Source organism: Cryobacterium sp. TMT2-4, from assembly GCF_004402575.1.
GTDB lineage: Bacteria > Actinomycetota > Actinomycetes > Actinomycetales > Microbacteriaceae > Cryobacterium > Cryobacterium sandaracinum.
Genome location: NZ_SOGE01000027.1, coordinates 1 through 47,543, shown reverse-complemented (window position 1 = coordinate 47,543; position 47,543 = coordinate 1). Strand labels below are relative to the sequence as shown.

The window sequence follows — 47,543 nt, the reverse complement described above, 5'->3', positions numbered from 1 at the left end:
GCTTACGCCCACCACTACAACTCAGACGCCGCCCGAGCAGCCACCTACCAAGACTGGATCCATAGCTACAATCACCACAGACCCCATACCGGCATCGGCGGCAAATCACCCATCAACCGTGCTCACAACGTCAGTGGGAACAACAGCTAGCCCGCCCAGGTACCCACCCGGCGCGGCTCGCTCGTCGTGGCGCACCCTTCGAAAGCCGGCACACGTCCTACCGTGCGCCACCATCCAAAGCCTGCGCCGCGAGTCGAATGCAACTCAACACGGTGCGTATTCACGGGACCGTGGCGCATGCTTGAGCCATGAGCACAAACGGTGACGGGTGGGTGTACGGGCCCGACGGCCGCAAGTTTTGGGGTCTTTTCGGGGCGGCCGGCCTGCTCGTGCACCACGAGGAGCTGGGGGTGCTGCTGCAGCACCGCGCGCTTTGGAGCCACCAGGGTGACACCTGGGGGCTGCCCGGCGGGGCGCGCCACGAACACGAGAGTGCGCTCGAAGCGGCTCTGCGGGAGGCCCGCGAAGAGGCCGGCGTGCCCCCGGAGCTGGTCTCCGTGCAGTTCAGCTCCGTGCTCGACCTCGGTTTCTGGTCGTACACGACGGTCGTGGTGCGCGCCACGAAGCGCTTCGAACCCGTGATCAGCGACCAGGAGAGCATCGCGTTGCGCTGGGTACCGCGCCACGAGGTCGACGCGCTGCCGCTGCATCCGGGCTTCGCCACCAGCTGGCCGGCCCTACTCGCCCGCCTCTGAACCCGCACCGCCATTAAACCCGCACCACCTCGCCCGGTGACTTGTCCGGCCGCCAACCGCGCCAGACCGGGTGGCGCGCTCGCCCCGTGCCGGTCCATTCGGAGAATTCCACCTCGCCCACCAGCACCGGGCGCACCCACCGCGCATCGCGGGCGCCGGCGGGCGGGATGCCGGTGAAGGGGTTGTCCACCGCAGCGATGGCATCCAGTCGCGCCCGCAGGTCCTCGAGGTCTGCGTCCCGGAACCCGGTGCCGACCCGGCCGATATAGGTCAGCGTGTCTCCGTTCGGAATCCCCAGGAGGAGGGAGCCCACGGTGTCGGCTCGGCGCCCGTTGCCCGGTCGCCACCCGCCGATCACCGCCTCCTGGGTGCGATGGTGCTTGATCTTGATCCACGATCGGGACCGCCGACCGGCCTCGTAGCGCCCGTCCCGGGTCTTGGCGACGATCCCCTCGAAGCCGAGCTCGCTGCTGGTCGCCACGGCCTGGGTGGAGTCGCCCGTGAAGACCGGCGGCACCTGCACCGCACCGGACCCGGTGACAATCTCCTCGAGCACGCGGCGCCGGGCCGTGTACGTCAGGTCGAGCAGCGGCTCCCCGTCACGTTCGAGCACGTCGAAAGCCAGAAACCGCACCGGGGTGGATGCCTCGGCCGCTTCGATCTGTCGGCGACCGGTCAGGCCCAGCCGCGTCTGCAGCAGCCCGAAGTTCGGCCGCCCGCCCGCGTCCATCGCGACGATCTCCCCGTCGAGCACCGCAAAGTCGGCCGAAACCGCTCCCGGCAACGCGCGCACCAGCTCGGGATACGCGTGCGTGATGTCGCTGCCGTTCCGGGTGAACAAGCGCACGTCCGGGCCTAGGCCGGCGGCTCCGAGATAGGCGAGCGCGCGGATGCCGTCCCACTTCATTTCGTAGGTCCACTCGTCGTCTTCGGACAGGTCGGCTATGGAACCGGGCGTGGCAAGCATGGGCCCGTATTGTGTGCGGCGTGCGGACCGGCCGCCCGTTTTGGCCGTCGCGCCCGCCCCGGTGCCCACGTCCCCGGCCCGCCTGGCCGGCCGTGTCTTCATCAGGTGGATCAGCCAGTTCCGGTCGGCCACGTCCGTGCCCTTCGTGCGGATCAGGGCAAAGCGCCGCGTGCCACCGAGCCTGCCGCCCGGTTCGCCCTGCAGTACGGCGATCACCTCGTCACCCCGCCACTTCTCCAGCTCGTAGCTGCCGTGGTCCCAGATGCTCATGGTGCCGGCCCCGTATTCGCCGGCCGGGATATCACCCTCGAACGTGGCGTATTCGAGCGGATGGTCCTCGGTGCGCACGGCGAGCCGATTCTTCGCCGGATCGGTCGGCACCCCGCGCGGCAACACCCACGACGTCAGCACCCCGTCGTGCTCGAGCCGAAAGTCGTAGTGCAGGTTGCGGGCGTGGTGCTCTTGAATGACGAATGACCGACCCGCGGATGCGTCCGGCGCACCGGTCGGCATCGGCTCCGAGGTGCGGGAAGCGTCTCGTTTGCCGAGGTAGACGGCCAGCGCACCGGCTCCCGCCCCGGCGCCTTTACCGGTCTCGTCACCGGCACCACCGGCATCCGTGGTGCCCCGGCCGGAATGTGCCTCGAGCAGCGCGGCCAGCGGGTCCCCGCTACGCTGCACCCGGTGCATCGCCTGCTTGTAGTCGATCTGTGCGAGCCCGGGGGAGGCCAGTTCCCGCCAGGTGCGCGGCATGGCCACCATCGGATGCAGCGTTCCGCGCAACGAATACGGGGTGATGGTCGTCTTGTGGGCGCTGTTCTGGCTCCAGTCCACGAACACCCGCCCCGGTCGATGAGCCTTCTTCATATCGCTGACGATGAGGTCCGGATGGTCGGCTTCGAGCGCGCGGGCCAGCTCGTGTGCGACCTGGGAGACCTGGTCCGAGGTGTGCGTGAGGTCCAGCGGTGCGTAGAGGTGGATGCCCTTCGACCCGCTGGTGACCGGCAGCGGGTCCAGGCCCATGTCTCGCAGGATGGCCCGGGCCAGACGGGCGACCTCCGCGCACTCGTCGAGGGTGACCCCGTCGCCGGGGTCCAGGTCGATCACCAGTCGGTCCGGGTTGCGCGGGCGTCCACCCCGGCCGAACTGCCACTGTGGAACGTGGATCTCCAGCGCCGAGATCTGGGCGAGCCAGGTCAGCGTCGCGAGGTCGTTGACCAGCGGGTACTCGCTCACGTGGTTCGAATGCTGGATCGGCCGGCGTTTCACCCAGCTCGGCGTCGCCTGGTCCAGGTTCTTCTGGAAGAACACGTGTCCGGGTGCGTCCCGGGTGCCCACACCGTGTACCCACCTTTTCCGGGTCGCCGGGCGGTTCGCGGTGTGCGGGATCATCACGTCGGCGATGAACGCGTAGTAGCCGAGAACGTCGGCCTTCGTGGTCCCCGACTCCGAGTAGAGCACCTTGTCGAGATGCGTGAGTGTGATCCGGTGTCCGCCGACGGTGACGACCTGGCGGGAGTCAGGGGAGGGCGGCCGCTCGTTCATACCTCCAGCATGCTCTCGCGGCCACAGCGTGCCTAGCCCTCTCGGCGCACCGGGTGTGTACTGAAGTGATGAGATCGATCTGGAAGGGCGCGATCACCTTCGGGCTGGTCAATGTGCCCGTCAAGGTCTACAGCGCCACCGAAGACCACGACGTCGCCCTGCACCAGGTGCACGACGCCGATGGCGGGCGCATCCGTTACCAGCGCCGGTGCGAGCGCTGCGGACGGGTCGTCGACTATGCGCACATCGACAAGGCCTGGGACAGCGGCGACAAGACGGTTGTCATCACCGACGAGGATCTGCGCACGCTGCCGGCCGGGAGAAGCCGCGAGATCGAGGTCGTCGAGTTCGTGCCGAGCGACCAGCTCGACCCGATCATGTTCGAGCGCAGCTATTTTCTCGAACCCTCCGGCTCACCCAAGGCCTACGTTCTACTGCGGCGTGCGCTCGACGCCACCGACCGCACCGCGATCGTGCGGTTCGCGCTGCGGCAGAAGACCCGACTCGGTGCCCTCCGGGTGCGCGGGGACGTGCTGCTGCTGCAGTCGCTGCTGTGGGGCGACGAGGTGCGGGCCGTTGAATTCCCGATGCTCCAGGAGTCGGTGCGCATCTCCGCCCAGGAGCTCGAGCTTTCGGCCGCACTGGTTGACTCCTTCGCCGCCGAGTTCTCGCCGCAGGATTTCCGGGACGACTACCAGGACCAGCTCCGCGAACTGCTCGAGGCGAAGCTCGCCGCGGGCGAAGCCCTCGACACCGAGCTCACCTTCGGCCGCGAACCCCGGGAAGGCGAGGAAGGCGGGGGAGAGGTGCTCGACCTGATGGAGGCCCTCCGCCGCAGCGTGGAGCGCAGCCGCGGCCAGGCGAAGCCGGGCGCGTCGGATAAATCCGAGAAACGCGCCGACAAGGTGCATAAACGGGTGTCGGGAAACTGACGAGGCCGCATTCCGGTTCGGCCGCCGCGTCGGTAGACTCGATGATTGTGACAGGGGCAGAGGGAACCGGCGTCAGCTCAAAGGTGATCACCCTGCCCAATCTGCTCAGCATGCTGCGCCTTGCGCTGGTGCCGGTCTTTCTGGTCGTGTTGGTGCGGGGAGAGGATGCCTGGGCGCTCCTGGTGCTGATGGTCGCCAGCCTCACCGATTTCCTCGACGGCTACCTGGCCCGAAGGTTCGGCCAGATTACGCGGCTCGGCCAGCTGCTCGACCCGGCCGCCGACCGGCTGTACATCTTCGCCGCCCTCCTCGGACTGGCCTGGCGCGACCTGATGCCCTGGTGGATCGTCCTGGTCATCGTGGGACGGGACGTGTTCCTGCTCGGACTCGGCGTCATCCTCGCGAATTACGGATTCGGGCCTCTGCCCGTTCACCAGCTCGGCAAGGTCGCGACCTTCTGCCTCTTCTACGCCCTGCCGATGATCATGCTGGGAGAGGCCTTCCCCACGGTGTCCTGGTGGTCGCTCCCGGTGGGCTGGGCCTTTGGCATCTGGGGAGCGTTTCTTTACTGGTGGGCAGGCATAATCTACGCCGTCGAGACCGTCCGGGTGATTCGCATTCCGCGGGCAATTCAGCCCGTTCCATCCGATACGCTGGAGGACCAGGAGGTGTACGGTGAACGATTCCAAAAAGACGAATGAACCCCAGCGCAAGGCCGCGCCCGATAACTATTCCAATACCGACACGACGATGACGTTCGGGCAGGAATTCGCGGCCCAGCTGGCATCACTCGACGGTGACGTCACGGCCGAAGAACAGGAAGCCATCGCGGCTCTGCCCTCCGGCTCGGCGCTGCTCGTTGTCCGGCGCGGCCCGAACGCCGGCGCTCGTTTCCTGTTGGATGCGGACGTGACCACTGTGGGCCGTCACCCCAATGCGGACATCTTCCTCGACGACGTCACGGTATCTCGTCGGCACGCGGAGTTCCTGCGCCACGAATCCAAGTTCGAGGTGAAAGACCTGGTGTCCCTCAACGGCACGTATTTCGACGGGGTCCGCATCGACACCGCGCTGTTGCACGACGGCGCCGAAGTCCAGGTCGGTAAGTTCCGGCTGACGTTCTACGCCTCGCGGCACGACCTCAAGCTTCAGGCGAGCGAGTAGTGCCCGCGTCCGCAGCCCAGGCCAGAGCGCCGGGCGCGACGTCACTGCTCAGCATCGGACAGGTGCTTGCCCGGCTCACGCCGGAATTTCCGGAACTGACCCCGTCCAAACTTCGGTTTCTGGAGGAACAGAGACTGGTCGCGCCGGCGCGCACGGAGTCTGGCTACCGCAAATTCTGCGCCGGTGACCTGGACCGGCTGCGCCTGGTCCTCTCCATGCAGCGCGATCACTACCTCCCCCTCAAGGTCATCCGGGGCTACCTGGCCGACCTTGACGCGGGCCTCTCGCCGACCCTGCCCGGCGGGGTGACGCCGGGACCGTCGATGCTGTCGATCGCCCGCCGGCTGGACCGCGACGAACTGCTGCGCGAAGCAGGGGCCTCCGCGATGCTGCTGCACGACGCCGTTTCCGCATCGATCATCCTGCCGGCCGACTTCTACGGCGACGACGCGCTCAGCGTGCTGCGGGCCCTGGTCGAACTGCAGCGCAGCGGAATCGAGCCCCGCCACCTGCGCGGATTCCGTGGCGCGGCCGAACGCGAGCTCGGCCTGATCGAGAGTGCCCTCGTGCCGCTCTCCCGCCGTAAAGACGCATCGAGCCGGGCTAAGGCCGCCGAAATGGCGGTCGAGATCGCCGGCCAGCTCGAAGTGATCCGCGGCAGTCTGATCCGTTCTGCCCTGGGGCGCCTGACCAAGTAGTCGAGCCCGACACGCCAATTTACTCGACCGGATGTCGTTGATCAGGACGGTCCGCCTCGGTAGCGTGGATGCAGCGATCATCCGTATCGCAGACCCACCTCCGAGAGGCCATCGTATGAGCGAGCTGAATCAGCGTGACGATGCCTCGCGCTACGGACTCGGCCTTCTCTTCACCGACGGAATGCCCGAGCTCGACGACAACCTCGGCTACCGTGGCGCCGTGGCGGCCCGGGCCGCCGGAATCAGCTACCGTCAGCTCGACTACTGGGCCCGCACCGACCTGGTCCAGCCCACCGTGCGCGGTGCTGCCGGCTCGGGTTCCCAGCGTCTCTACGGCTTCCGGGACATCCTGGTTCTCAAACTGGTCAAGCGGCTCCTCGACACCGGCATCTCCCTGCAGCAGATCCGCACCGCGGTGAACCAACTGCGCGAGTCGGGGGTCAGCGACCTCGCCCAGACCACCTTGATGAGCGACGGCGCCAGCGTCTACCTGTGCACCTCCGACGATGAGGTCATCGACCTCGTCAGCCGCGGTCAGGGCGTGTTCGGCATCGCCGTGGGCAAGGTGCTACGCGAGGTCGAAACGAGCCTGGTCGAACTGGAGACCCTTCCGATCGACCCGTCGGACGAGCTGTCCCTTCGCCGGGGCAGCCGCAAGGTCTCTTAGCGGAGCGTTCACACGCAGTCGACACGATCGGCTGACGCTGTGCGGCTGACACTAACCGGTCAACCTATCCGGTCAACGTTGTCCGGCTGACGCTCCCTGGCTAGTGCTGTTCCGCGTACTCGCCGATGCGGGCCGTGCGCAGCACGCGTTCGAGCAACTGATCGAAGTAGCGCGCCATTTCCTGGGCGCTGTCGCCGGGCCAGGTGTGCAGCGGCTTCGCTGCGCCCTGCGCCTGCTGAAGCGAGGTGCGTTCCGGCAGTTGCGGGCTGAGTACGAGCGGGCCGAACATGTCGCGGAGTTCCTTGATCCGGAACTGGTGCTCGAGAGACGCCACGCGGGCACGGTTGACGATGATACCGAGCGGCTGCAGACGAGGGCTGAGTCCGCGGCGGATCTCTTCGATCGCGCGCAGCGCCCGGTCGGCCGCGGCCACGGAGAACAGGCCGGGTTCGGTGACCACGGCAACGCGGTCGCTGGCCGCCCACGCGGTGCGGGTAAGGGCGTTCAGCGACGGAGCACAGTCGATCAGAACCAGATCGTAGTCCTTTTCGACCGTGGAGAGTGCCTCTTCGAGCTTCCAGATGTCGCGGATGCTCGGGTGCGGCCCGTCGAAATTAATGGCCGACGGGCTGCCGATCATCACGTCGATAGTGCCGGGGCGGCCGCGCGTCCAGCCGCTGGGAACGATGGCGGCGCGAACGATCTTCTCCTTGGGAGAGGCGAGCACATCGGCGATGTTGAGGTGGCCGGTGACCTCGATGTCCATTCCGGTTGACACATCCGACTGCGGATCAATGTCCACCACCAGGGTTCGCACGCCGCGCGCGAAGGCAGCGGACGCCAGACCCAGGGTTACCGTGGTCTTGCCTACTCCTCCCTTGAGGGAGCTAACGCTTAGTACGTGCACAAGTAGATACGTTACCTTCACTAGTCTTGGAGAACCTAACCGTCAGCTGTGCGCGACGTCACGCTTGAAAGGTCTGCATGTTTACGAAAATTCTTGTTGCCAACCGCGGGGAAATCGCGATCCGGGCTTTTCGGGCGGCTTATGAGCTGGGTGCCAAAACCGTGGCGGTGTTCCCTTTCGAGGACCGCAATTCGCTGCACCGCCTGAAGGCCGACGAGGCGTACCAGATCGGCGAACCGGGACACCCGGTGCGCGCCTATCTCACGGTGAGCGAGATCATCCGGGTGGCCAGGGAGAGCGGAGCCGACGCCATCTACCCCGGTTACGGCTTCCTTTCGGAGAACCCCGAGCTGGCCCTCGCGGCCCGCCAGGCCGGCATCACCTTCATCGGCCCGGGCGAGCACGTGCTCGAGATGGCCGGCAACAAGGTCACCGCGAAGGAGCACGCCATCGCGGCGGGCGTTCCGGTGCTGGGGTCCAGCGCGCCCTCACGCGACGTCGACGAGCTGATCGCCGCGGCCGACGATATCGGGTTCCCGATCTTCGCCAAGGCCGTCGCCGGCGGCGGCGGCCGCGGCATGCGCCGGGTGGCTCAGCTGAGCGATCTCCGCGGCTCCCTTGAGGAAGCCATGCGCGAGGCCAACAGCGCGTTCGGCGACGCGACCATGTTCCTTGAGCAGGCCGTACTGCGGCCGCGTCACATCGAGGTCCAGATCCTGGCCGATGCGTCCGGCGAGACCGTGCACCTGTTCGAACGCGACTGCTCCGTGCAGCGCCGCCATCAGAAAGTCATCGAGATCGCTCCGGCGCCGAACCTCTCTGACGAGATCCGCCAGCGTCTGTACGCCGATGCGGTCGCCTTCGCCCGCTCGATCGGCTACGTGAACGCGGGCACGGTCGAGTTCCTGCTCGACACGGTCGGCGAACGCGCCGGCCAGCACGTGTTCATCGAAATGAATCCGCGCATCCAGGTCGAGCACACCGTGACCGAAGAGGTGACGGATGTCGACCTCGTGCAGTCCCAGATCCGCATCGCCGCGGGCCACACGCTCCGTGAGCTCGAACTCACGCAGGACAAGATCGTGTTGCGCGGGGCGGCCCTGCAGTGCCGCATCACCACCGAGGACCCGACCATGGGATTCCGCCCGGACACGGGCAAGATCACCACCTACCGCTCGCCCGGCGGCGCCGGCATCCGGCTCGACGGCGGCACAATCAACCCCGGTGCCCAGATCAGCCCGCACTTCGACTCGATGCTCGCCAAGCTCACCTGCCGGGGCCGGGACTTCCCGTCCGCCGTGACCCGATCCAAGCGCGCCCTGGCCGAGTTCCGTATCCGTGGCGTGTCCACGAACATCTCGTTCCTGCAGGCCGTGCTCGACGACCCGGACTTCGCGTCCGGCAACCTGAGCACCTCCTTCATCGATGAGCGCCCGGAGCTGCTGCGCGGCCGCGCCTCCAAGGACCGCGGCACGAAGATCTTGAATTGGCTCGCCGACGTGACCGTCAACAAGCCCAACGGGGTGCCGCTGACCCTGCTGAACCCGGCCGAGAAGCTGCCGAAGCTCGATCTGTCCGAACCGGCTCCGGCCGGCTCCCGCCAACGGCTCCAGCTGCTCGGCCCGGCCGGCTTCGCCGCGGACCTGCGTGCCCAGACCGCCCTGGCCGTGACGGACACCACTTTCCGCGACGCCCACCAATCACTGTTGGCAACCCGGGTGCGCACCCGCGACCTCGTCGCCGTGGCCCCGTATGTGGCCCGGATGACCCCGGAGTTGCTGTCGATCGAGGCCTGGGGCGGCGCCACCTATGACGTGGCGCTGCGCTTCCTCGGCGAAGACCCCTGGGAACGACTGGCGTCGCTGCGAGAGGCCCTGCCGAACATCAACGTGCAGATGCTGCTTCGCGGCCGCAACACGGTCGGCTACACTCCGTACCCGACCGAGGTGACCGATGCGTTCGTGCGCGAGGCCGCCAAAACAGGCGTCGACATCTTCCGCATCTTCGACGCCCTCAACGACGTCTCGCAGATGCGCCCGGCCATCGACGCCGTGCTGGCGACGGGCTCCTCCATCGCCGAGGTCGCGCTCTGCTACACGGGCGATTTGCTCGACCCGGCCGAGAAGCTTTACACCCTGGACTACTACCTCCGGCTCGCGGAGCAGATCGTGGAGTCCGGCGCGCACATCCTCGCGATCAAGGACATGGCCGGCCTGCTGCGCCCCGCCGCGGCCGAGAAGCTCGTCACCGCCCTGCGGTCGCGCTTCGACCTCCCGGTGCACGTGCACACGCACGATACTCCGGGCGGCCAGCTCGCCACGCTGCTCGCGGCCAGCCGCGCCGGCGCCGACGCGGTCGACGTGGCCAGCGCCCCGATGGCCGGCACCACCAGCCAGCCGTCGGCGTCGTCCCTCGTCGCCGCGCTCGTCCACACCGAACGCGACACCGGCATATCCTTACAGGCCGTCTGCGACCTCGAGCCGTACTGGGAAGATGTACGCCGGGTCTACCATCCCTTCGAATCCGGTCTACGCGCGCCCACCGGCCGCGTCTACAAGCACGAGATCCCCGGCGGCCAGCTGTCCAACCTGCGTACGCAAGCGGTCGCGCTCGGCCTCGCCGACGACTTCGAACTGATCGAGGACATGTACGCCGCGGCCAACGACATCCTCGGCCGGGTACCGAAGGTGACGCCGTCCTCCAAGGTGGTCGGCGACCTCGCCCTCTACCTCGCCGCCGTGCGTGCCGACCCGGCCGACTTCGCTGAGAACCCGGGCAATTACGACGTGCCCGACTCCGTGATCGGCTTCATGGCGGGGGAGCTGGGCGACCTGCCCGGCGGCTGGCCCGAGCCCTTCCGCAGCAAGGTCCTCGCCGGGCGCAACGTCCGCGTCGGAATCACCGAGCTCACCCAGGAGGAACGCGAGGCCTTGGGCAGCGACGGCCTCACCTGCCGAATGATGCTGAACCAGCTGCTCTTCCCGGCGCCCACGCGCCAATTCGAGCAGATCCGGGAACTCTTCGGTGACCTGTCCGTGCTCGACACGGTGGACTACCTCAACGGTCTCCAGCAGGGCATTGAGCACGCGGTCGAGATCGACAAGGGCGTGCGCCTCTACGTCGGGCTTGAGGCCATCGGCGAGGCCGATGACAAGGGCATGCGCACCGTCATGACCACGCTGAACGGACAGCTCCGACCCGTGTTCGTGCGGGACCGCAACATCACGGTCAGCATCAAGGTCGCCGAAAAAGCGGATGCCAACCGGCCGGGCCAGATCGCCGCGCCGTTCTCCGGGGTAGTCACCCTCCAGGTCGAGGAGGGCGACACCGTCGAGGCCGGGCAGGCCGTCGCCTCGATCGAGGCCATGAAAATGGAGGCCGCGATCACCTCGCCCATCGCGGGAAACATCGAACGGGTGGCCGTGCCGCGAACCCAGCAGGTCGACGCGGGCGATCTGCTGGTGGTGGTGCGTCCACGCTAGGCTTGGTGCGATCTATCGACGAAGGGACTGATCTTTTTGTCAGATAAGCGCACAGGCGCCGAGGCGTCCGGTCCGGACGCCTCCATCGAGCCTCTCGCCGAGCCGGGAGACGAGTACCATAGCGAACTACCGCCGCACACGATCGTGAACCTGGCGGCGGCCCTGCCGGAGAACCTGAAACGCCCGGCTACGCACACGATCGAGATCAGCACCCCGGCCGTGGCGCGCGCCGATCGGTTGTCCGCAGCCGTCACGGGGGCGGTCCGCGCCCTCTCCGGTCCGGCCGTGAGCGACGCCGTTCCGCACACCCGCCGGGAGAGTCTGCGCCCCGCCGGCGGACCGGCCCCCGAGTCCGCCGCCATGCTCACGCCCGATCGGCTGCTGGCCGTCAACCGTCGCACCAAACCGCCGCCCCGCGGAGCCTGGAACAGTTTCGTCTACTCGGCGACCCTGCATTTGGTGAACCTCGGCGACTCGGCCACGGTGCGCGCCTCCAAACAACTCGACGCGCGCATCCGCAAGGATTTCGAGGGCGGCACCCGCTTCGTGCCGATCCTCACCCGCAAGGGCGGGGTCGGCAAGACGACCGTCACCGCACTGATCGGCATGGCCCTGGCCGATGCCCGCGAAGACCGCATCATCGCCGTCGACGCGAACCCCGACCGGGGCACCCTCTCCGAGCGGGTCACGAAACAGACCCGGTCCACCGTGCGCGACGTGGTCACGAAGGCCGCGTCCATCGGCGGCTATACCGATTTCTCGTCGCTGGTCTCCCGCGACGCGACCCGACTCGACATCCTCGCATCCGACACCGACCCGCTCCTCTCCGAGGCCTTCGACGAGAACGACTACAACGTCGTCGCCGACCTGGCGGCGCGGTACTACTCGATCATGCTTACGGACTGCGGCACCGGAATCGTGCACTCCGTCATGCGTGCCACGCTGCAGCGGGCCGATTCGATCGTCATCGTCTCCGGGGGCAGCATCGACGAGGCGCGGCTGGCGTCCGAAACGTTGACCTGGTTGGAAGCCAACGGCTACGGCGACCTGGTTCGCAACGCGGTCGTCGCGCTCAACACGGCGACACAGGGCACGAATCTGGTGAAGCTGGAAGAGATCGAATCGCATTTCCGCTCTCGGGTGCGGGAGATCGTGCGCATCCCCTGGGACCCGCAGCTCGCCGCGGGCAGCATCATCTCCTTCGACGATCTGAAGCCCATCACCCGGCTCGCGGCCCGCACCCTCGCGGCCGTCGTCGTGGAGGGTCTTCCGGCCGACCGCGGCGTCTAAACCGATCCGGTACCCCTGTACCCCCGCATCCATGACTTGGAGTCACCCTTGCCCGAGCGCCAGATCCGTCTCTTCGGAGATCCCGTCCTCAAAACCGTCTCCGACCCGATCGGCACGATCGACGCCCGGGTGCGGAGCCTGATCGAGGACTTGGTCGACAGTGTGCGACTGCCCGGCCGGGCCGGCGTCGCGGCCTCCCAGATCGGCGTGAATCTGCGCGCATTCAGTTTTAACGTCGATGGCGAGATCGGGTACATCCTCAACCCGGTCCTCGTGGAGGTCTCGGGGGAGCCCGAGCTCGTCGACGAGGGCTGCCTGTCGGTGCCGGGCCTCTGGTATCCCACGAAACGGTACCCGTTCGCCCGGGTGACCGGCATCGACGTCGACGGCACGGCGGTCGAACTCTCCGGGTCCGGGATCATGGCCCAGGCCCTGCAGCACGAGACCGACCACCTCGACGGTTTGCTCTACCTGGACCGCCTCGACAAGGAGAACCGGCGGGCCGCCATGAAAGAGGTCCGCGCGTCGAGCTGGTTCTGACCCCAGTCGTTCGGGTCCGAGGCCCTAAAGGGCCTCCGCCCCCCCACGAATTCGACGGAGATTTTGCCGGAAACGTCCCCCAACGTGCAGAAACGGCAGTTCTACGGCAGAATCTCCGTCGAATTGGTTCGACGCTGGGCACGGCGCTGGGGCTCCCTTATCTACTGGTTCCGACCCAGGCGGCCGGACGACGCGAAACAGGTCCCGTCGCCACTGTGACGACGGGACCTGTTTTGGTCGTCGCGGGGAGTGCTAGCTGCTGACCGGGTTCGTCCCGGTCACCGGGGCGCCCAGGTACATCGCCTCGATCTGATCGGCGTAGTCCCGCAGGATGATGTCCCGTTTGATGCTCAGCTTCGGGGTCAGGTACCCGGCGGCTTCGGTCAGCTCGGTCGTCAGCACCGTGAACTTGCGGATCGACTCCGCCCGCGATACGTGGTCGTTGGCGTGGTCGATGGCGCGCTGCACCTCGGCGAGAACCTTCGCGTTGACGGATGCCTCGGCCAGCGTCATTCCCGCGTCCTCGCCGTTGTTGTTCAACCAGACCGCGAGCATGTCGGGGTCGAGCGTGACCAGGGCGGCGATGAACGGCTTGCGATCGCCGACGACGACCACCTGGCCGATCAGCGGGTTGGACCGGATCGGGTCTTCCAGCGCCGCCGGGGCGACGTTCTTGCCGCCGGCCGTGACGATGATCTCCTTCTTGCGCCCGGTGATGGTGAGGAAGCCGTCGCTGTCCATGGCGCCGATGTCACCGGTGCGGAGCCATCCGTCGTGGAAGGTGGCCGCGGTGGCCACGGGATTCTTCCAGTACTCCGTGAAGACGTTGACGCCTTTGACCTCGATTTCGCCGTCGTCCAGGACGCGCACCGAGACGCCGGGAAGCGGTGGGCCTACGGTGCCGATCTTGAACTTGGTGGCCAGACCCACGGTGGTCGGCGCGGTTGTCTCGGTAAGGCCGTAGCCCTCCAGGATCTTGATGCCGAGGCTGTGGTAGAAGTGACCCAGGTGCATGCCGAGTGGAGCCGAACCGGAGACGGCGTACTTCACGTTGCCACCCATGGCCGCGCGCAGCTTGCTGTAGACCAGACGGTCGAAGAGCGTGAACTTGAGCTTGAGCATCAGCGGAACGCTCTTGCCCTGATCGACCAGCATCGAGTGGTCAACGGCAACCTGGGCGGCCGTCTCGAAGATCTTGCCTCGGCCGGCGGCCAGCGCCTTCTGCTCGGCGGAGTTGTAGACCTTCTCGAACACCCGCGGCACTGCGAGCAGGAAAGTGGGTTTGAAGGTGCCGAGCGATTCGAGCAGCTTCCGGGTATCGGGCTGGTGACCGACGCGCACACCGGCGTGCACGCAGAGAACCGAGATGAACCGGGCGAAAACGTGCGCGGTGGTGATGAACAGCAGCGTGGAAGCGCCGTTCGCGTCGGTGAGCACCTCTTTCAGCGCCACCGCCGAGTTGCGCGACGTCTCGACGAAGTTGGAGTGGGTGAGCACGCAGCCCTTGGGACGGCCGGTGGAACCCGAGGTGTAGATCAGGGTGGCGATGTCCGAACCCACGGCCAGCGAGCGACGCCGCTCGATTTCGGCATCCGGCACGTCGACCCCGGAGGCCGCGAGCTTGTCGAGGTCACCGAGGTCGATCTGCCAGACCTTCTGCACGCTGCCGAGCTCGGGGTGCACCTCGTCGAAGCGGGAAAAGTGCTCGGCGGTCTCGACGATCACCGCCACGGCGTCGGAGTCACCCAGGATCCACTGGATCTGGATGGGGGAGCTGGTCTCGTAAACGGGGACCAGCACGGCACCGGCGAACCAGGTGGCGAAGTCGATCAGCGTCCACTCATACCGGGTCTTGCACATCAAGCCGATTTTGTCTCCGGGCTGGATTCCTGCCGTGACGAGCCCCTTGGCCAGCGCGACGACCTGGGCATGAAACTCCGTGGTGGTGACGGGGGACCAAGCTCCGTTTCTCGGCAGTGAGAACAACACGGAGTCGGGCGTCGCCTTGAGGCGTTCGACCAGGAGATCGGTGACATTGGCTTGTGGGTCTGCGGGAACGATGGCGGGCAGATCGTACTGTTTCACGGTAGCTCCTCTGGTACCGGGCGGGCGATTTGCCTCACTCTATCCACGTCACTTCGTGGAAGCAGCCGTTTCGCCTGGCCGTGTCTTGGTTCACTACACTCTAGGGGGACGCACCGGCTTCGTTGTCTCGCCCCGCAGAGCGCCCCACTTTATCCATCGACGAAAGAAGTCCTCTGTGCACGCCATTGGTATCGACATCGGCGGCACCAAAATCGCCGCGGCCCTGGTCGACGAATCCGGAACGATCATCCGCTCGGATCGACGCCCGACCACCGCGAGCGATCCTCGCGGGATCGAAGACGCCGTCGTCGACATGATCACGGAGCTCTCGGAGGGCGAGGAGGTCGTCGCCGCCGGGATCGCCGCGGCCGGCTTCATCGACGCCGCCCAGTCCACCGTTTACTACGGGCCCAACGTCAACTGGCGCCACGAGCCACTTCGGGCCACTCTCGAGGCGCGGCTCGACCTGCCCATCCTGATCGAGAACGACGCGAACGCCGCGGGCTGGGCGGAATTCACCTTCGGCGCCGGCCGGGGCTACACCGACATGGTCACCCTCACCATCGGCACCGGAGTGGGCGGAGCTATCGTCGCCGACAACCGTCTCTTCCGCGGTGGCTTCGGCTGTGCCGCCGAGCTCGGGCATCTGCGCGTGGTGCCCGGCGGTCGCCTCTGCGGCTGCGGCGCCCACGGCTGCATCGAACAGTACGGTTCGGGTCGCGCCCTGCTTCGAATTGCCACCGAGCTGGCGGATGCCGGCGGAATCGGCCTCGGCCTCGCGGCCGCCCGTGAGCGCAAGGGCAAGCTGACCGGCAAAGAGGTCGGCCGGCTGATCCAGGACGGTGACAACGGCGCCTTGGCCGCCCTGAGGCAGTTGGGCGGCTCGCTCGGGCAGGCCTGCGCAAGCCTGGCGGCCGTACTTGACCCGCAGATCTTCGTCTTCGGCGGGGGCGTCGCCGCTGCCGGTGAACTGCTGCTCGAGCCCATCCGCGCCGCGTACCTCGAAAATCTGCCGGCCAGGGGCTTCCACCCGGAGGCCGAATTCGCCATCGCGCAGCTCGTCAACGACGCCGGTGTCGTCGGTGCGGCCGACCTGGCGCGGAAACACGTTTTCGCGCAGTAGGCTTTCCGGGTTACCGAGGGAGCAACGATGTTCTACTGGCTCATGAAAAACATTGTCATCGGCCCTCTGCTGCTGGCTATCTTCCGGCCCTGGGTGGTCGGGCTCGAGAACATCCCCAAAGAGGGCGGTGTGATCCTCGCGAGCAATCACCTGTCGTTCATCGACTCGGTGTTCCTGCCGCTGGTCGTTCCGCGTCGCGTCGTCTTCCTCGCAAAGAGTGAGTACTTCACGGGCAAGGGGCTCAAGGGCTGGGCGACACGCCAGTTCTTCAAGGCCACCGGCCAGCTGCCGATCGACCGGTCGGGTGGCAAGGCATCCGAGGATTCCCTCAACACCGGCCTGCGCGTCCTGGGTGCCGGCGGCGTGCTCGGCATCTACCCTGAGGGCACCCGCAGTCCCGACGCGAAGATGTACCGGGGCCGCACCGGCGTGGCGCGGATGGTGCTCGAGGCCGAGGTCCCGGTCATCCCTGTGGCCATGATCGACACTGAGAAGGCCATGCCGACGGGCACCCGCATCCCGAAGGTGCGCCGGATCGGCATCGTGATCGGCGAACCCCTCGACTTCAGCCGCTTCGACGGCATGGAGGGCGACCGGTTCGTGCTCCGGTCCGTGACCGACGAGCTGATGTACGAGCTGCAAGCCCTCAGCCGGCAGGAGTATGTGGACGTCTACGCGACCAGCGTGAAAGAAAAGCGGGCCAGCCTGACCCGATAGAATCAGACGGTTGCCCAGGGGCCGACAGACCCCGACCCGATAGCCCGGCCCGCAATATTTTTCTTGCCGGACCAGACAAAAAAGGAATAGTCCCGTGGTAGACCCCACCGAACCAGTCGTGCTCGCAGATCGATCTGTGGTTGCCGGCCTGGACTATTGGCGCACCCTCCCGATCAAGCAGCAGCCGACCTGGCCCGACGCGGATGCGGTTGCCGCGGCATCTGCCGAACTCTCCACGCAGCCGCCGCTCGTCTTCGCCGGCGAGGTCGACATCCTACGGAACCGGCTCGCCGAGGCCGCCGGCGGCCATGCCTTCCTGCTGCAGGGCGGGGACTGCGCCGAGACGTTCAGCGGCGCCACCGCGGAGCAGATCCGCAACCGGGTCAAGACCGTGCTGCAGATGGCCGTCGTGTTGACGTACGGCGCGTCGATGCCCGTGATCAAGATGGGCCGGATGGCCGGCCAGTTCGCCAAGCCACGCTCCAGCGATTTCGAGACCCGGGGTGGCGTCACCCTGCCGGCTTACCGCGGCGATATCGTCAACGGTTACGATTTCACACCCGAATCGCGCGAGGCCGACCCGGCCCGCCTGGTCAAGGGCTACCACACCGCCGCCTCCACCCTCAACCTGATCCGTGCCTTCACGCAGGGCGGTTTCGCCGACCTGCGCCAGGTGCACAGCTGGAACCAGGGCTTCGCCGCCAACCCGGCCAACCAGCGCTACGAGAAGGTGGCCAAGGAGATCGACCGCGCGATCAAGTTCATGATCGCGTGCGGCGCCGACTTTGAAGCCATGCGTCGGACGGAGTTCTACACCAGCCACGAGGGTCTGCTGATGGACTACGAGCGTCCGATGACCCGGATCGATTCCCGCACGGGCACGCCGTACAACACCTCCGCGCACTTCATCTGGATCGGGGAGCGCACCCGTGACCTTGACGGTGCGCACGTCGACTTCCTCTCCCGGGTGCGCAACCCGATCGGGGTCAAGCTCGGCCCGAGCACGTCAACCGACGACATGCTGCGCCTGGTCGACAAGCTCGACCCGAACCGCGAACCCGGTCGTCTCACGTTCATCACCCGGATGGGTGCGGGCAAGGTGCGCAGCGCCCTGCCGCCGCTGCTGGAGGCGATCAAGGCCAGTGAGGCCAAGCCGCTCTGGGTCACCGACCCGATGCACGGCAACGGTGTGACCACGCCCACCGGGTACAAGACCCGTCGTTTCGACGACGTCGTCGACGAGGTGCGCGGCTTCTTCGAGGCGCACCGCAGCGTCGGCACACACCCGGGCGGCGTTCACGTCGAACTTACCGGCGACGACGTCACGGAGTGCCTGGGTGGTTCCGAGCACATCGACGAGGCCGCGCTGGCGACCCGCTATGAGTCGCTCTGCGACCCGCGCCTGAATCACATGCAGTCGCTCGAGCTCGCCTTCCTGGTTGCCGAGGAGCTTGCCGCTCGCTAACCCGGCCCCGGGTGCCCGCTCCGGCATGGGAACCGCCGGGTACGGCCGGCCCGGCCGGGGTGGCTGTCTAGCCGAACGGGTTCGTCGGCTTGAGGGTGATGGTGCTGTTCTTGGGCGCGGCGGTGCCGGCTTCGGGATTCGTCGATGCGACGCTCAGGAGCGGTGCGATGGCATCCGCGCCGAGATTGTAGCTCAGCTTGAATCCCAGGTCGGTGAGCACCTGCTTGCCCTCGTTCCACGGGAGGCCGACGATGTTGGGCACCGTGACGGGTGCCGGGCCGAGGGAAGTAGTGAGTGCATACGTGTCGCCGGTGCGCACGGGACCTTCGTTCACGGGGGCCGCGCTCACGACGTCTCCCTCGGCGATCGACTCACTGTAGATCTCGTCGCCGGGGGTGACGAGCAGCCCCTTCTCCGCCAGGATCGCGGTGGCGTCCTTGACGGATTCGCCGGACACGTCCGGTACGGGGCCGAGTGAGAGAACCAGATTGACTTTCATGCCCACGAAGTAGTCCCCACCCTGGGAGACGTCCCCGGCGTCGGATTCGCGGCTCGCGGAGATGACCAGGCCCGATTCCACGGTGTCGTCGAAGAGGGAATCGGTCGCCCCGATGCCTGCCTTCAGCTCCGTGACGGCGGAGGTCGCAGCATCGGCCGTCAATCCCGCCAGCACGGGCAGAACGATCGGCTGCGGGCCCTGGGATACACGCAGCGTCACCGTGCTGCCCTTCGCCACGCGGGTGCCCGAATCCGGGTTGGTGCTGGAGACGAGGCCGGCGGGGATGGTGCCGCTGAACTCGGTGCCGAGCGCCGCCTCCAGCCCGAGCCCGGTGAGCTGGGCGGTCGCGTCGTCGGGGGACACCGAGACGAGGGCGGGAATCGGGACCTCTGAGCCGGGGCCGTTGCCGAAGAACCAGCCGGTTCCGCCGGCAAGGGCTGCCAGCATGAGCACCAGCGCGAAGAGCCAGAAGCCGCGGAACTTGCGTGTGCGGGCCTTGTCGGCCAGGAGAATGGTGGTGGCGGGTGCCGAGGCAGAAGCCGCCGTGGCCACGCCGGCCACCGCCGGGGCGAGCGGGGCACCGCCGAGGATCTGGGTGTCCGCGTCGGCCACCGCTGCGGTCACGCCGCCGGGCAGCACCATGGTCGCGGATTGTCCGGTCGCCGGGGAGGTCGGGCGCACGAGCTTGTCGAGGTCGAGCAGTTGATCGAGCATGACACGTGCGTCCCGGGGGCGCTGCTCCGGGTCGCGGGCGGTGGCCCAGAGCACCAGTTCGTCGAGCTCGTGCGGAATCGCGGGTATCCGCGCGCTAGGCATGGGCACGTTGTCGTTCGCGTGCTGGTAGGCGATCTGCATGGGCGCTTCGCCGACATAGGGCTGCTCGCCGGTAAGCATCTCGTAGGTCATGATGCCGAGCGCGTAGATGTCGCTGCGGGCATCCGCGATGCCCCGCGTGACGAGTTCGGGGGAGAGGTAGGCGATCGTGCCGAGCAGGGCCTGCCCGGTGGCCGTGTTGTTGTTGACGGCCCGGGCGAGTCCGAAGTCGCCGATCTTGATGCGGCCGTCGTCGGCCAGGAGAACGTTCTCCGGCTTGAGATCGCGATGCACGATTCCTGCTTTGTGCGCGGCGGCGAGGCCCGAGAGCACCGCCTCGAGGATGTCCATCGTCTGCTCACTGGTGAGCCGGCCGTAGTCCTTGAGCAGGTCGCGCAGAGTGATGCCGGGCAGGTATTCCATGACCAGATAGGCCATATCGGCATCCTGGCCCTGGTCGTAGACGTTGACCACGTTCGGGTGCGCGAGCCGGGCGGCCGAGCGGGCCTCCTGCACGAACCGGGCCTTGAACGTGTTGTCGTCGGCGAGGTGCCCGTGCATGATCTTGATGGCGACCCGGCGTTCGAGGCGCAGGTCGGTCGCGAGGTACACGGTGGCCATGCCACCGCGGGCGATCCGTGAGCGCACCTGATAGCGGCCGTCTATCAGACGACCGACCATGGGATCGGCAGAGGTATCGCTCACTAGTCGAGTCTAGGGATTGCGAAGCCGTTCCCTGTGCCGGAACACTCGCAAGTCAGGGTTTTCAAGCCTGAGCGGATGCGAGCTGCAGGTCAGCCGAGATCGGCCAGCCAGGCCCGGGCCGATGTTTCCCACTTCGCGTAGTGGTTCGGGTGAGCCGAGATCTGCACGGTCTGCGCGGCCTCGGTCACGGTCATCGACTCCCAGCCGGGGATGTCGAGCAGTCCGCGCGTGATGCCGGGGTTGGGGTTCACGGGGCCGCCGAAGAAGGCGAGGCTGGCCCGCTCCGGGTCGAGCACCTGCTCGGGGGTTCCCCAGCCGAAACTGGGGCGTTGCTGGAAGAGGCCGAGGGAGTCGCGGTCGCCGTACTGCACGTTGCGCAGCCCGGATTCCTGGGCCGCGGCGGCCAGGGCGATCACGATTGCGGAGTCGCCGGCACCCGCGCGGCGACCGCTCGCGATAATGATTTCGGCGTACCGGCGCATGTCCTCGCTGAGCGGCGTGACCTCGCCGGGCGCTGCAGACGGCGCAGGGGCGGCCTCCTCGATGAGGATCGCCGATTCCATCGCCGGCGCCGCGGGAACGGAGCCGGACGGGATCGACAGGACCTGGCCGGGGTAGATGATGCTGGACCAGCCGAGGCCGTTGGCGTCGAGAACGGATTGCACCGAGACGCCCGCCGCGGCCGCGAGGGCTCCGATGGTCTCGCCGGCGGCGATCGTGTGCGTGCCGGAAGCATTCAGCGGGGCGAAGGCTGCGGCCGGCGCGGCCGAGACCAGCGCGGCACCGTCGCCCGGCGGCAGCACGACGGCCTGCCCGGGGAAGATGATGCTGCCCGCGTCGAGCCCGTTCACGCGGAGCAGGGCCTCGAGGGAGAGCCCGTGCGCGACGGCAACGCCGGAAAGCGTGTCCCCGCTCTGGATCAGGTACCGCGAGATCTCGGCGGCGACGGGCGCCGGAGCCGGAGCGGACGGCTGCGCCAGACCGGCCAGGGTCAGCATCTGGCCCGGGAAGATCACCGCGGACCAGCCAAGGCCGTTGAGGGCGAGCACGGATGCGGTGGAGAGACCGAATCGTCCGGCCACGCTGCTCACGGTGTCGCCTTCGACGACCTGGTACTGGGTCGGCGCCGCGACGGCGGCGATACTCTGCCGACCTGCGCCGGCGGGCACCGCGGTCGGCAGGATGCTCTTGCTCTTGAGCGGCTTCTTCGCGATGGTGGCGGCATCCGCCGGCGACGCCAGGTTCAGGCTGATCGCGATCGTGCTGATCACCACGAGCGGGACGGTGACCAGGATGCCCAGACCCCGTCGTTCGGTGGCGTGCCGGTGGTGGCCCGCACCGGGCGTCGAAGAATTCGCGTCGCTGGTGCTGCTGGCTGGACTGTTCCTGCTGGCTGGTGCCGACATTCCGCTCCCGTCGATTGCGTGCGACAGCGGTGCTGGCACAGCATTGCCCAGTCAATCAGGTTGGCCCCCATTCTGGGCATCAACACGCGCGTTTGCGCCATGAGAGTTTGTCCGCCCCGTCGAATCATGGGAGGCTTGATGAGTGACCGAATCGTTCTCAGATCAAGAGTGGCTGTCCATCGCCGACCTCGTCCGGGTGCTCGGCGTCAGCCAGAGCCGCGTGCGTCAGCTGATCGACGACAAGCAGCTGCTCGCCATGCGCCGTGACAACGGCCCCTTGCAGATTCCCGCCGCGTTCATCAGGGACGGCGCCCCGCTGCCCGAGCTGCGCGGCACGCTGATCGTGCTCTCCGACGACGGCTTCAGTGACGAGCAGGCGATGCGCTGGCTCCTTGAGGTCGACGGCAGCCTCGGCGTTCCCCCGGTCCAGGCGCTGCTTGCCGGCCGTAAGGCCGAAGTGCGCCGGGTCGCCCAGGCGCTCGCCTGACTTTTCCGCGCTCCTAGAACGCCCGGCGGGTCACCGTCTCGGCCAGCTCCATCAGCCGCGTCGTGACCGCGCCGCTGATCGGTGATCCCTTGAGAGCTGCGAGGGCCTCGGCGACGTTCGAGTCGATGAGCGCCTCGATCCGCTCGACGGCGCCGCTGTCGACGATGGCGCGCTGCAACATCCCGATCTGTGCTTCCGTCAGCAGCGGGTCGCCGAGGAGCGCGTCCAGGTTCTCGCGGGCCGTGTCCGTCAGGTTCTCGCGCGCCAGAGCGACCAGTACAGTGCGTTTGCCCTCGCGGAGGTCGTCACCGCTCGGTTTGCCGGTGACAGAGGCGTCGCCGAACACCCCGAGCAGGTCGTCCCGAAGTTGGAATGCGATGCCTAGCGGCAGTCCGAAGGCACGCAGGGCGTCGAGGTGGTCCGGGCCGGCGCCGGCCAGGGCTGCGCCGATCACGAGCGGCGCCTGCACGCTGTACTTGGCCGACTTGAAGACGATGACCCGCAGCGCCCGGTCGAAGAGTTCTGTTTCGGGCTGGGAGAACCAGGCGCGTTCTTCGAAGATGTCGAGGTACTGGCCCACAGTGACCTCGGTGCGCATCCGGTTGAATTCTATCCGTGCCCGGGCCGCGGCCGACGCGTCGGTGGCTGCCGCGAGCCCCTCGTCGAGCAGCTCATCGCTCCAGCCCAGCAAGAGGTCGCCGAGAAGGATTCCGGCGGCCCGGCCGAACGCGACCTGGCTGCCTGCCCATCCGCTTTGGCCGTGCATGCCCTCGAAGAGTTTGTGGGCGGAGGCCGCGCCGCGTCGGGTATCCGAATTATCGATGATGTCGTCGTGGACGAGTGCTGCCGCATGGAAGATTTCCAGGGCCGCCGCCGCGGAGATGACCGGCACCAGCGCGGTCAGGGCGTGGTCGGAATCCCCGTTCGCACCAGTGGATCCGCCTGTGCCGACGCTCTGCCAGCCCCAGTAGCAGAACAGCGCCCGGAAGCGTTTGCCACCGCTGAGAAACTGCCGTGAGAACTCCACCAGCGGCGTGAGATCGGAGCTGATGGTAGTCACAATTGGTAAACGGGTTTCGAGGAATTCGTCGATGCGAGAATGAACCAGATCGATCAGATGATTGCTTTGCGCCACTTGCCTAGCCTAGCCATCACGGCGGGGTTAGAATCGGTGAAGCACAGCGCGATCCCAAACAGGAGGAATGAGATGCCGCTTTCGGAACAAGAGCAGCGACTCCTCGAAGAAATGGAGCGCGGCCTCTACCACAATGACGCCGATTTCGTGGCGACCGTCGGAGGCAGCAGCCTCCGGCCCGACTACCGCTCGATTTCCATCGGGGTTCTGGCCGCGGTTGCCGGCATCGGTGCTCTCATCGCCGGCGTGGCCATCCAGCAGCTCTGGCTCGGTGTCCTCGGCTTCATCATCATGTTCGCCGGGGTGTTGTTCGCGACCACGCCCAGCAAGTCCGCCCGGCGGATGTCCGCATCCGCTCCGCGCTCCCGTCCGAACCAGCAGCAGCGGTCGTCTCAGCGCGGTTTCATGGATCGCATGAACGAACGCTGGGATCGTCGCCAGGACGGCCAGCAGTAACCTTCTCACCACCGCTCGACTGCACTTCCGCTCCACCGCACCTCGCAGACAGGGCCGATCATCCGATCGGCCCTTTTTTTGTGCCCGAAAACGGTGCGAAATGAAACCCGGCCTTGAATTTCCCTCCACTCCGCTTTCCCCCGTTTTCATGCGGATCAGTAGGGTGAATTTCTCCAATATTTGCGCGTTTATTCTGTTTGGTGGATCAAAGTGGAGTAAAGTGGAGCAAGATCTGGACCGTGACCGGATGAGAGGGGGGATGAATGTTCTTTGGCACGTACGCCCCCAAGCTCGACGAAAAAGGCCGCATCATCCTTCCCGCAAAATTCCGGGACGAGCTGTCTCCCGGGATCGTCATGACCCGAGGCCAGGAGAACTGCCTCTACGTGTTCACGACCCGGGAGTTCGAGGCGTACTACGCGAAGATCTCCCAGGCGCCGCTCACGGACCAGAGCGGGCGCTCCTTCAGTCGCATGATGTTCTCCGGCGCGAGCGCAGAGCAGCCCGACAAGCAGAACCGGGTGACCATCCCCGCGAACCTGCGCGCCTGGGCCGGGCTCGACCGGGACCTCACCGTGATCGGCGCCGGCAACCGGGTAGAGATCTGGGACACCGCCGCCTGGGACGCGTACCTCTCCGAACAGGAAGAACCATTCGCGAACATCACGGAGGAGGTGATTCCGGGACTCATCTAGCTCCTGACGCCTGACTCCCAGCCGTTCTGCCTGACACACTTCCCCGGTGGCAGAGACGAATGGATGGGGATCAGGAATCAGGAACCACCCGGGACTATGGCCATCAACGATATCCACACCCCAGTTCTGCTCGACCGCTGCGTCGAGCTGCTCGCACCGGCACTGGAACGACCCGGCGCCGTGCTCGTCGACGCCACTCTCGGCATGGGCGGGCACGCCGAGGCGTTCCTGCAGCGGTTCCCCGGGCTCGTCCTGGTCGGACTCGACCGGGATCTCGACGCCCTCGCGATCGCCGAGGAGCGGCTGAAGCCGTTCCGCGACCGGGTTCACCTCGTGCACACCGTCTACGACGGTATTCAGGACGCGCTGGCCGGCCTCGGCATCCGCGAGGTGTCCGGCGTGCTCTTCGACCTCGGCGTGTCCTCGCTCCAGCTCGACCGGGTCGAGCGTGGTTTCTCCTACTCCAAGGACGCGCCGCTGGACATGCGCATGGACAACACCAGCGACCTGACGGCCGAGCGCATCGTGGCCACGTACAGCGAGCAGGAGCTGCGCCGGATCTTCCACGAGTACGGCGAGGAGAAGCTGGCGGCACGCTACGCCAAGGCCATCGTCGAGGCCAGGGAGACCACCCCGTTCGTGCGGTCGGCCCAGCTGGTCTCCGTGATCACCGCCGTCACACCGGTTGTTGTTCAGCGCGCCGGACACCCCGCGAAGCGGGTCTTCCAGGCGCTGCGCATCGAGGTCAACCAGGAACTCGCCGTGCTCGAGCGCGCCATTCCCGCAGCGCTTCATTCGGTCGCGGTCGGTGGGCGCATCGTCGTCATGGCCTACCAGTCCCTCGAGGACCGGATCGTGAAGAAGTCCCTGGCAAAGGCATCCGGCTCCACCGCCCCTGCCGGATTGCCGATCGAACTTCCCGAACACAAACCACTGTTCAAGCTTGTGATCCGAGGGGCCGAATTGGCCTCGGACGAAGAAAAGGCGAGAAACCCGCGCGCAACGCCGGTTCGCCTTCGCGCCGCCGAGCGACTGAGGAGAGCCGCATGAGTGACAACCTCGCACGCGCACCACGACCCAACTGGGAGAGCACCCCCGACACCGCTTCGGTGCCGGAGCCTCGCCACATCGAGATCGTCTCGCCGCGCAGCCAGCGTCACGCGCGTCCGAAGATCGTCTACGCACTCTCGGCCGTCACCGGCGTGGCTGCCATCGTGCTCGCTCAGCTGCTGCTGAGCGTCGGGATCTCCCAGTCCGCCTACGAGGTGTCCCGGCTGCAGGCCAGCCAGGTCGAACTCGGGCGCACGGCGGAGAGCGTCACCGAGGACCTCGTGCGGGTCTCGTCCCCGCAGAGCCTGGCCGCGAACGCGGAAGCACTCGGCATGGTCAGCAACTCCAACCCGGTGTACCTCCGCCTGTCCGACGCCGCCGTTCTCGGAGCGCCCGCCTCCGCCAGCGGAAGCTCGGCCGGTACGGCGAGCCTGGTGCCCAACTCGCTCCTCGTCGGCGTACCTTTGGTCACGGAACTGCCGCAGACCACCGGTCAGGGGGCCAGCCTCGGCGGTTCACCGGCCGAGGTCCCCGCGGCGGTCGCCCCGGTTGCCCCGGCAGCCGAACCCAACGCTCTGCCGACGCCCACGACCCGCTAGCCCGCCCCGGTTCGCCCGTCTCGCGAGGGACGTCCCGCCCGCCTCCCGTTAGTTTCGTTCCCAGAACGCGCCCAACCCGCGGCCCCGGCCGCAGTAAGGAATCGCAGGTGGCGAGCAGCTCCCGGTCCAGCAGGCGGCGCAGTGCCGCGACGATCCTGATCCTGCTCGTGTTCGTGGCCGTATTCGTGGTCAGGCTCGTCGACATCCAGGTCGTGCGCGCCGAGACGCTCAGCGCCGACTCGCTGGGCAACCGGTCGGTCGAGCAGCCCGTCTACGGAGCCCGCGGAGACATCGTCGACACGAACGGGGTTGTCCTGGCCGGCACGGTCATGCGGTACGACATCACCCTGTCTCCGCGGAACGCCGCGGAATTCGACCGCACCACCGACGATGGGGACGTGACCGTGACGGTCGCGCAGGCGGCCGCGGAGGTGGGCGCCCTCACCGGGCAGACCGGCGACGAGATCCTCCAGATCATCTCCGGCTCCCTGGCCGCCGACAAGGACTCCGACTACGCCGTCGTCGTGCGGGCCGTGGACGTCTCGGTGTTCCGGGCCATCGACAAGCTCGACATCCCGTGGATGTACGCCGAGAAGAACCCGGGCCGGGTCTACCCGGATGGCGCCGTGGCCGGCAACCTGGTCGGATTCGTCTCCTCCGGGGGAGAGGCTCAGGCCGGCATCGAGCTCGGGCAGGACGCCTGCCTCGCGAGCACCAACGGCACGGAGACCTATGAGAAGGGAGCGGATGGCGTGCGCCTGCCCCAGAGCACCGTCACCACGGTCCGGGCCAAGGACGGCGGCGACGTCGTCACGACCATCGACTCCGACCTGCAGTGGTTCGTGCAGCAGGTGCTGGCCGAACAGGCCGTCGCCACAGGCGCGGCCTGGGGCAACGTGGTGGTGCAGGAGGTGAAGACCGGGAAGCTCGTCGCGGTCGCCGACTACCCGTCGGTCGACCCCAACGACGTCAACGGCACCCCCGACGCTGAGGACCGCGGCTCCCGGGCCTTCACCGCCCCCTTCGAGCCCGGTTCCACGTACAAGGCGCTGACCACGGCATCCGTTCTCGACGCGGGGGCCGCCACCCCGCTGAGCCGGGTCGTCGCGCCCTACCGGTACCTGCCGCCCAACGGTGCCAACGTGAACGATAGCTCAAACCACGCCGACCTGAACCTCACCCTCACGGGCGTGATGATCGAGTCTTCGAACACGGGCATGTCGAAGTTCGGCGAGTTGATCAGTGACCAGCAGCGCTACGACTATATGAGTAAGTTCGGTGTGGGCTCGGCCTCGGAGTCCGGTTTCCTCGCCGAGGAATCCGGCACCCTGCGCCCCTTCGAAGATTGGGACAACCAGACCAAGTACGCGACCATGTTCGGTCAGGGGCTCACCACCACGGCCATCCAGGTCTCCAGTATCTACCAGACCCTGGCCAACAACGGCGTGCGGATGCCCGTGCAACTGGTCGCAGGCTGCCGCCACGCTGACGGCAGCATGACCGACGTGCCCGAAGCGGTCGGTACCCCGGTCGTGTCGGCCGCCGCCGCCCGGGAGACCGCAGACATCCTCGAGATGGTCTACCAGAAGGCCTGGCTGGCCAAGACGTGGGAGATTCCGGGCTACCGGGTGGGCGCGAAGACCGGGACGGCGCAGATGCCCGATGGTCGGGGTGGGTACACCAAGGGGTACCTGGTGTCGGTCTCCGGCTTCGCTCCGGGCGACGATCCGCAGTATGTCGTTTCGGTCAGCCTCGCCGACCCTGTTAAACTGAACTCTTCCGCGGCATCTGCTCCGATCTTTCAAGAGGTCATGAGTCAGGTGCTGAAGAAGTACCGGGCAGTCCCCTCGGGCGCCACCGCGCCTGCCCTTCCCGGTACCTGGTAAGAAAGCGAGCCCCGTGACCGAATTGGCACCCTCGGCTCTCCGTCCTCAGCATCCGGTCCCCAGATCGTTGTCGGGACTGGTCGATGAATTCGAACTGTATGTGCACGGCGATGTCGATGGCCTCGAGGTCACCGGCGTGAGCCTGAGCTCCCGAACCGTTCAGCCCGGAGACCTCTATGTCGGCGTTCCCGGGCGCGCGAGTCATGGCGCGTCCTACGCCGCCGGCGCCCGCGAGTCCGGTGCGGTCGCGATTTTGACCGATGAGGCCGGGGCGGTGCTGGCCGCCGACAGCGGCCTGCCGATCCTGGTGACCCCGGACGCGCGCGCCGCGCTCGGTGCCGTCGCCGCCTGGATCTACCGCACCGACGCCAATCCGGCCACGCTCTTCTCCGTCACCGGCACCAACGGCAAGACCAGCGTGGTCTATCTCCTCTTCGCCCTGCTCAACCAACTGGGCGTCGTGGCCGGCCTCACTTCGACGGCCGAGCGCCGCATCGGCGACCTCGCCGTGGTGAGCTCGCTGACGACCCCGGAGGCAACCGAGCTGCACGCCCTCCTCTCCCGCATGCGAGAGGCCGAGGTGCGCGCCGTTGCGATCGAGGTGTCCGCCCAGGCGCTGACCCGCCACCGCGTGGACGGGCTCGTCTTCGACGTCGCCGGGTTCACGAATCTGAGTCACGACCACCTCGACGACTACGCGGGCCTCGACGAGTACTTCCAGGCCAAACTCGAGCTGTTCCAGCCCGACCGCTCCCGGCGGGGCGTCATCACGGTCGACTCCGACTGGGGCCGCCGGATCGTCGACGAGTGCCGCATCCCCGTCACCACCCTGAGCAGCAACCCGGACGTCGCCGCCGACTGGCACATGTCCATCGTCTCCGAGAGCGCGCTGTACACCGAGTTCCTGCTCGAGGGCCCCGAAGGGCGCCGCCTGCAGACCCGGGTTCCCCTGGTCGGCTGGTTCATGGCCGCCAACGCCGCCCTGGCCATCCTGATGCTGGTCGAATCCGGCTACGACCTCGAGGCGATCGCCCATTCCCTCGATCGTGACGGCGGAATCGACGTCTACATCCCCGGGCGCGCTGAGCGCATCTCCGGGGACACGGGACCGCTCGTCTACATCGACTACGGGCACAGCCCGGACGCGTTCCTGAACACCCTCGCCGCCATCCGTAAGTTCACTCCCGGCCGACTGATCATGGTCTTCGGCGCCGACGGCGACCGCGACACCACGAAACGGGCGGACATGGGGGCGATCGCTGCCCGCGGGGCGGATGTCGTCGTGATCACCGACTTCCACCCTCGGTTCGAGGACCCCGCGGCCATTCGTGCCACTCTGCTCGCTGCCGCACGGGAGGCCGTGCCCGGCGGAGAGTTCCATGAGGTGCCCGACCCCCGGACGGCGTTCCGGACGGCGCTGTCCCTAGCGAAAGAAGGCGACGCGATCTTGTATGCGGGACCCGGCCATGAAAATTACCACGAGGTTGCCGGCGTGAAGATTCCGTACTCCGCCCGGGACGATTCCCGCCAGGCGCTGCGCGATGCGGGGTGGCTGTAGATGATCGCCCTGACCCTGGGCCAGATCGCCTTGGCCGTCGACGGCACGCTCCACCTGGACGGAACCTCTCGGAGCATCGACTCCGTGACCGACGGAATGGTGCACACCGACTCGCGCGACACCGTTCCCGGCTCCATCTTCGTGGCCAAGCCCGGTGCGGTGACTGACGGCCACCTCTTCGCCCCGGCCGCCGTCGAACGCGGCGCCACCCTGCTGATCGTCGAACGACACCTTGATCTCCCCGTGGCGCAGATCGTCGTGCCGGACGCCGTGCTCGCCCTCGGCGCCCTCGCCACCGACGTCGTGGCCCGCGTGCGGGAAGCCGGCAACCTCAAGATCGTCGCCGTCACCGGATCCAACGGCAAGACCACGACGAAGAACCTGCTCCGCGCCGTGCTCGAGCGCGTCGGCCCGACCGTCGCGGCCCGCGCATCTTTCAACAACGAGGTCGGCGCGCCGCTGACCATGCTCGAACTGACCCGCGACACCCGTTTCCTGGTGGCGGAGATGGGTGCGAGCGGCGTCGGAGAGATCGCCCGGCTCATCCGGATGGCCCGTCCCGACATCGGGATCGTGCTCAAGGTCGGCCTCGCCCATGCCGGCGAATTCGGAGGCATCGAAGCCACGGTCCGCGCGAAGACCGAAATGGTCACCGAGCTGCTGGCGACGGATGTCGCCGTGCTGAATACCGACGACCCGCGCGTCGCCGGTATGGCCGCCTCCACCCGGGCCCGGATCGTCTGGTTCGGCCAGTACGGCGAGGAGGGAGTGCGCGCGACCGCGGTGCACGCCTCCGCGTCCGGAACGACGTTCACGCTGCACCTGGCCTCGGGCCAGTCCCGCCCGGTGGCGTTTCAGGTGCTCGGCGAACACCATGTCATGAACGCTCTGGCCGCCGCCGCCGCCGCCGAGATCCTGGGAGTCGCGATCGACGACATCGTCTCCGCCCTCGAATCCGTGCAGACCGCCGAACGTTGGCGCATGCAGGTCATGGGCGGCCGGGACGGGGTGACCGTCATCAACGACGCCTACAACGCCAGCCCGGACTCCATGACGGCGGCGCTCAAGACCCTCGCTCAGATCGGTGTTCCCGGCCGGCGCACCATCGCGGTTCTCGGCGAGATGAGCGAGCTGGGCGAACTGGCTGGTGAGGAGCACGACCGCGTCGGGCTGCTCGCCGTGCGCCTCAACATCTCCCAGCTCATCGTGGTCGGGCGCGGCGCGCGGCGCATGCACATCAGCACCATCAACGAGGGATCCTGGGACGGGGAGTCGGCCTTCGTCGAGAATGCCGACGAGGCCTTCGACCTGCTCTGCGCCACAGTGCAACCGGGGGACACCGTGCTGGTGAAATCCTCCAATTCCGCCGGCCTGAGATTTTTGGGCGACCGTCTGGGAGAGTGGTTCTCGTGAGAGCACTTTTGATGGCCGGAGCCTTCTCCCTCGTCTTCACCCTGTCGCTGACGCCGCTGTTCATCCGGCTGTTCAAGAAGCTGGGCTGGGGACAGTTCATCCGCGACGACGGCCCGCAGAGCCACCACGCCAAGCGCGGCACGGCCACCATGGGGGGCATCATCATCATCCTCGGCGCCCTGGTCAGCTATTTCTCGGCGATGTGGTTGACCGGGTCCCCGGTCACGGCGTCGCCGCTGCTGGTGCTGTTCATGATGGTGGGCCTCGGCATGGTCGGCTTCGTCGACGACTTCCTGAAAACGCGGAACCAGCGCAGCCTCGGGCTCGGCGGCTGGGCCAAGATCACCGGCCAGGTTCTCGTGGCCGGCACGTTCGCCATCCTGGCCATCCAGTTTCCGAACGCCAACGGCGTCACGCCGGCGTCGACTAAAATCTCGTTCCTGCGAGATCTGCCGCTGGACTTCATGCAATTGGGCAGCATCATCGGCATCTCCCTGTTCGTGCTGTGGATCTGTCTGATCGTGACGGCCACGTCCAACGGCGTCAACGTCACCGACGGCCTCGACGGGCTCGCCACCGGGTCGTCGATCCTGTCGATCGGCGCGTTCATCGTGATCGGCTTCTGGCAGTCCAACCAGGCCCGCTTCGGGGGAGCGGACATCGCCGACCTCTACCGCGCCTACGACGTTCGGGACCCGCTCGACCTGGCCATCGTCTCCGCGGCCATCGTCGGCGGCCTGATCGGCTTCCTCTGGTGGAACACCTCGCCGGCCAAGATCTTCCTGGGCGACACCGGTTCGCTCGGCATCGGCGGCGCCCTCGCCGCCCTGGCCATCCTGAGCCGCACCGAACTGCTGCTCGTGCTGATCGGCGGCCTGTTCGTGATCGAGGCCGGATCGGTGATCGTGCAGCGCGCCTACTTCAAGGTGACCCGCGGCCAGCGCATCTTCCTGATGAGCCCCATCCATCACCACTTCGAGCTCAAGGGCTGGGCCGAGGTCACCGTGGTGGTGCGTTTCTGGATCATCGGCGGGCTGTTCGTGGCCGCCGGCGTCGGCACCTTCTACCTCGAATGGCTGGCCAGCTAGTGGCTGGTCGCCACGCCGATGAGGTCGGGCCCGCTGGGGCTGACGCCGCGCGCCTCGACGGGTTGACCAGCTGGCACTCCGACTGGTCCGGCCTCCATGTCGCCGTGCTCGGTCTGGGCGTCACCGGCTTCGCAGCCGCCGACACCCTCGTCGAACTGGGCGCGGATGTGCTCGTCGTGGCGGGGGACGCTCCTGCCGACACCATCCGCCTGCTCGACGTGATCGGGGCGGGACTGGTGCAGGCCGCGCCGGGCGTCGTTCCGCATGAACTGACCCGGCACCGGCCGGAGGTTCTGATCGCCTCGCCCGGCTACCACCCCGACCACGCTCTGCTGCTCTGGGCCGCTCGGGCCGGGGTACCGGTCTGGGGAGACATCGAGCTGGCCTGGCGCCTGCGGGACAAGGTCGGGCCCGCGGCCGAGTGGATCCTCGTCACCGGCACCAACGGCAAGACCACCACCGTGCAGCTGACGGCCACCATGCTCGCCGCCGCCGGCCTGCGCGTCGCACCCTGCGGCAACATCGGTGTGCCCGTCCTCGACGCCGTGCGCGACCCGCACGGCTGGGACGTGCTCGTGGTCGAACTCTCCAGCTACCAGCTTCACCACCTGCCCCGCACCGGTCCCGGCGCCCTCGTGCCGTTCTCCAGCGTCTGCCTCAACATCGCCGACGACCACCTCGACTGGCACGGTTCGGCCGAGGCGTACCGCGATGCGAAAGCAACCGTCTACGCCAATACCCAGGTGGCCTGCGTCTACAACAAGGCGGATGCCGCGACCATCCGTATGGTCGAGGACGCCGACGTGCAGGAGGGTGCCCGGGCCATCGGCTTCGGCCTCGGCGCCCCCGGGCCCAGCGACTTCGGCATCGTCGAGGGCATCCTTTGCGACCGCGCGTTCCACGAGGACCGGTTCGAGACCGCCATCGAGATCACCACCGCGCCGGAACTCCGGGCCCACGGGCTCAGCGCGCCGCACCTGCTCGCTGACATCCTCGCTGCCAGCGCTCTGGCCCGGTCCTTCGGCGTCGCGCCCGGCGTCATCCACGACGCCCTGGAGGGTTTCCGCCTCGACGCGCACCGGATCGAGATCGTTGCCGAGTTTGCCGGCATCCGCTGGATCGACGACTCGAAGGCCACCAACCCGCATGCGGCGGATGCTTCGCTCACCGCTTTCGAGACCGTCGTCTGGCTGGTCGGCGGCCTGCTCAAGGACGTCGATGTCGATGACCTGGTAGCCCGGCACGTCGGCCACCTGCGCGGGGCCGTGATCATCGGAGCCGACCGCTCCGTGTTACGGGACGCATTCGCGCGACACGCGCCGGAGCTGCCGGTGTTCGAGATCGACGCCGACGACACTGGTCAGGTGATGCCCGGGGCGGTCCGCCTCGCGGCCGGTCTCGCAGAAACCGGCGACGTTGTGCTGCTGGCCCCGGCCGCGGCGTCTATGGACCAGTTCACCGACTACGCCCAGCGGGGCCGGTTGTTCGCAGAAGCCGTACGGGACCACCTGGGAGGTGAGGCGGATGAAGACTCCGCCTCGAACCCCGGCGCCTAGGCAGGCCGCGCCCGTCGCCTCCACCCGAATTCATTTCGGCCGGGTGTTCAAGGCCGAGTCCGCGAGCTATTTCCTGCTGCTCGGCACGACCCTGTTCCTCGTCGTGTTCGGCCTGGTCATGGTGCTGTCGTCTTCCTCGGTCGACTCCTACCTGGAGAACACCGGCTTCTTCGGCACCGTCCTGCGCCAGGGGGGATTCGCGCTGATCGGCGTTCCGGTGATGCTGATGATCAGCCACCTGCCGCTGAAGTTCTGGCGGCGTGTGGCGTGGCCGTTGCTCATCGTCGCCTGTCTCCTGCAATGCCTGGTCGTGTTCACGCCGCTGGGCGTCGAGGTGGCCGGCAACACCAACTGGCTGTCGGTCGGCGGAGTCCAGTTCCAGCCCTCCGAGGCGATCAAACTCGCCCTCGTCGTCTGGCTGGGCATGATCCTGTCGCAGAAGGAGAAACGGCTCGACGACTGGCGCCACGTGTACATTCCGGTTTTCGGCGTGGGCGGCGGCGCCGTGCTGCTCGTGCTCATCGGCGGTGACCTCGGAACCGTCCTGATCATGGCCGGTATCCTCTTCGGAGCCCTGTTCTTCGCCGGCGTTCGACTGCGCCTCCTGGCAGTGCCTCTCGGCGCCGGGGTCGTGCTCGCGGTTCTGATGGCATTGACGAGCACGAACCGGATGACGCGCATCCTGAGCTTCATGGGAGCCGGCTGCGAAGAGCTCGACGGCCCCATCTCGGCACCCTGCTGGCAGCCGCTGCACGGCACCTGGGCACTCGCCAACGGCGGGATCTTCGGCGTTGGGCTCGGCAACTCCAAAGCGAAGTGGTCCTGGCTGCCCGCGGCCGACAACGACTACATCTTCGCCATCGTCGGCGAAGAACTCGGACTGATCGGGGCCATCGTCGTCCTATTCATGTTCATCCTGCTGGCCTTCGCGTTCCTGCGCATCATGCGCACCAGCACGAGCCTGCAGGCCCGCGTGTCGACGGCCGCCGTGCTCGTCTGGCTGATCGGCCAGGCCTTCGTCAACATCGGCGTGGTCCTGGGCGTGTTCCCGGTGCTGGGTGTTCCGCTCCCGTTGGTGTCCGCCGGCGGCACCGCCCTGCTCACGACCCTCGGTGCGATCGGCATCGTGCTCTCATTCACCCGGGGCGACCACGCGGAGCCGCCACGACGCACCGCCATGTCGACCGACACGTCAGGAGCCCGAGAGTGACCACCTATCTGCTGGCCGGGGGCGGAACCGCCGGCCACGTGAACCCGTTGCTGGCCGTCGCCGACACCATCATGAGCCGGGAACCGGATGCGACAGTCATCGTTCTCGGCACCAGGGAGGGCCTCGAGGCCCGCCTGGTGCCGGCCCGCGGCTACGAGCTCGTCTTCGTTCCCCGACTGCCTTTCCCACGCCGGCCGAACCGACAGGCCCTCTCCTTTTTGCCACGGCTGAACCGTGCCATTGGCGACGTGGCCGATCTGATCCGGTTCCGCACGGTCGACGTCGTCGTCGGGTTCGGCGGCTACGTCTCGACCCCGGCCTACTTCGCGGCACGCCGGGCGGGGGTGCCGATCGTCATCCACGAGGCCAATTTCCGGGCCGGGCTGGCCAACCGGCTCGGCGCCTGGTTCACCCGCCATGTCGCGGTGGCCTTTCCCGGCACCCGGATCCGCCACCCGACCGTCGTCGGGATGCCGCTGCGACCCGAGATCGCCGAGCTTGACCGGGCTCAGGCGCGCCCGGAGGCCTTGGCGTTCTTCGGCCTCGACGCCGACCGCCCCACCCTGCTGGTCACCGGCGGATCCCTGGGCGCTCGGCGCCTGAACAACACCATCGCTTCCTCGGCTCCCGGTCTGATCAGGGCCGGCTGGCAGGTGCTGCACATCACCGGTGAGAAGTCGGAGGTGACAGACCCAGGTCTGCACCACTACCGCCTGATCTCCTACTGCGACCGGATGGACCTGGCGCTGTCCGCGGCGGACTTCGCGGTGTCCCGGGCCGGCGCCGGAACCGTGTGCGAACTCAGCGCCCTCGGCATCCCGGCCGTCTACGTGCCGTACCCCGTCGGCAACGGCGAGCAGCGCTTCAACGCGGCGGACGTCGTGCGCGCCGGCGGCGGGATCCTCGTCGACGATGCGGACTTCGTGCCGAACTGGGTGCAGCACGAGCTCGTTCCCGTGCTCACCGACCGGGAGCGCGTGCGCCGGATGGGCGTCGCGGCGGCATCCGTCGGGGGACTCGACGGCTCGGTCCGAATGACCGACTTCATCCACGCCGCCCTCGCCTGATCACAGCGGCTAACGTTGTTCCAGCACCAGAACACCAGCACCGAACGCACACCAGCATTCGTCTCCGACTGAGAAGAGCCAGCAACCGTGATCAAGCCCGACCTGAACCTCACCATTCCCCGTGACCTCGGCACGGTGCATTTCGTGGGCATCGGCGGCTCCGGGATGAGTGGGATCGCACGGCTGTTCCTCGCCGCCGGGCATACCGTGACCGGCTCGGATGTGCGCGAGTCCGACAACGTGCTCGCCCTGCGCGAGCTGGGAGCCCACATCGCGATCGGCCACGCCGCTGAGAATGTCGGCGAAGCCGACAGCCTCGTCGTCACGGGGGCACTCTGGCAGGACAACCCGGAATACGTGCTGGCGAACGAACGCGGCCTCCCCGTGCTGCACCGCTCCCAGGCGCTTGCCTGGCTGATCGAGAAGCACCGCCTCGTCGCCGTCGCGGGCGCCCACGGCAAGACCACCTCGACCGGCATGATCGTGACCGGCCTGCTCGGCCTGGGAACGCATCCCAGCTTCGTCAATGGCGGTGTGATCGAATCGCTCGGCGTGTCGGCCGGCGCGGGCACCGACGACCTCTTCGTGGTCGAAGCCGACGAGTCGGACGGCTCGTTCCTGCTCTACAACACGGCCGTCGCCCTGGTCACCAACGTCGACCCTGACCACCTCGACCACTACGGTTCGCTCGAGGCCTTCGAGGCCGCGTTCGTCGAATTCGCACAGAACGCGACCGAGTTCGTGGTCATCTCCTCCGACGACGCCGGCGCGGTCAGCGTGACGGGCAAGCTCGCCGGCAAACGGGTCATCACCTTCGGCGAGGACGCCGCGGCCGACGTGCGCGTGCACTCGGTCGTCACCGACGGACCGGTACGTTTCGGCGTGGCCTGGGCCGGAAGCGATTACTTCGCCACCCTCCGAATCCCAGGTCGGCACAACGCCATCAACGCCGCCGGCGCCTTCGCGGTGCTCGTCGGCCTCGGTTTCGCCCCGGAGGCGTCCCTGGCCGCCATCTCGGGTTTTGGCGGCACCGAGCGCCGCTTCGAATTGCACGGCACCGTGGGTGGGGTCAGCGTCTACGACGACTACGCCCACCACCCCACCGAGGTGGCCGCGGCGTTGTCCGCCGCCCGCACGGTGGTCGGCCGCGGCCGGATCATCGCCGTGCATCAGCCGCACCTCTACAGCCGCACTCGGCTGTTCGCCCAGGAATTCGCCCAGACGCTTGAGGAGAAGGCGGACCAGACCGTCGTCCTCGGCGTGTACGGCGCCCGAGAAGACCCGGAGCCCGGCGTGACCGGCGCCCTCGTTTCCGAACGGTTCACGGATGCCGGCAAGGTCGTCTACGTGCCCGACTGGCAGGAGGCCGCCGACTACGTCGCCTCGATCGCCCGGGACGGCGACTTCGTCGTCACCCTCGGCTGCGGCGACGTCTACCGGATCGTTCCCCAGCTGCTCGCCTCGCTCACGCAGGCGCGCGGATGACCCGCCGACGATCATGAAGCGGCCCGAGGGCTACGACCGCCCGCCGGCAGGCGCTGAGCGGACCGGCGGGCCGAAGACGACCGCCGCGAAGAGCGCCGGGGCGAAGCCAGCCGCAGCGAAGACAGCCCGTCCCAAGCCGGGAGGACGCCAGTCGAGCGGTCACAGCGACCACACGAATACCGAGCCGATCACGCTTCCCGCCGCCGACACGATCGCACCCGTGTCCCGGCTGCGGGCGCCGGACTCTTCCCCTTCGTCCGCGTTCGCACCCACGGAGCCCCACGACTCTGCGCTGACTCCGGCCGGGGCCAGACGCAAGCTCCGGGCCGCCCGTCGTGCCCGCAAACTCTATGAACGGGAGGAGGTGCGCCGCTTCACCTGGCGCTCCCGTCGGCGGCGCAACGTCTGGCTGGCGGCGCTCGGCACCCTGGCCGCGCTCGTCGCCTTCGTGCTCGTCGGCACCTTCTCGCCCCTGATGGCGCTTCGCACCATTGAGGTCGTCGGGGCGAACCGGGTACCCTCCGAGAAGATCCGATCGGCCCTCGACGACCAGCTGGGCACGCCGTTGCCGCTCGTGGACTTCGACGCGGTGCAAAAGGAGCTGTCCGCCTTCACCCTGATCCAGAGCTACGTCACCGAGAGCCGTCCGCCGAACACCCTCGTCGTGCGCGTCGTCGAGAGGGAGCCCGTCGGCGCCCTCGTGACCGAGTCCGGGTTCGACCTGGTCGACGCGGCCGGGGTAGTGATCCAGAGCAGCGCGGAGCGCCCCGCCGGGTACGCCACGATCGATGCGCGGGCCGGGGTCGGCAGTGCCGGCTTCCGGGCGGCGGCTGCCGTGATCGCGGCCCTGCCGGCAGACATCCGTTCCACCCTCGACACCGTCACCGCCGCCACCACGGACGACGTCACCCTCACGCTCGTGGGCGGCGCGCGCGTTGTGTGGGGGAGTGCGGAGAAGTCGGACTTCAAGGCGGTCGTGCTCGCGGCCCTGATCGTGAGCCACCCGGTCGGCAGCGTCGGCGAGTACGACGTGTCTTCCCCGGATAGCGCCGTTCTCCGCTGAGATCTTGGTTGGATCTTCGCGACACGCGGGCGCGCCTCCCCGAGCCTGTTCGGCTGGCGCATAACTTTCTAAGCAGGAATTGCATACTCAGCATAACTTTAAACTTCGACAAGAGGTTTAGGGTTCCACCGGAGGCCGGACGTGTCAACAACAAATCAGAACTACCTCGCAGTCATCAAGGTTGTTGGAATCGGTGGCGGCGGTGTCAACGCCGTCAACCGCATGATCGAGCTCGGCCTCCGCGGAGTCGAGTTCATCGCCATCAACACGGATGCCCAGGCGCTGCTGATGAGCGACGCCGACGTCAAACTCGACGTGGGCCGCGATCTCACCCGCGGCCTGGGCGCCGGCGCCGACCCTGAGGTCGGCCGCCGCGCCGCCGAGGATCACGCCGAAGAAATCGAAGAGGCTCTGGCCGGCGCGGACATGGTCTTCGTCACGGCCGGCGAGGGTGGTGGAACGGGCACCGGCGGTGCGCCGGTCGTCGCCCGCATCGCCAAGTCCATCGGCGCGCTCACCATCGGTGTCGTCACCAAACCCTTCGGCTTCGAGGGCAAGCGCCGCCAGGCTCAGGCCGAGGCCGGCGTCGCCTCCCTCAAGAACGAGGTCGACACCCTCATCGTCGTGCCGAACGACCGCCTGCTGGAGATCAGCGACCGCGGAATCAGCATGCTCGAGGCCTTCGCCACGGCTGACCAGGTGCTCCTGGCCGGCGTGCAGGGCATCACCGACCTGATCACCACCCCCGGTCTGATCAACCTCGACTTCGCCGACGTCAAGTCGGTCATGCAGGGTGCCGGCTCCGCGCTGATGGGTATCGGCTCGTCCCGCGGCGCGGACCGAGCCATCAAGGCGGCCGAACTCGCCGTTGCGTCCCCGCTGCTCGAGGCCTCGATCGACGGCGCCCATGGCGTGCTGCTCTCGATCCAGGGTGGCTCCAACCTCGGAATTTTCGAGATCAACGACGCCGCTCGCCTCGTGCAGGAAGCCGTGCACCCGGAAGCCAACATCATCTTCGGTGCCGTCATCGACGACACCCTGGGTGACGAGGTGCGGGTTACCGTCATCGCTGCCGGATTCGACGGCGGTGAGCCCGGTGCCAAGGCGGTCGAGGTGCGCCGCGCAGACCTGGTCGCCGCCGGTGTCGCGGTCGGCGCGGGCGTGGGCACGGCGGGTGCTGCGGCGGTCGGCGCGACCGACTCGGCTCCCTACACGGATGCCGCGGCCTCGTCGGTCTGGTCCGGCGTCGAGCCCGGTGCGGCAGTGGCCGACCCGGCCTTCGAGGAAGACCCGGACGACCTGGACATCCCGGACTTCCTCAAGTAGTGCCGCAGGCAGCGAGAATGCCGATGGCAACCAGATGAGTGAGTCGGTCAGGCTCGGGGCCGGTGGCCTCGCGGAACGGTTGACCGCCGTTCAGGGTGGGATCGTCGCCGCGGCTGCCGCCGCCGGGCGCGACCCGGCGGAGCTCACCACGATCGTCGTGACCAAGTTCCAGCCCGTCTCGCTCCTCCAGGAACTTGCCGCCCTCGGCGTGCGCAACTTCGGGGAAAGCCGCCACCAGGAAGCCCAGGCCAAGGCCGCCGAGCTCCTCCAGCTCGACCTCACCTGGCATTTCGTGGGCCAGGTGCAGGGGAAGAAGGCCCGGCAGGTGCGGGCCTACGCCGACGTCATTCACTCCGTGGATCGAGCATCACTGGTCGATGCATTGGCGTCGGAGGATTCGGTCGTCGACTGCTTCGTGCAGGTGAACCTCACGGATGACCCGTCTCGCGGCGGAGTCGCTCCGGGGGAACTGCCCAAGCTCGTCGAGCACGTGCTCTCCACGGCCGGACTGCGGCTGATCGGGCTGATGGCGGTGGCCCCGCTCGGTGCCGAACCGCGCCCATCCTTCGCCCGGGTTCGCGAACTGGGCGAGCAGATTCAGCAGTTCGCGCCGAACGCGAAATCCTTGTCCATGGGCATGTCCCAGGACTACGCGGAGGCGATCATCGAAGGGGCGACACACCTTCGAATTGGCACAGCAATCACCGGGAATCGCCCGGTATCCGGTTAATCTGGACAAGAAGAATCACCAACACGGAGGTCGAGATGTCCAACCCGCTCAAGAAAACCATGGTTTACCTGGGTCTGGCAGACGAGGAACTCGAGTACGAGGCGCCCACTGCTGCGCCCGCATCGACGGCCACTCACTCGACGGCGACCGGCGCTGCGGCATCGAAGTCCGCTGCTCCCCACTCCGCCCCGAATTCCTCGCACGCCGCGTCGTCCGCGTCGTCGTCACACACCGCCGGCGCACCCGCCTCGGCCGGTCGCGCATCGGTGACACCGCTGCGCAAGACCTCCGCTCCGAAGAATGTGGCTGCCTCAGACATGAATGAAATCCTCACCGTCCACCCGCGTCAGTATAAGGACGCTCAGGTGATCGCGGAGTCCTTCCGCGATGGAATCCCGGTCATCATCAACCTGTCTCAGATGAGCGACGCCGATGCGCGCCGCCTGATCGACTTCGCCAGCGGACTGTCCCAGGGTCTGTACGGGAAGATCGAGCGCGTCACGGCGAAGGTCTTCCTGCTTTCCCCGTCCCACGTTGTCGTGTCCGGCGACAATGCCGCGGAGGACTCCGATGCCGAGGCGTCCTTCTTCGCGCAGTCGTAGTTACCGCCGTGTTTGCCGTCAGCCTGATCGGTGCGATCGCCTACTACGCCCTCCTGCTCTACTTCTTCGTGATGTGGGGTCGGTTCATCATCGACCTCGTACGCAGTGTCAACCGGTCTTGGCGGCCGCAGGGCCCCCTGCTCGTCGTGATCGAGTTGGCCTATTCCCTGACCGACCCGCCGATCAAGTTCTTCCGCCGGCTCCTGCCGCCGCTTCGGGTCGGCCCGATCGCCTTCGACTTCGGCTGGAGCATCACCATGCTCTGCGTCATCGTCGGCATGTCGATCACCGGGCTCATGCGCTGACCGATACCTCGCGCCCCGGACTGGGCATGTATTCTTGTCCGACGGCGTGCCGGGCTGACGCGGTCCGACTACGCGTCGGACCTTGATAGCGTTGGTTGAACGCAAACACAATGTTCGCAACTCGAGTTTTAAGGGTGGAAAGCCATGGCGCTAACTCCGGAAGATGTAGTCAACAAGCGGTTCCAGTCGACTAAGTTCCGCGAAGGATACGATCAGGACGAGGTCGATGACTTCCTCGACGAGGTCGTCGTTGAACTTCGCCGACTGACTGCGGAAAACGAGGAGCTCAAGGCTCGCGTCAGCTCTGGCGGCGCAGCGGAGGTCGCACCGGCGCCCGAGGCCGTCGCGGAGCCCGTCGTGGCTCCCGCCGTCGTGGCCGCACCGGTTGTCGCCGGGCCCATCGACGAGACCGCCGGCACGACCAACCTTCTCCAGCTGGCTCGTCGCCTGCACGAGGAGCATGTCAAGGAGGGTGCCGAGAAGCGCGATGCACTTATCGCCGAAGGCCACGCCACCGCAGCCCGTCTCGTCGCCGAGGCCGAAGCCAAGCAGCGCGCGCAACTCAGCATTCTCGACCAGGAGCGCTCCGTCCTCGAGACCAAGATCGACGATCTGCGCACCTTCGAGCGCGAGTACCGCCAGAAGCTGAAGAGCTACATCGAGACCCAGCTGCGCGACCTCGACGCCACGTCGCCGGTCGAGTCGAGCAACGCTTCGAAGTCGAGCTTCCAGAGCTTTGGCGCCTAAGGTTCGAACGAAGAAGCGCCCCGGTGCGTTGATCCTCCTGGCCGTCGTGGCCCTGGGGATTTACGCTCTGGATCAAATCAGTAAGTACCTCATCGTCAGCAGACTGACCGAGGGTGACATCGTCCGGGTTCTGGGAGACGTGCTGCAAATGCACTTCGTCCGGAACCCGGGCGCTGCCTTTTCCCTGGCAGCCGGCATGACGTGGATCTTCTCGATCATCGCCGTGGCCGTGGTGGTGCTCATCGTCTGGTTCGCCGGGCGCATCCGCTCTTTGGCCTGGTCTGTCGTCTTCGGGCTCCTGCTCGGCGGCGTGCTCGGCAACCTGACCGACCGGCTGCTGAGGGAGCCGTCCTTCGGCCTCGGTCACGTGATCGACTTCATTTCCACGCCCTGGCTGATCCCCGCCATCTACAACGTGGCGGACATGGCGATCGTGTCGAGCATGATCATCTTCATGTATCTGACCATTCGCGGAATCGGCCTCGACGGTCGCCGCACCGACGCCTCGGACCCGTCCGAATCCACCCCCACCCAGATAGCATCCTGATTCTCGCCATGGAAACACGCTCCCTTCCTCTTCCGGACGGACTCGCCGGAGTCCGCGTCGACGCCGGCATCGCCAAGCTCTTCGGCTTCTCGCGCAGCTTCGCGGCCGAAGTCTGCGAGGCCGGCGGAGTCACGTTGGACGGGGTCGTGGCCGGTAAATCCGACCGGTTGCACGGCGGTGCGTGGCTGGAGGTGTCCTGGCAGCCCAAGGAGGCCCTGGCGATCGTGCCCATCCCAGTGCCGGATCTCACGATCGTGCACGACGACGAGAGCATCGTGGTCATCAACAAGCCGTCCGGGGTGGCCGCGCATCCGAGTGTGGGCTGGACCGGTCCCACCGTGGTCGGCGCGCTCTCCGCGGCCGGCTACCGCATCGCCACCTCCGGGGCCAGCGAGCGGGCCGGGATCGTGCACCGCCTCGACGTGGGTACCAGCGGTCTGATGGTCGTCGCCAAGTCGGAGACCGCGTACACGGCGCTCAAGCGCGCCTTCCATGACCGCGAGGTCGAGAAGATCTACCACTCCGTCGTTCAGGGTCACCCCGATCCGAGCACGGGCACGATCGACGCGCCGATCGGGCGCCACCCGCGGTCGGACTGGAAGTTCGCGGTCATCGCCGGCGGCAAGGATTCCGTCACGCACTACGAGACGCTCGAGGCCTTCCCCTCGGCGTCACTGGTGGAGGTGCATTTGGAGACGGGGCGCACACATCAGATCCGGGTGCACATGGCCGCCCAGCGACATCCGTGCGTGGGTGACGCCATGTACGGCGCGGATCCCTCGATCACGGCGCGCCTCGGCCTGACCCGCCAGTGGCTGCACGCCAAGCAGCTGGCGTTCCACCACCCGGACACTCGGGAGTGGGTCACCTTCACCACCGACTACCCGGCCGACCTCGCGCACGCCCTCGACGTGCTGCGCGACGCCTGACGCGTAGCGCCCAATTACAACACCTCGGAGCCGTTTTGTCCTCTCAGAATAAGTCGGGTGGATCGACAGATTCCTTCGTGCACCTGCACGTGCATAGCGAGTACTCGATGCTCGACGGCGCGGCGCGGGTCAAACCGCTGATCAACGCGGCCATCGAGCAGGGGATGCCGGCGGTCGCCATCACCGACCACGGCAACGTGTTCGGTGCGTTCGATTTCTGGCGAACCGCGACGGAGGCCGGCATCAAGCCGATCATCGGCACCGAGGCGTACATCACCCCCGGAACCAACCGACGAGACAAGACCCGGGTGCGCTGGGGAACCAGCGGTCAGAACCGTGACGACGTCGGTGGCGCCGGTTCGTACACGCACATGACGCTGCTCTCGGAGACTACGGCCGGTATGCACAACCTGTTCCGGCTGTCGTCCAAGGCCAGCCTGGAGGGGTACTACTTCAAGCCCCGGATGGACCGGGAACTGCTCGCCGAGTTCTCGGACGGGTTGATCGGCACGACCGGGTGCGTGGGCGGCGAAGTGCAGACCCGCCTGCGCCTCGGCCAGTACGACGAGGCGAAGAAGGCGGCCGGGGAATTTCAGGACATCTTCGGCAAGGAGAACTTCTTCTGCGAGATCATGGACCACGGCATCGACATCGAGCGCCGCACCATGACCGACCTGCTCAAACTCGCCGGCGAACTCAACCTGCCGCTCGTGGCCAGCAACGACCTGCACTACACCCACGCCCACGACGCGACCGCCCATGCGGCCCTGCTCTGCGTGCAGTCGGCCTCGACGCTCGACGACCCGAACCGCTTCAAGTTCGACTCGAACGAGTTCTACCTGAAGACCGCCGCGCAGATGCGGCATCTCTTCCGCGAGCACCCGGAATCCTGCGACAACACGCTGCTGATCGCCGAACGCTGCCAGGTGGAGTTCAACACCAAGGCCAACTACATGCCCCGGTTCCCCTGCCCGGAGGGGGAGAACGAGGAGAGCTGGTTCGTCAAGGAGAACGAGATCGGGCTGGCCAAGCGCTACCCGAACGGCATCCCGGACGATGTGCGCAAACGAGCCGACTATGAGATCGGCATCATCATCCAGATGGGCTTCCCCGGCTACTTCCTCGTCGTGGCCGACTTCATCATGTGGGCCAGACAGCAGGGCATCCGGGTAGGTCCCGGCCGTGGGTCGGGCGCCGGTTCGATGGTCGCCTACGCCATGGGCATCACCGACCTGGACCCGCTCGTGCACGGGCTGATCTTCGAGCGGTTCCTGAACCCTGACCGCGTCTCCATGCCCGACTTCGACGTGGACTTCGACGAGCGACGCCGCGGCGAGGTCATCCACTACGTGACCGAGAAGTACGGCGAGGAGCGCGTCGCCCAGATCGTCACCTACGGCACGATCAAGGCCAAGCAGGCCCTCAAGGATGCGTCCCGGGTGCTCGGCTTCCCCTTCGGTATGGGGGACAAGCTCACCAAGGCCATGCCGCCGGCGATCATGGGCAAGGACGTGCCCCTGATCGGCATGTTCGACAAGGACCACGCGCGCTACCGCGAGGCCGCCGATTTCCGCGCCGTGATCGAGTCCGACCCCGAGGCCCGCACCGTCTTCGACACCGCCCTCGGCCTCGAGAACCTCAAGCGTCAGTGGGGCGTGCACGCCGCCGGGGTGATCATGAGCTCCGACCCGCTGATCGACATCATCCCGATCATGAAGCGTGAAGCGGATGGCCAGGTCGTCACCCAATTCGACTACCCGGCCTCTGAGGCCCTCGGCCTGATCAAGATGGACTTCCTGGGATTGCGCAACCTCACCATCATCGACGACACCCTCGACAACATCGCCGTGAACCGCGGGCACCGGCCCGTACTCGAAGAGTTGGGGCTCGAAGACCCGGCCGCCTACGAACTGCTCGCCCGTGGCGATACCCTCGGGGTGTTCCAACTCGACGGCGGGCCCATGCGATCGCTGCTTCGCCTGATGAAACCCGACAATTTCGAAGACATCTCGGCCGTCATCGCGCTGTACCGGCCCGGCCCCATGGGTGCCAACTCACACACCAACTACGCGCTGCGGAAGACCGGCCAGCAGGAGATCATCCCGATCCACCCGGAGCTCGAGGAGGCGCTGGCCGACGTCATCGGCACCACCTACGGCCTGATCGTGTACCAGGAGCAGGTCATGTCGATCGCGCAGAAGCTGGCCGGGTTCTCTCTCGGCCAGGCCGATCTGCTGCGCCGCGCGATGGGCAAGAAGAAGAAGTCGGAGCTGGACAAGCAGTTCGAGGGCTTCTCCGGCGGCATGGTCGCCAACGGCTACTCCATGGAGGCGGTGAAAACCGTCTGGGACATTTTGCTGCCGTTCTCCGATTACGCCTTCAACAAGGCGCACTCGGCCGCCTACGGGGTGCTCTCGTACTGGACCGCGTACCTCAAGGCGAAGTACCCGGCCGAGTACATGGCCGCGCTGCTGACCAGCGTCGGCGACTCCCGCGACAAGCTCGCGCTGTACCTGAACGAGTGCCGCCGGATGGGCATCCAGGTTCTGCCACCCGACGTGAATGAATCGATCGGGTACTTCGCGGCCGTGGGCACGGACATCCGTTTCGGGCTCGGCGCGGTGCGCAACGTGGGATTCAACGTGGTCGACGCGATCCGCGCCGCCCGCACCGAGAAGGGCGCGTTCGAGTCGTTCCACGACTTCCTGCGCAAGGTGCCGATCCCGGTGGCGAACAAGCGCACGGTCGAGTCCTTGATCAAGGCCGGCGCATTCGACTCGCTCGGCGCGACCCGCCGGGCCATGTTCGAGATCCACGAAGCCGCGGTCGAATCCGCCGTCAAGATCAAGCGCGACGAGCAGCACGGCATGGTCGGCTTCGACTTCGATAGCCTCTTCGACGACCCGCAAGAGAGCGAGCAGGTTCCCGACCGTCCCGAATGGAGCAAGAAGGAGAAGCTCGCGCTCGAACGCGACATGCTCGGGCTCTACGTCTCCGACCATCCGCTGGCCGGGCTAGAGCTCCCGCTGGCCAAGCACGCCAGCACGACCATCGTGGACCTGGTGGGATCGGAGCAGACGCAGGATGCCGACACCGTCACCATCGCCGGGCTGATCACCAGCGTGCAGCACCGGATCGCGAAGAAGTCGGGCAACCAATACGGCATCATCCAGGTCGAGGATTTCGGTGGGGAGATCGCCGTGATGTTCATGGGCAAGGCCTATCAGGAGTTCTCGTCCGACCTGGTCAGCGACTCGGTCGTGGTCGTGCGGGGCCGGGTGAGCCTGCGCGACGATGGCATGAACCTGCACGCGTACAGCATTTTCGCGCCCGAACTCGGCTTGGCCTCGGACACCGGCACGCTGACCGTCACGCTGGCAGAATCCCGGGCCACGACCGACACTGTGACGGCGCTGGGCGAAGTCATCACCCGCCACATCGGCAGCTCCGAGGTGCGGATCAAGCTGGTGAAGGGCCATACGGCGCGAGTGTTCGAGCTGCCCCATCATGTGAAGATCAGCGCCGACCTGTTCGGGGAGCTCAAGAGCCTGCTCGGGCCGAACTGCCTGACCTAAAGGAGCGAGTCCTGGCCGACCGCTGGTGTCGCCCTCGGCAAGTCAGAGCTGACGGCACGCCGTGGACGCTGTTCCTCACCCGTGACGCGAAGTGCCCGGTGTCGAACCAATTCGACGGAGATTCTCGTGTGAAACCGCTTTCTCGGGGTGGAATGGGGCCGATTCGGCCACAATTTCGGCTCTCCTGCTTCATCTGTGGGTGTTTCGGAGCGCCTTAACGGCCGCACGCCGCTTCCTGTCTAGGTTTCTGACTGTCTAGGAACAGAAACTCAAG

Annotated in this window: 41 protein-coding genes; 35 read left to right on the top strand and 6 right to left on the bottom strand. The window is 67.2% G+C overall.

The features are described from left to right. Together E3O54_RS07910 and E3O54_RS07905 are read left to right on the top strand one after the other, a co-directional pair. The coding region (locus tag E3O54_RS07910; protein ID WP_166805220.1) for an integrase core domain-containing protein at positions 1–150 on the top strand (150 nt) is incomplete at its 5' end. 158 nt (positions 151–308) lie between these two features. Beyond that, entirely contained in the window at positions 309–755 is a 447-nt protein-coding gene (locus E3O54_RS07905) for an NUDIX hydrolase (RefSeq protein ID WP_104099545.1), read from the top strand. Positions 756–768: 13 nt separating this feature from the next. Here E3O54_RS07905 and E3O54_RS07900 read toward each other — a convergent pair whose 3' ends face one another. Continuing rightward, the gene (locus tag E3O54_RS07900; RefSeq protein WP_134401331.1) at positions 769–3,267 is read right to left on the bottom strand and encodes an ATP-dependent DNA ligase; all 2,499 of its coding nucleotides are present in this window, start codon (positions 3,265–3,267) and stop codon (positions 769–771) included. Positions 3,268–3,335: 68 nt separating this feature from the next. Between E3O54_RS07900 and E3O54_RS07895 the strand changes: the two genes are divergently transcribed. The 5 genes from E3O54_RS07895 to E3O54_RS07875 all read left to right on the top strand — a co-directional run bounded on the left by E3O54_RS07895 (position 3,336) and on the right by E3O54_RS07875 (position 6,728). Beyond that, the gene (locus E3O54_RS07895) at positions 3,336–4,199 is read left to right on the top strand and encodes a Ku protein (protein ID WP_134401330.1); all 864 of its coding nucleotides are present in this window, start codon (positions 3,336–3,338) and stop codon (positions 4,197–4,199) included. Between the two features lie 47 nt (positions 4,200–4,246). After that, positions 4,247–4,900, top strand: a complete 654-nt coding sequence (locus tag E3O54_RS07890) for a CDP-alcohol phosphatidyltransferase family protein (protein WP_255409007.1) — start codon at positions 4,247–4,249, stop codon at positions 4,898–4,900. Positions 4,901–4,949: 49 nt separating this feature from the next. Continuing rightward, on the top strand, positions 4,950–5,363 hold the full coding sequence (locus E3O54_RS07885; protein ID WP_104099541.1) for an FHA domain-containing protein: 414 nt from the start codon (positions 4,950–4,952) through the stop codon (positions 5,361–5,363). Then, entirely contained in the window at positions 5,363–6,061 is a 699-nt protein-coding gene (locus E3O54_RS07880) for a MerR family transcriptional regulator (protein ID WP_104099540.1), read from the top strand. Before E3O54_RS07885 ends, E3O54_RS07880 begins: the two co-directional genes overlap by 1 nt. Positions 6,062–6,176: 115 nt before the next feature. Next, positions 6,177–6,728 carry a MerR family transcriptional regulator gene (locus tag E3O54_RS07875; protein WP_104099539.1) on the top strand — a complete coding sequence of 184 codons (552 nt, stop codon included), beginning with the start codon at positions 6,177–6,179 and terminating at the stop codon, positions 6,726–6,728. Between the two features lie 100 nt (positions 6,729–6,828). Here the strand turns inward: E3O54_RS07875 and E3O54_RS07870 are convergent, their stop codons facing one another. After that, entirely contained in the window at positions 6,829–7,635 is an 807-nt protein-coding gene (locus tag E3O54_RS07870) for a ParA family protein (protein ID WP_104099538.1), read from the bottom strand. A 77-nt stretch (positions 7,636–7,712) separates the two neighbouring features. On the opposite strand from E3O54_RS07870, the gene E3O54_RS07865 reads away from it, so the two are divergent. Genes E3O54_RS07865 through def form a run of 3 tightly spaced genes read left to right on the top strand, consistent with a single transcriptional unit; the run spans position 7,713 to position 12,947 of the window. Further along, positions 7,713–11,117, top strand: coding sequence for a pyruvate carboxylase (locus E3O54_RS07865; RefSeq protein WP_134401329.1), 3,405 nt, complete (start codon positions 7,713–7,715; stop codon positions 11,115–11,117). A gap of 36 nt (positions 11,118–11,153) precedes the next feature. Beyond that, the gene (locus E3O54_RS07860; protein WP_241976796.1) at positions 11,154–12,407 is read left to right on the top strand and encodes a MinD/ParA family protein; all 1,254 of its coding nucleotides are present in this window, start codon (positions 11,154–11,156) and stop codon (positions 12,405–12,407) included. Positions 12,408–12,455: 48 nt separating this feature from the next. Further along, complete coding sequence (gene def, locus E3O54_RS07855) at positions 12,456–12,947, top strand: peptide deformylase (RefSeq protein ID WP_134343341.1); 492 nt, start codon at positions 12,456–12,458, stop codon at positions 12,945–12,947. 252 nt (positions 12,948–13,199) lie between these two features. Here def and E3O54_RS07850 read toward each other — a convergent pair whose 3' ends face one another. Continuing rightward, entirely contained in the window at positions 13,200–15,032 is a 1,833-nt protein-coding gene (locus tag E3O54_RS07850) for a long-chain fatty acid--CoA ligase (RefSeq protein WP_134343342.1), read from the bottom strand. Between the two features lie 175 nt (positions 15,033–15,207). Here E3O54_RS07850 and E3O54_RS07845 point away from each other — a divergent pair, with 175 nt between their 5' ends. The 3 genes from E3O54_RS07845 to E3O54_RS07835 all read left to right on the top strand — a co-directional run bounded on the left by E3O54_RS07845 (position 15,208) and on the right by E3O54_RS07835 (position 18,337). Further along, positions 15,208–16,155, top strand: coding sequence for an ROK family glucokinase (locus E3O54_RS07845; RefSeq protein WP_104099534.1), 948 nt, complete (start codon positions 15,208–15,210; stop codon positions 16,153–16,155). Between the two features lie 27 nt (positions 16,156–16,182). Then, a complete protein-coding gene (locus E3O54_RS07840; RefSeq protein ID WP_104099533.1) occupies positions 16,183–16,872 on the top strand; it encodes a 1-acyl-sn-glycerol-3-phosphate acyltransferase in 690 nt (229 codons plus the stop codon). A 94-nt stretch (positions 16,873–16,966) separates the two neighbouring features. After that, entirely contained in the window at positions 16,967–18,337 is a 1,371-nt protein-coding gene (locus tag E3O54_RS07835) for a class II 3-deoxy-7-phosphoheptulonate synthase (RefSeq protein WP_369827920.1), read from the top strand. 67 nt (positions 18,338–18,404) lie between these two features. Here the strand turns inward: E3O54_RS07835 and pknB are convergent, their stop codons facing one another. Next, the gene (gene pknB, locus E3O54_RS07830) at positions 18,405–20,354 is read right to left on the bottom strand and encodes a Stk1 family PASTA domain-containing Ser/Thr kinase (protein WP_104099532.1); all 1,950 of its coding nucleotides are present in this window, start codon (positions 20,352–20,354) and stop codon (positions 18,405–18,407) included. An 89-nt stretch (positions 20,355–20,443) separates the two neighbouring features. Beyond that, on the bottom strand, positions 20,444–21,760 hold the full coding sequence (locus E3O54_RS07825) for a LysM peptidoglycan-binding domain-containing protein (protein WP_104099548.1): 1,317 nt from the start codon (positions 21,758–21,760) through the stop codon (positions 20,444–20,446). A gap of 142 nt (positions 21,761–21,902) precedes the next feature. Between E3O54_RS07825 and E3O54_RS07820 the strand changes: the two genes are divergently transcribed. Further along, a complete protein-coding gene (locus tag E3O54_RS07820; protein WP_104099531.1) occupies positions 21,903–22,247 on the top strand; it encodes an Rv2175c family DNA-binding protein in 345 nt (114 codons plus the stop codon). 13 nt (positions 22,248–22,260) lie between these two features. On the opposite strand, the gene E3O54_RS07815 is transcribed toward E3O54_RS07820, so the two are convergent. After that, complete coding sequence (locus tag E3O54_RS07815) at positions 22,261–23,382, bottom strand: polyprenyl synthetase family protein (RefSeq protein ID WP_104099530.1); 1,122 nt, start codon at positions 23,380–23,382, stop codon at positions 22,261–22,263. Here E3O54_RS07815 and E3O54_RS07810 point away from each other — a divergent pair. The 21 genes from E3O54_RS07810 (at position 23,347) to dnaE (ending at position 47,269) form a co-directional block, all read left to right on the top strand. Beyond that, positions 23,347–23,838, top strand: coding sequence for a DUF3040 domain-containing protein (locus E3O54_RS07810; RefSeq protein WP_338145468.1), 492 nt, complete (start codon positions 23,347–23,349; stop codon positions 23,836–23,838). The two genes, E3O54_RS07815 and E3O54_RS07810, sit on opposite strands and share 36 nt — an antisense overlap. A gap of 263 nt (positions 23,839–24,101) precedes the next feature. Next, a complete protein-coding gene (gene mraZ / locus E3O54_RS07805) occupies positions 24,102–24,533 on the top strand; it encodes a division/cell wall cluster transcriptional repressor MraZ (RefSeq protein WP_104099528.1) in 432 nt (143 codons plus the stop codon). A 96-nt stretch (positions 24,534–24,629) separates the two neighbouring features. Beyond that, complete coding sequence (gene rsmH, locus E3O54_RS07800; RefSeq protein WP_134401328.1) at positions 24,630–25,583, top strand: 16S rRNA (cytosine(1402)-N(4))-methyltransferase RsmH; 954 nt, start codon at positions 24,630–24,632, stop codon at positions 25,581–25,583. After that, positions 25,580–26,182 carry a hypothetical protein gene (locus E3O54_RS07795; protein WP_134401327.1) on the top strand — a complete coding sequence of 201 codons (603 nt, stop codon included), beginning with the start codon at positions 25,580–25,582 and terminating at the stop codon, positions 26,180–26,182. The genes rsmH and E3O54_RS07795 overlap by 4 nt, the downstream gene beginning before the upstream one ends. Positions 26,183–26,289: 107 nt before the next feature. Continuing rightward, entirely contained in the window at positions 26,290–28,068 is a 1,779-nt protein-coding gene (locus E3O54_RS07790) for a penicillin-binding protein 2 (RefSeq protein WP_241976795.1), read from the top strand. 13 nt (positions 28,069–28,081) lie between these two features. Then, the gene (locus tag E3O54_RS07785) at positions 28,082–29,626 is read left to right on the top strand and encodes a Mur ligase family protein (RefSeq protein WP_104099525.1); all 1,545 of its coding nucleotides are present in this window, start codon (positions 28,082–28,084) and stop codon (positions 29,624–29,626) included. Beyond that, complete coding sequence (gene murF, locus E3O54_RS07780) at positions 29,627–31,039, top strand: UDP-N-acetylmuramoyl-tripeptide--D-alanyl-D-alanine ligase (RefSeq protein WP_134401326.1); 1,413 nt, start codon at positions 29,627–29,629, stop codon at positions 31,037–31,039. It begins immediately after the preceding gene. After that, positions 31,036–32,127 (top strand): phospho-N-acetylmuramoyl-pentapeptide-transferase, encoded by a 1,092-nt coding sequence (gene mraY / locus E3O54_RS07775; protein ID WP_134343348.1) that lies wholly within the window; start codon positions 31,036–31,038, stop codon positions 32,125–32,127. The genes murF and mraY overlap by 4 nt, the downstream gene beginning before the upstream one ends. Continuing rightward, positions 32,127–33,683 carry a UDP-N-acetylmuramoyl-L-alanine--D-glutamate ligase gene (gene murD, locus E3O54_RS07770; protein WP_241976794.1) on the top strand — a complete coding sequence of 519 codons (1,557 nt, stop codon included), beginning with the start codon at positions 32,127–32,129 and terminating at the stop codon, positions 33,681–33,683. The genes mraY and murD overlap by 1 nt, the downstream gene beginning before the upstream one ends. Then, positions 33,652–34,893: a putative lipid II flippase FtsW gene (gene ftsW / locus E3O54_RS07765; protein WP_104099521.1), complete on the top strand. Its 1,242-nt coding sequence runs from the start codon at positions 33,652–33,654 to the stop codon at positions 34,891–34,893. The genes murD and ftsW overlap by 32 nt, the downstream gene beginning before the upstream one ends. Continuing rightward, positions 34,890–35,960 (top strand): glycosyltransferase, encoded by a 1,071-nt coding sequence (locus tag E3O54_RS07760; RefSeq protein ID WP_134401324.1) that lies wholly within the window; start codon positions 34,890–34,892, stop codon positions 35,958–35,960. Before ftsW ends, E3O54_RS07760 begins: the two co-directional genes overlap by 4 nt. Before the next feature lie 87 nt (positions 35,961–36,047). Continuing rightward, positions 36,048–37,445 (top strand): UDP-N-acetylmuramate--L-alanine ligase, encoded by a 1,398-nt coding sequence (gene murC / locus E3O54_RS07755; protein ID WP_104099519.1) that lies wholly within the window; start codon positions 36,048–36,050, stop codon positions 37,443–37,445. 13 nt (positions 37,446–37,458) lie between these two features. Next, positions 37,459–38,508, top strand: coding sequence for an FtsQ-type POTRA domain-containing protein (locus E3O54_RS07750; protein ID WP_134401323.1), 1,050 nt, complete (start codon positions 37,459–37,461; stop codon positions 38,506–38,508). 141 nt (positions 38,509–38,649) lie between these two features. Then, entirely contained in the window at positions 38,650–39,834 is a 1,185-nt protein-coding gene (gene ftsZ, locus E3O54_RS07745) for a cell division protein FtsZ (RefSeq protein WP_104099517.1), read from the top strand. 34 nt (positions 39,835–39,868) lie between these two features. After that, the gene (locus tag E3O54_RS07740) at positions 39,869–40,564 is read left to right on the top strand and encodes a YggS family pyridoxal phosphate-dependent enzyme (protein ID WP_134401322.1); all 696 of its coding nucleotides are present in this window, start codon (positions 39,869–39,871) and stop codon (positions 40,562–40,564) included. 35 nt (positions 40,565–40,599) lie between these two features. After that, positions 40,600–41,166: a cell division protein SepF gene (locus E3O54_RS07735; protein ID WP_104099515.1), complete on the top strand. Its 567-nt coding sequence runs from the start codon at positions 40,600–40,602 to the stop codon at positions 41,164–41,166. An 8-nt stretch (positions 41,167–41,174) separates the two neighbouring features. Next, positions 41,175–41,471, top strand: coding sequence for a YggT family protein (locus E3O54_RS07730; RefSeq protein ID WP_104099514.1), 297 nt, complete (start codon positions 41,175–41,177; stop codon positions 41,469–41,471). 144 nt (positions 41,472–41,615) lie between these two features. Beyond that, positions 41,616–42,218 (top strand): DivIVA domain-containing protein, encoded by a 603-nt coding sequence (locus tag E3O54_RS07725; RefSeq protein ID WP_104099513.1) that lies wholly within the window; start codon positions 41,616–41,618, stop codon positions 42,216–42,218. Then, entirely contained in the window at positions 42,208–42,765 is a 558-nt protein-coding gene (gene lspA / locus E3O54_RS07720; RefSeq protein WP_233191149.1) for a signal peptidase II, read from the top strand. Before E3O54_RS07725 ends, lspA begins: the two co-directional genes overlap by 11 nt. An 8-nt stretch (positions 42,766–42,773) precedes the next feature. Next, entirely contained in the window at positions 42,774–43,694 is a 921-nt protein-coding gene (locus E3O54_RS07715; RefSeq protein ID WP_104099511.1) for an RluA family pseudouridine synthase, read from the top strand. Between the two features lie 107 nt (positions 43,695–43,801). Then, entirely contained in the window at positions 43,802–47,269 is a 3,468-nt protein-coding gene (gene dnaE / locus E3O54_RS07710) for a DNA polymerase III subunit alpha (RefSeq protein WP_134401332.1), read from the top strand. Positions 47,270–47,543: the final 274 nt, after the last annotated feature.

Coding starts and splice junctions, on each gene's coding strand:
- E3O54_RS07905 (WP_104099545.1), top strand. CDS start 309: ATGAGCACAAACGGTGACGGGTGGGTGTACGGGCCCGACGGCCGCAAG.
- E3O54_RS07900 (WP_134401331.1), bottom strand. CDS start 3,267: ATGAACGAGCGGCCGCCCTCCCCTGACTCCCGCCAGGTCGTCACCGTC.
- E3O54_RS07895 (WP_134401330.1), top strand. CDS start 3,336: ATGAGATCGATCTGGAAGGGCGCGATCACCTTCGGGCTGGTCAATGTG.
- E3O54_RS07885 (WP_104099541.1), top strand. CDS start 4,950: ATGACGTTCGGGCAGGAATTCGCGGCCCAGCTGGCATCACTCGACGGT.
- E3O54_RS07875 (WP_104099539.1), top strand. CDS start 6,177: ATGAGCGAGCTGAATCAGCGTGACGATGCCTCGCGCTACGGACTCGGC.
- E3O54_RS07865 (WP_134401329.1), top strand. CDS start 7,713: ATGTTTACGAAAATTCTTGTTGCCAACCGCGGGGAAATCGCGATCCGG.
- E3O54_RS07840 (WP_104099533.1), top strand. CDS start 16,183: ATGTTCTACTGGCTCATGAAAAACATTGTCATCGGCCCTCTGCTGCTG.
- E3O54_RS07825 (WP_104099548.1), bottom strand. CDS start 21,760: ATGTCGGCACCAGCCAGCAGGAACAGTCCAGCCAGCAGCACCAGCGAC.
- E3O54_RS07810 (WP_338145468.1), top strand. CDS start 23,347: ATGAACCAGATCGATCAGATGATTGCTTTGCGCCACTTGCCTAGCCTA.
- mraZ (WP_104099528.1), top strand. CDS start 24,102: ATGTTCTTTGGCACGTACGCCCCCAAGCTCGACGAAAAAGGCCGCATC.
- rsmH (WP_134401328.1), top strand. CDS start 24,630: ATGGCCATCAACGATATCCACACCCCAGTTCTGCTCGACCGCTGCGTC.
- E3O54_RS07795 (WP_134401327.1), top strand. CDS start 25,580: ATGAGTGACAACCTCGCACGCGCACCACGACCCAACTGGGAGAGCACC.
- murF (WP_134401326.1), top strand. CDS start 29,627: ATGATCGCCCTGACCCTGGGCCAGATCGCCTTGGCCGTCGACGGCACG.
- ftsW (WP_104099521.1), top strand. CDS start 33,652: ATGAAGACTCCGCCTCGAACCCCGGCGCCTAGGCAGGCCGCGCCCGTC.
- E3O54_RS07750 (WP_134401323.1), top strand. CDS start 37,459: ATGAAGCGGCCCGAGGGCTACGACCGCCCGCCGGCAGGCGCTGAGCGG.
- E3O54_RS07740 (WP_134401322.1), top strand. CDS start 39,869: ATGAGTGAGTCGGTCAGGCTCGGGGCCGGTGGCCTCGCGGAACGGTTG.
- E3O54_RS07735 (WP_104099515.1), top strand. CDS start 40,600: ATGTCCAACCCGCTCAAGAAAACCATGGTTTACCTGGGTCTGGCAGAC.
- E3O54_RS07725 (WP_104099513.1), top strand. CDS start 41,616: ATGGCGCTAACTCCGGAAGATGTAGTCAACAAGCGGTTCCAGTCGACT.
- E3O54_RS07715 (WP_104099511.1), top strand. CDS start 42,774: ATGGAAACACGCTCCCTTCCTCTTCCGGACGGACTCGCCGGAGTCCGC.
- dnaE (WP_134401332.1), top strand. CDS start 43,802: ATGCTCGACGGCGCGGCGCGGGTCAAACCGCTGATCAACGCGGCCATC.